The organism is Halobacillus sp. 12SKB (assembly GCF_052941655.1).
Genome location: NZ_JBRFWR010000001.1, coordinates 2,090,210 through 2,145,947 on the forward strand (window position 1 = coordinate 2,090,210; position 55,738 = coordinate 2,145,947).

Annotated in this window: 60 protein-coding genes, 3 riboswitches and 1 other annotated feature (2 of these 64 cut by a window edge); of the genes, 37 read left to right on the forward strand and 23 right to left on the reverse strand. The window is 42.8% G+C overall.

What is annotated here, in order from left to right:
* The 4 genes from yunB to ACQ4XT_RS10060 all read left to right on the forward strand — a co-directional run.
* Positions 1-306, forward strand: the final stretch of a protein-coding gene (gene yunB, locus ACQ4XT_RS10045) for a sporulation protein YunB (protein WP_146816690.1). Its footprint begins 465 nt before the window's first position; 306 of the gene's 771 nt are visible here — the last part of the coding sequence; its start codon lies beyond the left edge, outside the window; the stop codon is at positions 304-306.
* A 54-nt stretch (positions 307-360) separates the two neighbouring features.
* Positions 361-544: riboswitch (Lysine riboswitch) on the forward strand.
* 137 nt (positions 545-681) lie between these two features.
* Positions 682-2,238 carry a Na+/H+ antiporter NhaC family protein gene (locus ACQ4XT_RS10050; RefSeq protein ID WP_446853564.1) on the forward strand — a complete coding sequence of 519 codons (1,557 nt, stop codon included), beginning with the start codon at positions 682-684 and terminating at the stop codon, positions 2,236-2,238.
* A gap of 423 nt (positions 2,239-2,661) precedes the next feature.
* Positions 2,662-4,188 carry a sodium-dependent transporter gene (locus tag ACQ4XT_RS10055; protein ID WP_446853565.1) on the forward strand — a complete coding sequence of 509 codons (1,527 nt, stop codon included), beginning with the start codon at positions 2,662-2,664 and terminating at the stop codon, positions 4,186-4,188.
* Between the two features lies 1 nt (position 4,189).
* The gene (locus ACQ4XT_RS10060) at positions 4,190-4,288 is read left to right on the forward strand and encodes a methionine/alanine import family NSS transporter small subunit (RefSeq protein ID WP_446853566.1); all 99 of its coding nucleotides are present in this window, start codon (positions 4,190-4,192) and stop codon (positions 4,286-4,288) included.
* A gap of 34 nt (positions 4,289-4,322) precedes the next feature.
* On the opposite strand, the gene ACQ4XT_RS10065 is transcribed toward ACQ4XT_RS10060, so the two are convergent.
* A complete protein-coding gene (locus tag ACQ4XT_RS10065; RefSeq protein WP_446853567.1) occupies positions 4,323-5,243 on the reverse strand; it encodes a M23 family metallopeptidase in 921 nt (306 codons plus the stop codon).
* A 96-nt stretch (positions 5,244-5,339) separates the two neighbouring features.
* Positions 5,340-5,969 (reverse strand): YhcN/YlaJ family sporulation lipoprotein, encoded by a 630-nt coding sequence (locus tag ACQ4XT_RS10070; RefSeq protein WP_446853568.1) that lies wholly within the window; start codon positions 5,967-5,969, stop codon positions 5,340-5,342.
* Positions 5,970-6,104: 135 nt separating this feature from the next.
* Between ACQ4XT_RS10070 and ACQ4XT_RS10075 the strand changes: the two genes are divergently transcribed.
* Complete coding sequence (locus tag ACQ4XT_RS10075; protein ID WP_446855647.1) at positions 6,105-6,380, forward strand: YutD family protein; 276 nt, start codon at positions 6,105-6,107, stop codon at positions 6,378-6,380.
* Between the two features lie 50 nt (positions 6,381-6,430).
* Here ACQ4XT_RS10075 and ACQ4XT_RS10080 read toward each other — a convergent pair whose 3' ends face one another.
* Together ACQ4XT_RS10080 and ACQ4XT_RS10085 are read right to left on the reverse strand one after the other, a co-directional pair.
* Positions 6,431-6,718, reverse strand: a complete 288-nt coding sequence (locus tag ACQ4XT_RS10080) for a cytosolic protein (protein WP_446853569.1) — start codon at positions 6,716-6,718, stop codon at positions 6,431-6,433.
* Between the two features lie 55 nt (positions 6,719-6,773).
* A complete protein-coding gene (locus tag ACQ4XT_RS10085) occupies positions 6,774-7,040 on the reverse strand; it encodes a DUF3055 domain-containing protein (RefSeq protein ID WP_446853570.1) in 267 nt (88 codons plus the stop codon).
* Between the two features lie 167 nt (positions 7,041-7,207).
* Here ACQ4XT_RS10085 and hepT point away from each other — a divergent pair, with 167 nt between their 5' ends.
* Both hepT and nucF read left to right on the forward strand, forming a co-directional pair.
* Positions 7,208-7,645 (forward strand): type VII toxin-antitoxin system HepT family RNase toxin, encoded by a 438-nt coding sequence (gene hepT, locus ACQ4XT_RS10090; RefSeq protein WP_446853571.1) that lies wholly within the window; start codon positions 7,208-7,210, stop codon positions 7,643-7,645.
* 15 nt (positions 7,646-7,660) lie between these two features.
* Positions 7,661-8,455: a 5' nucleotidase NucF gene (gene nucF, locus ACQ4XT_RS10095; protein ID WP_446853572.1), complete on the forward strand. Its 795-nt coding sequence runs from the start codon at positions 7,661-7,663 to the stop codon at positions 8,453-8,455.
* 35 nt (positions 8,456-8,490) lie between these two features.
* On the opposite strand, the gene ACQ4XT_RS10100 is transcribed toward nucF, so the two are convergent.
* Both ACQ4XT_RS10100 and ACQ4XT_RS10105 read right to left on the reverse strand, forming a co-directional pair.
* Positions 8,491-10,050: a hypothetical protein gene (locus ACQ4XT_RS10100; protein ID WP_446853573.1), complete on the reverse strand. Its 1,560-nt coding sequence runs from the start codon at positions 10,048-10,050 to the stop codon at positions 8,491-8,493.
* Between the two features lie 879 nt (positions 10,051-10,929).
* A complete protein-coding gene (locus tag ACQ4XT_RS10105) occupies positions 10,930-11,436 on the reverse strand; it encodes a phosphatidylglycerophosphatase A family protein (protein WP_226591807.1) in 507 nt (168 codons plus the stop codon).
* A 188-nt stretch (positions 11,437-11,624) separates the two neighbouring features.
* Between ACQ4XT_RS10105 and ACQ4XT_RS10110 the strand changes: the two genes are divergently transcribed.
* Positions 11,625-12,590 carry a 2-hydroxyacid dehydrogenase gene (locus ACQ4XT_RS10110; protein WP_446853574.1) on the forward strand — a complete coding sequence of 322 codons (966 nt, stop codon included), beginning with the start codon at positions 11,625-11,627 and terminating at the stop codon, positions 12,588-12,590.
* 218 nt (positions 12,591-12,808) lie between these two features.
* On the opposite strand, the gene ACQ4XT_RS10115 is transcribed toward ACQ4XT_RS10110, so the two are convergent.
* Positions 12,809-13,030 carry a NifU family protein gene (locus ACQ4XT_RS10115; protein ID WP_014644140.1) on the reverse strand — a complete coding sequence of 74 codons (222 nt, stop codon included), beginning with the start codon at positions 13,028-13,030 and terminating at the stop codon, positions 12,809-12,811.
* A 165-nt stretch (positions 13,031-13,195) separates the two neighbouring features.
* Between ACQ4XT_RS10115 and ACQ4XT_RS10120 the strand changes: the two genes are divergently transcribed.
* From ACQ4XT_RS10120 to ACQ4XT_RS10130, 3 genes are all read left to right on the forward strand, one after another.
* Positions 13,196-13,534 (forward strand): YuzD family protein, encoded by a 339-nt coding sequence (locus tag ACQ4XT_RS10120; RefSeq protein WP_446853575.1) that lies wholly within the window; start codon positions 13,196-13,198, stop codon positions 13,532-13,534.
* A 68-nt stretch (positions 13,535-13,602) separates the two neighbouring features.
* Positions 13,603-13,833 (forward strand): YuzB family protein, encoded by a 231-nt coding sequence (locus tag ACQ4XT_RS10125; RefSeq protein WP_446853576.1) that lies wholly within the window; start codon positions 13,603-13,605, stop codon positions 13,831-13,833.
* A 130-nt stretch (positions 13,834-13,963) separates the two neighbouring features.
* Positions 13,964-14,323 carry a HesB/IscA family protein gene (locus ACQ4XT_RS10130; protein ID WP_446853577.1) on the forward strand — a complete coding sequence of 120 codons (360 nt, stop codon included), beginning with the start codon at positions 13,964-13,966 and terminating at the stop codon, positions 14,321-14,323.
* A gap of 93 nt (positions 14,324-14,416) precedes the next feature.
* Here ACQ4XT_RS10130 and ACQ4XT_RS10135 read toward each other — a convergent pair whose 3' ends face one another.
* A complete protein-coding gene (locus tag ACQ4XT_RS10135; RefSeq protein WP_226591801.1) occupies positions 14,417-15,403 on the reverse strand; it encodes an NAD(P)/FAD-dependent oxidoreductase in 987 nt (328 codons plus the stop codon).
* A gap of 295 nt (positions 15,404-15,698) precedes the next feature.
* Between ACQ4XT_RS10135 and ACQ4XT_RS10140 the strand changes: the two genes are divergently transcribed.
* From ACQ4XT_RS10140 to spsC, 3 genes are all read left to right on the forward strand, one after another.
* Positions 15,699-16,919 (forward strand): NAD(P)/FAD-dependent oxidoreductase, encoded by a 1,221-nt coding sequence (locus ACQ4XT_RS10140; RefSeq protein WP_446853578.1) that lies wholly within the window; start codon positions 15,699-15,701, stop codon positions 16,917-16,919.
* 672 nt (positions 16,920-17,591) lie between these two features.
* Positions 17,592-17,909, forward strand: a complete 318-nt coding sequence (locus tag ACQ4XT_RS10145; RefSeq protein ID WP_446853579.1) for a YuiB family protein — start codon at positions 17,592-17,594, stop codon at positions 17,907-17,909.
* Positions 17,910-18,005: 96 nt separating this feature from the next.
* Complete coding sequence (gene spsC, locus ACQ4XT_RS10150) at positions 18,006-18,707, forward strand: stationary phase survival protein SpsC (protein WP_446853580.1); 702 nt, start codon at positions 18,006-18,008, stop codon at positions 18,705-18,707.
* Positions 18,708-18,753: 46 nt separating this feature from the next.
* Here spsC and ACQ4XT_RS10155 read toward each other — a convergent pair whose 3' ends face one another.
* Positions 18,754-19,236: a divergent PAP2 family protein gene (locus ACQ4XT_RS10155; protein ID WP_089654136.1), complete on the reverse strand. Its 483-nt coding sequence runs from the start codon at positions 19,234-19,236 to the stop codon at positions 18,754-18,756.
* Between the two features lie 276 nt (positions 19,237-19,512).
* Here ACQ4XT_RS10155 and ACQ4XT_RS10160 point away from each other — a divergent pair, with 276 nt between their 5' ends.
* Both ACQ4XT_RS10160 and ACQ4XT_RS10165 read left to right on the forward strand, forming a co-directional pair.
* A complete protein-coding gene (locus ACQ4XT_RS10160) occupies positions 19,513-20,988 on the forward strand; it encodes a leucyl aminopeptidase (RefSeq protein ID WP_446853581.1) in 1,476 nt (491 codons plus the stop codon).
* Between the two features lie 117 nt (positions 20,989-21,105).
* Entirely contained in the window at positions 21,106-21,333 is a 228-nt protein-coding gene (locus ACQ4XT_RS10165; protein WP_446853582.1) for a hypothetical protein, read from the forward strand.
* A 38-nt stretch (positions 21,334-21,371) separates the two neighbouring features.
* Here ACQ4XT_RS10165 and deoD read toward each other — a convergent pair whose 3' ends face one another.
* Both deoD and kapB read right to left on the reverse strand, forming a co-directional pair.
* Positions 21,372-22,082, reverse strand: coding sequence for a purine-nucleoside phosphorylase (gene deoD / locus ACQ4XT_RS10170; RefSeq protein WP_226591789.1), 711 nt, complete (start codon positions 22,080-22,082; stop codon positions 21,372-21,374).
* Between the two features lie 93 nt (positions 22,083-22,175).
* On the reverse strand, positions 22,176-22,556 hold the full coding sequence (gene kapB, locus ACQ4XT_RS10175) for a kinase-associated lipoprotein KapB (protein ID WP_446853583.1): 381 nt from the start codon (positions 22,554-22,556) through the stop codon (positions 22,176-22,178).
* Between the two features lie 124 nt (positions 22,557-22,680).
* On the opposite strand from kapB, the gene ACQ4XT_RS10180 reads away from it, so the two are divergent.
* Positions 22,681-22,875, forward strand: coding sequence for a hypothetical protein (locus ACQ4XT_RS10180; RefSeq protein ID WP_446853584.1), 195 nt, complete (start codon positions 22,681-22,683; stop codon positions 22,873-22,875).
* 87 nt (positions 22,876-22,962) lie between these two features.
* Entirely contained in the window at positions 22,963-23,535 is a 573-nt protein-coding gene (locus ACQ4XT_RS10185; protein WP_446853585.1) for a superoxide dismutase family protein, read from the forward strand.
* Between the two features lie 27 nt (positions 23,536-23,562).
* On the opposite strand, the gene ACQ4XT_RS10190 is transcribed toward ACQ4XT_RS10185, so the two are convergent.
* Together ACQ4XT_RS10190 and ACQ4XT_RS10195 are read right to left on the reverse strand one after the other, a co-directional pair.
* The gene (locus ACQ4XT_RS10190; RefSeq protein WP_446853586.1) at positions 23,563-24,741 is read right to left on the reverse strand and encodes a MalY/PatB family protein; all 1,179 of its coding nucleotides are present in this window, start codon (positions 24,739-24,741) and stop codon (positions 23,563-23,565) included.
* 292 nt (positions 24,742-25,033) lie between these two features.
* Complete coding sequence (locus tag ACQ4XT_RS10195) at positions 25,034-25,390, reverse strand: helix-turn-helix domain-containing protein (RefSeq protein ID WP_446853587.1); 357 nt, start codon at positions 25,388-25,390, stop codon at positions 25,034-25,036.
* Positions 25,391-25,555: 165 nt separating this feature from the next.
* On the opposite strand from ACQ4XT_RS10195, the gene yugI reads away from it, so the two are divergent.
* A complete protein-coding gene (gene yugI, locus ACQ4XT_RS10200; RefSeq protein ID WP_146816654.1) occupies positions 25,556-25,939 on the forward strand; it encodes a S1 domain-containing post-transcriptional regulator GSP13 in 384 nt (127 codons plus the stop codon).
* A 61-nt stretch (positions 25,940-26,000) separates the two neighbouring features.
* Here yugI and ACQ4XT_RS10205 read toward each other — a convergent pair whose 3' ends face one another.
* Positions 26,001-26,240: a DUF378 domain-containing protein gene (locus ACQ4XT_RS10205; RefSeq protein ID WP_446853588.1), complete on the reverse strand. Its 240-nt coding sequence runs from the start codon at positions 26,238-26,240 to the stop codon at positions 26,001-26,003.
* A 139-nt stretch (positions 26,241-26,379) separates the two neighbouring features.
* On the opposite strand from ACQ4XT_RS10205, the gene ACQ4XT_RS10210 reads away from it, so the two are divergent.
* From ACQ4XT_RS10210 to ACQ4XT_RS10220, 3 genes are all read left to right on the forward strand, one after another.
* Positions 26,380-27,546 carry an iron-containing alcohol dehydrogenase gene (locus tag ACQ4XT_RS10210; protein ID WP_446853589.1) on the forward strand — a complete coding sequence of 389 codons (1,167 nt, stop codon included), beginning with the start codon at positions 26,380-26,382 and terminating at the stop codon, positions 27,544-27,546.
* Positions 27,547-28,297: 751 nt separating this feature from the next.
* Positions 28,298-29,647 (forward strand): glucose-6-phosphate isomerase, encoded by a 1,350-nt coding sequence (locus tag ACQ4XT_RS10215; protein ID WP_446853590.1) that lies wholly within the window; start codon positions 28,298-28,300, stop codon positions 29,645-29,647.
* 84 nt (positions 29,648-29,731) lie between these two features.
* Entirely contained in the window at positions 29,732-30,148 is a 417-nt protein-coding gene (locus tag ACQ4XT_RS10220) for a YugN-like family protein (protein WP_181898550.1), read from the forward strand.
* On the opposite strand, the gene ACQ4XT_RS10225 is transcribed toward ACQ4XT_RS10220, so the two are convergent.
* Together ACQ4XT_RS10225 and ACQ4XT_RS10230 are read right to left on the reverse strand one after the other, a co-directional pair.
* Positions 30,131-31,129, reverse strand: coding sequence for a potassium channel family protein (locus tag ACQ4XT_RS10225; RefSeq protein WP_446853591.1), 999 nt, complete (start codon positions 31,127-31,129; stop codon positions 30,131-30,133). The genes ACQ4XT_RS10220 and ACQ4XT_RS10225 overlap by 18 nt on opposite strands.
* A gap of 100 nt (positions 31,130-31,229) precedes the next feature.
* A complete protein-coding gene (locus tag ACQ4XT_RS10230) occupies positions 31,230-31,781 on the reverse strand; it encodes a thioredoxin family protein (protein ID WP_446853592.1) in 552 nt (183 codons plus the stop codon).
* Positions 31,782-31,900: 119 nt separating this feature from the next.
* Between ACQ4XT_RS10230 and ACQ4XT_RS10235 the strand changes: the two genes are divergently transcribed.
* Positions 31,901-32,959, forward strand: coding sequence for a M20/M25/M40 family metallo-hydrolase (locus tag ACQ4XT_RS10235; RefSeq protein WP_446853593.1), 1,059 nt, complete (start codon positions 31,901-31,903; stop codon positions 32,957-32,959).
* 97 nt (positions 32,960-33,056) lie between these two features.
* Positions 33,057-33,269 (forward strand): hypothetical protein, encoded by a 213-nt coding sequence (locus tag ACQ4XT_RS10240; RefSeq protein ID WP_446853594.1) that lies wholly within the window; start codon positions 33,057-33,059, stop codon positions 33,267-33,269.
* Between the two features lie 134 nt (positions 33,270-33,403).
* Here the strand turns inward: ACQ4XT_RS10240 and ACQ4XT_RS10245 are convergent, their stop codons facing one another.
* Positions 33,404-33,580: a hypothetical protein gene (locus tag ACQ4XT_RS10245; protein ID WP_446853595.1), complete on the reverse strand. Its 177-nt coding sequence runs from the start codon at positions 33,578-33,580 to the stop codon at positions 33,404-33,406.
* 296 nt (positions 33,581-33,876) lie between these two features.
* Positions 33,877-34,022, forward strand: a riboswitch (FMN riboswitch).
* 153 nt (positions 34,023-34,175) lie between these two features.
* Between ACQ4XT_RS10245 and ACQ4XT_RS10250 the strand changes: the two genes are divergently transcribed.
* Entirely contained in the window at positions 34,176-34,769 is a 594-nt protein-coding gene (locus ACQ4XT_RS10250) for an ECF transporter S component (protein WP_446853596.1), read from the forward strand.
* Positions 34,770-34,815: 46 nt separating this feature from the next.
* Here ACQ4XT_RS10250 and ACQ4XT_RS10255 read toward each other — a convergent pair whose 3' ends face one another.
* From ACQ4XT_RS10255 to ACQ4XT_RS10265, 3 genes are all read right to left on the reverse strand, one after another.
* Positions 34,816-35,181 carry a TraR/DksA C4-type zinc finger protein gene (locus tag ACQ4XT_RS10255; RefSeq protein WP_446853597.1) on the reverse strand — a complete coding sequence of 122 codons (366 nt, stop codon included), beginning with the start codon at positions 35,179-35,181 and terminating at the stop codon, positions 34,816-34,818.
* 34 nt (positions 35,182-35,215) lie between these two features.
* Positions 35,216-35,593 (reverse strand): hotdog fold thioesterase, encoded by a 378-nt coding sequence (locus tag ACQ4XT_RS10260; protein ID WP_446853598.1) that lies wholly within the window; start codon positions 35,591-35,593, stop codon positions 35,216-35,218.
* Between the two features lie 819 nt (positions 35,594-36,412).
* On the reverse strand, positions 36,413-37,357 hold the full coding sequence (locus ACQ4XT_RS10265; protein ID WP_446853599.1) for a 1,4-dihydroxy-2-naphthoate polyprenyltransferase: 945 nt from the start codon (positions 37,355-37,357) through the stop codon (positions 36,413-36,415).
* A gap of 228 nt (positions 37,358-37,585) precedes the next feature.
* Between ACQ4XT_RS10265 and ACQ4XT_RS10270 the strand changes: the two genes are divergently transcribed.
* From ACQ4XT_RS10270 to ytkD, 8 genes are all read left to right on the forward strand, one after another.
* Complete coding sequence (locus tag ACQ4XT_RS10270; RefSeq protein WP_446853600.1) at positions 37,586-38,989, forward strand: isochorismate synthase; 1,404 nt, start codon at positions 37,586-37,588, stop codon at positions 38,987-38,989.
* On the forward strand, positions 38,977-40,713 hold the full coding sequence (menD, locus tag ACQ4XT_RS10275; RefSeq protein WP_446853601.1) for a 2-succinyl-5-enolpyruvyl-6-hydroxy-3-cyclohexene-1-carboxylic-acid synthase: 1,737 nt from the start codon (positions 38,977-38,979) through the stop codon (positions 40,711-40,713). The genes ACQ4XT_RS10270 and menD overlap by 13 nt, the downstream gene beginning before the upstream one ends.
* 2 nt (positions 40,714-40,715) lie before the next feature.
* Positions 40,716-41,507: a 2-succinyl-6-hydroxy-2,4-cyclohexadiene-1-carboxylate synthase gene (gene menH / locus ACQ4XT_RS10280; protein ID WP_446853602.1), complete on the forward strand. Its 792-nt coding sequence runs from the start codon at positions 40,716-40,718 to the stop codon at positions 41,505-41,507.
* Positions 41,508-41,572: 65 nt separating this feature from the next.
* Positions 41,573-42,391, forward strand: a complete 819-nt coding sequence (gene menB / locus ACQ4XT_RS10285) for a 1,4-dihydroxy-2-naphthoyl-CoA synthase (protein ID WP_089654878.1) — start codon at positions 41,573-41,575, stop codon at positions 42,389-42,391.
* A gap of 108 nt (positions 42,392-42,499) precedes the next feature.
* On the forward strand, positions 42,500-43,963 hold the full coding sequence (locus ACQ4XT_RS10290) for an o-succinylbenzoate--CoA ligase (RefSeq protein ID WP_446853603.1): 1,464 nt from the start codon (positions 42,500-42,502) through the stop codon (positions 43,961-43,963).
* Positions 43,960-45,057, forward strand: coding sequence for an o-succinylbenzoate synthase (menC, locus tag ACQ4XT_RS10295; RefSeq protein ID WP_446853604.1), 1,098 nt, complete (start codon positions 43,960-43,962; stop codon positions 45,055-45,057). The genes ACQ4XT_RS10290 and menC overlap by 4 nt, the downstream gene beginning before the upstream one ends.
* 61 nt (positions 45,058-45,118) lie before the next feature.
* Positions 45,119-45,430 (forward strand): hydrolase, encoded by a 312-nt coding sequence (locus tag ACQ4XT_RS10300; protein WP_446853605.1) that lies wholly within the window; start codon positions 45,119-45,121, stop codon positions 45,428-45,430.
* Positions 45,431-45,799: 369 nt separating this feature from the next.
* Entirely contained in the window at positions 45,800-46,267 is a 468-nt protein-coding gene (gene ytkD / locus ACQ4XT_RS10305; protein ID WP_446853606.1) for an RNA deprotection pyrophosphohydrolase, read from the forward strand.
* Positions 46,268-46,940: 673 nt separating this feature from the next.
* On the opposite strand, the gene pckA is transcribed toward ytkD, so the two are convergent.
* On the reverse strand, positions 46,941-48,533 hold the full coding sequence (pckA, locus tag ACQ4XT_RS10310) for a phosphoenolpyruvate carboxykinase (ATP) (RefSeq protein WP_446853607.1): 1,593 nt from the start codon (positions 48,531-48,533) through the stop codon (positions 46,941-46,943).
* Between the two features lie 836 nt (positions 48,534-49,369).
* Positions 49,370-49,480: riboswitch (SAM riboswitch) on the forward strand.
* 281 nt (positions 49,481-49,761) lie between these two features.
* Here pckA and metK point away from each other — a divergent pair.
* On the forward strand, positions 49,762-50,958 hold the full coding sequence (metK, locus tag ACQ4XT_RS10315; RefSeq protein WP_446853608.1) for a methionine adenosyltransferase: 1,197 nt from the start codon (positions 49,762-49,764) through the stop codon (positions 50,956-50,958).
* A 65-nt stretch (positions 50,959-51,023) separates the two neighbouring features.
* Here metK and ACQ4XT_RS10320 read toward each other — a convergent pair whose 3' ends face one another.
* Positions 51,024-51,539, reverse strand: a complete 516-nt coding sequence (locus ACQ4XT_RS10320) for a gamma carbonic anhydrase (RefSeq protein WP_446853609.1) — start codon at positions 51,537-51,539, stop codon at positions 51,024-51,026.
* Positions 51,540-51,598: 59 nt separating this feature from the next.
* Between ACQ4XT_RS10320 and ACQ4XT_RS10325 the strand changes: the two genes are divergently transcribed.
* Together ACQ4XT_RS10325 and tbcS are read left to right on the forward strand one after the other, a co-directional pair.
* The gene (locus ACQ4XT_RS10325; RefSeq protein WP_446853610.1) at positions 51,599-52,375 is read left to right on the forward strand and encodes an alpha/beta hydrolase; all 777 of its coding nucleotides are present in this window, start codon (positions 51,599-51,601) and stop codon (positions 52,373-52,375) included.
* 20 nt (positions 52,376-52,395) lie between these two features.
* Complete coding sequence (gene tbcS / locus ACQ4XT_RS10330; protein ID WP_514132556.1) at positions 52,396-53,472, forward strand: tetraprenyl-beta-curcumene synthase; 1,077 nt, start codon at positions 52,396-52,398, stop codon at positions 53,470-53,472.
* An 83-nt stretch (positions 53,473-53,555) separates the two neighbouring features.
* On the opposite strand, the gene mnmM is transcribed toward tbcS, so the two are convergent.
* Positions 53,556-54,131: a tRNA 5-(aminomethyl)-2-thiouridylate-methyltransferase MnmM gene (gene mnmM, locus ACQ4XT_RS10335; RefSeq protein WP_446853611.1), complete on the reverse strand. Its 576-nt coding sequence runs from the start codon at positions 54,129-54,131 to the stop codon at positions 53,556-53,558.
* Between the two features lie 128 nt (positions 54,132-54,259).
* Positions 54,260-54,474, forward strand: a binding site (T-box leader).
* Positions 54,475-54,526: 52 nt separating this feature from the next.
* Between mnmM and leuS the strand changes: the two genes are divergently transcribed.
* Positions 54,527-55,738: the 5' portion of a leucine--tRNA ligase gene (gene leuS / locus ACQ4XT_RS10340; protein WP_446853612.1), read on the forward strand. The gene runs 1,203 nt beyond the window's last position; only the first 1,212 of its 2,415 coding nucleotides appear in the window; it begins with the start codon at positions 54,527-54,529; the stop codon falls past the right edge of the window.

The following is a 55,738-nucleotide window of genomic DNA, read 5'->3' on the forward strand; positions in this document are numbered from 1 at the left end:
AACAACAGTTTACTAGCGAATCTTGGGCCAAAAGTTCCTGTTCAACTAAGAGTGATTGGAGATGTTCAATCGGAAGTGGATATCAAGATGACGGAGTATGGGATTAATGCAGCTCTTTTTGAATTGACCATTCATTTTGAAGTGAACGTGCGGATTGTTATTCCATTTTCTACAGAAACGACTGTCGTAACGAATAACATTCCAATTGATCAAGCCACAATTCTTGGGAAAGTACCTAATTTCTATGGTGGCATGGGTGGAGAAGGGGATCCATCATTTTCCTATCCAATGGACCCCTTGCAATAAATGCTTGGAATTGTTAAACTTACTGAGAATTGAATATGCGTGACCTTATCAGATCGGTGAGGTAGAGGTGCAAACACCATCAGTAATCAATTGGAGCGAGACAAGCGACGATGATTGATGGAAGGGGATGTTTGCCGAAGTGTTTTGTAGTTCGTCAAGCTATAAGACGCTGGTGTATATCTGAACAAGAGATACACTGTCATGCATGCTTTTGGGTGCATGGGGCGCTACTGATCGAAATGGAGGATAATCAAATTGCCACTTACAAAGGCAATGGTAGGTTATTTTCTATCATTGTCTTTTTTTATTCCTCATTTTTTCATCCGCAGTAGCCTTCCATTCCCGTTACATCAAGATTTACGGAGGGGAAAAATCATGGAAGGAACCATCTATTCTTTAATTCCAGCAGTATTAATGTTAATCCTTGTTCTGCTGACAAGGAAAGTCATCCTGTCCTTAGGGATCGGGATCATCGTAGGAGCATTCCTGCTCACTCAAATGGATATTGGCGGAGGATTGACGTTAATTTGGTCGATTTTCGCAAGCATCTTTGTTAGTGAAGGCACACTGAATATGGGCAACATTTATTTGTTATCATTTCTATTTCTACTAGGAATTACCACTGCCTTCATGACAGCATCAGGAGGAAGTCGGGCCTTTGGTCGCTGGGCTGTCGAACGTATTCGCACGAGAAAAGGAGCCACACTTGTACCAGCTCTTCTTGGAATCATTATTTTTATTGATGATTACTTCAATGCACTAGCCGTTGGACAAGTGGCGCGACCTGTAACCGATCGATACAAAGTATCACGGGCGAAATTGGCGTATTACATCGATTCCACATCGGCTCCGATTACTGTTATTTCACCGATTTCCAGCTGGGGAGCTTATATTATTGGAACAATAGGAAGTATCCTTGCTGCTAATGAAATCACACAGTACCAAGCGTTTGAAGCATTCGTGCTTATGATTCCAGCAAATTTATATGTATTTGCAGCATTATTACTCGTATTCCTGACGATTTATTTAAGATTGGACCTTGGTCCGATGAAAGTTCATGAAAAACGTGCTATTGAAACAGGTGAATTGAACAACCCTGAAAAGGGAGATGTTCCTGGTGATTTAAATGATGAGTTTAAAGAGCATAATCACGGCAAGATCTCTCATTTGATTTGGCCTATTGTAGCGCTCGTTGTCGGAACTGTGTTAACAATGATTATCACGGGAATGCGTAACACGGAAGGTAATGTTGATCTTCTCTCCATCTTTGCCAACACAAATGTCAATATCTCGTTGTTCACAGGCGGAGTCGTTTCTGTAGTTATTGCGCTTATGTTGTATATCGGTCAGCCCAAACCTAAATCAGGAATTTCTCTTGTCTTTCTTCAAGGGATGAAAGCTATGTTACCAGCGATCTACATCTTGGTTTTTGCCTGGATGATCGGTGATATTATCGGCCAGCTCCAAACCGGTGAATATTTAGCCCAGCAATTTACTCAAGCAGATATCAATCTTGCCTATCTGCCTTTGATTATTTTCCTGCTGTCAGGCTTCATGGCATTATCTACAGGTACTTCTTGGGGAACATTTGGAATAATGCTTCCAATTGCAGGGGAAATCGCAGCAGTATCTGATCCTACACTGATTCTTCCGGCACTGTCAGCCGTACTTGCCGGCTCTGTGTTTGGTGACCATTGTTCACCGATATCAGACACTACGATTCTTTCCTCGACTGGGGCAGGATCGAACCATATTGATCACGTTCTCACACAGCTTCCTTATGCTCTTATCGCAGCAGGAGCTGCTTCGATCGGTTATGTCATCCTAGGCCTGTCAGGTGGAGTTTGGCTGCCACTGTTGCTGACATTGATTATTGTCACAGTTGCAGCGTTTATTATTCACAAGTTTAATCATAGTCAACCAACGGAGTAAAATAAGAACGATTAGTTTTCCCGAAGAGTATGGAACGTTCAACGTCCATACTCTTTTTTGTTTCCATTCTCCCTCAAAAAATTTTGAACTTCCTTTTTTAAAATGCACAGTTACGTAACTTGTTCCGCGAAAGAATATTGGTAAAATGATGTGGGTCACCCTGCCACACACTCCACTAAATTCTCAATTTGAGTCTTACAATATCCTTCCATATAGATCAAATGGTTAAATATTGAAAATATAAATCCATATTATGGTAGTTCTTTTTGTTCATGTCTTTTATCTCACCTTCCAATTTTTAGAATTTTTAAAATTATTTTGACAAGCTATGCATTGCTAGTTATAATTTAAAGCAGAATAATCAGAAAAATAAAAATTTAAAAACATCTTTTCTTAGATGTTTAACTCAGGGAGGTCTTTCGCATGGAAAATCGTGCACAATGGGGAACACGAGCCGGTTTCATACTGGCAGCCGTCGGCTCAGCTATTGGTTTGGGTAACATATGGCGTTTCCCGGCAGTAGCTTATGAAAATGGTGGTGGCGCATTTTTTATTCCTTATTTATTTGCTCTATTAACAGCAGGGATACCGCTACTTGTCATGGAATTTACCATCGGTCACAAATTTAGAGGGTCAGCACCACTTTCATTCTTCCGAATGAATCGTAAAACAGAATGGCTTGGCTGGTGGGCAGTACTTGTATCCTTTGTTATTTCGACATATTATGCTGTCATTATTGCCTGGGCAATTTCATACAGTATCTTCGCATTCAATCTTTCTTGGGGCGATGACACAGAAGGCTTTTTGTTTAGTGATTATTTGCAATTATCCGTAGATCCTGGTCAGACAGGAAGCCTTGTACCTGGTGTTCTTATTCCACTTCTTATTGTTTGGTTAATTACACTTGGTGTACTATTCAAAGGAGTCAAAAAGGGTATTGAAGCAGCAAATAAAATCTTTATCCCGACATTGATTGTCCTTTTCATGATTATTGTCATCCGAGCGATTACTCTTCCGGGGGCGGCAGAAGGTCTTCAGACATTCTTTGCTCCAGATTTTAGTGCTATTACAGATAGTTCCGTTTGGGTAGCAGCTTATGGACAAATTTTCTTCAGTTTATCCATCGCCTTTGCGATTATGATTACGTACTCCAGTTACCTACCGAAGAAATCGGACTTAACGAACAATGCTTTCATTGCTGGCTTTGGTAACTCAAGCTTCGAATTACTTGCTGGTATTGGTGTTTTCGGAGCTTTAGGATTCATGGCTTCTCAAAGTGGTGTTCCAGTTAACGAAGTCGTCAGTGGTGGCGTGGGACTTGCGTTTGTCGTGTTCCCACAAATCATTAATGAGTTTCCTGCATTGAATGGCTTATTTGGTTTCTTATTCTTTGCATCCTTGGTACTAGCCGGATTGTCTTCATTGATTTCAATTTCAGAAACTTATGTAGCTGCCTTGAGTGAAAAATTTGGAATATCAAGGAAAGCTGCTGTAGGATTAGGCGGAGGATTAGCTGCCGTCATTTCCCTGCTTTTCGCAACACAAGGTGGACTTTATCTCCTGGATGCAGCTGATTACTTCATTAACCAGTTCGGAGTAGCATTTGTCGGACTTGTAGAAGTTCTCGTCATAGCGTGGTTCTTACGCAATCTTAATGACTTTCAGGCTCATGCTAACGGTATTTCTGATATCCATCTTGGAGGATGGTGGAAGATTTGCCTTGGTGTGATCACGCCAATCGTACTTGGGTTTATGATGTTTGATCTATTCAAGACGAACCTTCTTCAACAATTCGATACAGAAACAGGGAACTATGCAGGATATACAGATGGTTTCATTTTATTCGGAGGTTGGTTTGTAGCAGCGTTTGCCATTGTATCCGGCTTCCTGATGACATTGAAACGCTGGGATTCTAAGGCTGTTGAAGAAATCAAGAAGGAGGTAAGCTAATATGTCAGCTGGTGCAGTAACAATGATGATTATCGGAATAGTCGTTATATGGGGTGGCCTGGCTGCCAGTATTACGAATGCCGTTAAAAAATCCAAATAATAAGAAAAGCGTCGCACAGTAAAGTGCGGCGCTTTTAATTTTTTGTCATCCTTTCCCATTTTCGCAGGAATGGGTAAGGGTCAAAGGACCATTCATTTTTTCCATTATCTTGATACATGCCATAATGAAGGTGGGGAGGGAACTTGCCGGAGGTTCCAGGAGGTCCATATCCAGAAGCTCCTACCGAACCAATCACATCCCCAGGTTGTACGATGTCACCCACTTTAATTTCTTCTGAAAAACTGTGCAGGTGAGCGTAATAGTGGTAAATGTTATAAATATCCCGAATCCCAATCCTCCAACCACCGAACTTATTCCACCCTTTCATCTCTACAACTCCATACGTTGTAGACTTAACGGGCACACCGTAATTAGCAAAGATATCGGTGCCTTCGTGAATGCGTCGTCCTCCAAATCCTCGAGCATCCCCCCATGTGCTTCTATAACTGTAATTTGCTTGAAGAGGGAGGGGAAAGTCACGGTTTGTTAAATTTACGGTCTGGAATTTTTTAAATACTCTGGCTGTGTTCATAATGGTTTGAACGGTAAGGTCTCTCTTGTAATAATTCCATAAGGCAATTTTAATATCATCACTCGTAGTACCATAAGACTTCAAGTATGTGCCTATTGAATACAACACATCTTCATCATTATCCAACTGAACCTTTTGATCCCCATTTCCATCTTCACCCCAGCCTTCCGGAAAAAATGTTGAAGGCATTTCTCCAGCAGAACCGGTCCAGAACATCGGATCTGCTTCAATTGCAGTGACACGTCCATCTTTGGGGTCGTCATGAACTTGTCTCTCATATTGGTCAATCGCCGCCAAATACTCCCAGGGAATATCTGTGATGGCTGAGGTTTTCTTATATAATGCCATTCGCGCATCGCTCTCTTCATCTGCATGTATGGAACCTGCGAAGAAAAGAGTACACATGCTAAGACATAAGATCATTGAACCGATGTATTTCATAAACTCACCTTCAATGTTTTGATATCTATAGCATGAGGCAGGCATGCTTTTGTTATGAATGGAAAATTAGGGGTGAAATCAGTTTTCCATGCCTGTTTCTTCTTCTGTATTCATATTTGGTCCAACATCCGGCTGATTAGGATTGGACTCATCGACTTTTCCTTGGGGTGACTTTTTCATTTTTTTGATAATGCTATCGATCGTATCGTTATACCCTTGATCATAAACTGTAGAGTTACTTAAGCTCTGGATATCTCCGAAGGAAGCAGGGTTGTCCGATACATATACATGGTAAAAGCTCGGGACTAAAGAATAGGCCGTTTTCTGAACCATATCAGCAGCTGATTCTCGATCTATATCATCTGCTTTTTTGTAGGCAACGAGTACCTCATTATCCGTTACTACAGTGGCTACGTCATCGAATTGATCATAACGGAGGATCATTCTAGAGATCATATCCGCCATTTCTTCACGATTGACTTTAATTTCACGGTGCTCTTCCGAATCTTGATTTAATTGATCCTTGTTGAAGCGTACATAACCTACTTGACCATCTTTTGGCTTTTCGTTATATCCATCCATCGCATTGCCATTCAACGTGTCATCATCCATCATATTTTTTGCTTGTTCTTCTTTGGTTTCCTGACATCCGGAAACGATGAGTGTAACAAGGGATAGAAGGGTAAATACTTTCCATATTTTTTTCAACATTGTTCCTCCTTAATGTAACTCTTTATAATCATTAGATTGAGCAGTTTTACCGGAAACATACTTTTTGCTTTTGTTGTATTACCTAACATGTGAAAAAATGTGATACACTAAAATAGGATAGAGGTGATACAAATGATTGAGCTTGCTGGGAAAACATATGATCTCCTAGAGGACTATCAAGAAGGCTTTCAACAGGAAGAAGTAGAAAGTCGATTTAGTGATATCCTGAATAAATATGACTTTATTGTTGGGGATTGGGGTTATGGTCAGTTAAGGTTAAAAGGGTTTTATGATGATCAAAATTCCAAAGCAACGTTTGATACTAAAATCAGTACCCTGGAAGATTATTTGTATGAATACTGTAACTTTGGATGTTCTTACTTTGTATTGAAAAGAATTCGTCAATAAGAAACGGCGCGCAAATCATCGCACGCCGTTTCTTTTTGTATTTCACCGATTTAATGTGCTTCCTCAGAAGGCTTTACATTTTCACCTTTTTCATCATGCGTGGGGTGAGCACCATCCTCATGTCGAGGGAGGTCCTGGTGGAGCCCTTTATTTTCATAGTTGAAAGCGCTGTAATAGCGCTGCTCATCTGTCCATGGTGCACTTTTATCATTGGTTACAGGTTCATATTTGTTTCGGGGTGCACCATAAGGCCCCTCAGGAAGTTGTTCGGGAGTCAAGTAATTACGCTGAGCTTCGACATTGGCAAAATCCGAATATTTACGTTTTTCTTTACCCATAAAAAAACCTCCTTCCGCTTTATTTTTTGCGGAAGGAGGTTTTTTATGCCTACACTTAAAGAAGGTCCGGAAGATAATTCCTTAATTCTTCGGCTTCGATCGCACTGAGTTGAAACATATGTTCCAAGTGGCCGATTTCATTGATATTCTCATGATCAAGCAAAGCTTGACGGTTTTTTGGTAAATTGATCACCATCGTTTGATTCTGAAAATAATCGGCTTTCATGAGAGCAAGTTCAAACCGGTGACTCCCTGCTGTGAACGATACAAAACGTGTGCTTGTATTTTGAGTGACGTCTTCCAGAAGCGGACGTTGTGCCATGATGATCATCTCCCATTCGTTGTATTGTTAAATCCGCTGCGAAAAAACTTTAGCATTAGTATGCCCGATTTCTATGAATTAAGACACTTAAAAATCAGGAAGCGTGAGAGGAAGTCTTTTATGGTATCATGAATGACAAAGCTCACTTTTTGTAGGAGGTTACAAAGATGTATTTCGTGAATCGAGAAAAAATTGAAGAAATTTTATCATATATGGAAAAAATACAAGGGGAATTGGCGGAACACTCTTACAAGCGTTTTGCAGACCAGCTTCTCTTAGAGCGGATGACACATTTAAACATTGAAGCCATCATAGACGTCGGAAACATGATGATTGATGGTTTCATCATGAGAGACCCAGGAAGTTATGAGGATATTATCGACATATTGACAGATGAACAGGTGTTACCTGAGGATGAGCAGGAAGCCTATAAGCAATTTGTTCAACTTAGGAAAATGATTGTACAACAATATACAGAAGTCGATCATGAGCAGATCGTACAAGTGTGGCAGGAACAACAAGACTCGTTACAAGCTTTTCCGAATCGAGTGCGTAATTACTTGGATAATGAGCTTGGACCTGTTTCTGCCTTTTCCAAGAGTTGAGGGGTGTGTAAAGTTATGAGCAAGAAGGAATACAAAGGCTATCTTATTGATCTTGATGGAACCATGTACAAAGGTGCTGAAAGAATTGAAGGGGCAGCGGAATTCGTCGAGCACTTAAAATCGAAGAACCTTCCATTTATGTATTTGACAAATAACTCTTCAAAAACTGTTGATCAAATTGCAGAGAAACTTAATCAAATCGGAGTCCATGCTAAGCCAGAGCAAGTCTATACGAGTAGTCTCGCAACCGCTGAATATATAAGGAGTGAAAAAGAAAAAGCCCGTGTATTTGCCATCGGTGAAGAAGGATTATTCGACGCATTGCGCCAAAAGGATTTGGAATTGGTGGAAGAGGGAGCAGACTTCGTGGTAATTGGTATTGACCGGGAAATTAATTATGAGAAGCTGGCCATAGCTTGTTTGGAAGTTAGGAATGGAGCTGCTTTCATAAGCACAAATGGAGACATTGCTATACCTACAGAGCGTGGGCTCGTGCCAGGAAATGGAGCTGTGACATCCGTAATTACTGTTAGTACCGGTGTGGACCCAGTTTTTGTAGGTAAACCAGAGCCTTTGATTATGTCTAGGGCACTGAAACGGTTAGGTCATCATAAAGAGGATGTCTTGATGGTTGGGGACAATTACAATACAGATATTAAAGCAGGAATGTCAGCAGGGATGGATACATTAATGGTAGAGACTGGGTTGAGTACGTTTGATGAGATCAAGGATAATGAACATCAGCCCACATACAAATGCAAAGATCTATTCCAATGGATCCAACACTTGAATTCGAATGAAGAGAAATAGAGAAACGACCAGAGAATAGCTCTGGTCGTTTATTTTTACATTAAGTAGGGACCAAAAAATACAGTAATGAAAAGAATGTGCATCCCTATAAAATAGGTCAATTGGATCGGATTGGACCAATCCTTTGAACGTGCCGCGGCTTTTAATATTCCGTAAGCAATGCCTGCAAATCCAAGTAAAAACAGTATAGGGCTGCCAGGAAAACTTAAATAATCGGGAGCTCTAGCGAGAAGTGCATCCGAAAACATTGGATCCCTTGCCACAATGGCTGCCACTAAGTATATGAGAATCCCTGTATAAAGCACCCAAGAGCGGTCCTGATCCAGAGCGTCGGCTTTAGAGAACATGATGAATATCATGAATAGCAATGGCCATAGGAACCAAAATGTCGAGATGATAAGGGCAAATAAGCCTGCGGAAAGCATACCAATCGTTTTTCCGGAAGCAAGAAGCAAACCTTGTTTTGTTACCTGATCAGCGCGCTGGATCACTTCAGGTTTACTTGAAGCTAATAACAGCTTATGATTGTCTCCTCCATTATCCACCCACAAAACTGTTTCTTCATTTAGCCTGACTGGAAAATTAGAGAATGACGGTGTATTGCTTAATCGTGTTACTGTTGTAGAGTTACTCTCACTGATCGTTGCTTGGTAAATGTTAAATTGTGGGCCAGGTCGGAATAGCGTGTCGGTCCAACCGTTTGCCTTAAAGAGAAGTACTGGCCCGTTCTCCGTATTATGGATGCTTAGGTCTGTTATTTCTTTCAGCTCATACGTCGAGAAAGGATCTTGAAAACTTACCCTGTTCAGATTAGGGTTTTCCCCAAAGGGAGCCTCTCCATAGTAATAATGGTTTTGTATCTTACCAGATTGGCTTTGTTTTTGTATCGTTGAAACAAGCAGCTGATAACTGTTTTCTTTGGTCGTAAATTGGATATCGTTTACTTGTTCTGATTCTTTGACTGAGAAAGTTGCTTCACCGAGTGGATTTATACTGTTTTCTTCCACCTGGTAGTATTTCAGTAAGTTTCCTGAGGACGTCACTTCATCTGTCAATAAATAAGTACCGCTGTCCGTCTCTGTCATATGAACAGAGGCTTTCGGATTTTCCAGTGATAAAAGCTCATCACCAGCAGATTCATTTAAATCAAAGCTATAAATCTTATCCTCATTCCTGTAAAAAGCCCTGCTATCCAGAGGGTAAAATGCTTGAATATCAGTGATTTTCTCCCCTGTCTCCTGATCATACATGCTGTAATAATCGGCATAAATCACTTTGTTTTCACCTATGTAGAATTGAGTGAATTTATCGACAGGAATATCATATGAGTTTTCTTCCTTCATTTCATATTGAGCATTGTAAATGTTTTGTTGGATGCCATCTTCGGTAAGAAAGGAAACGGACGGGTTTCCTTCGTGAAGGCCAACATTAGGAGTCCGTAAAACAGGTGTGGTTCCAATATCCAATGCACGGCTCCAATTCTCATCCGGAGGCTCTGTGACTTTTTGATAATTATGAGAAAACAGCAAGCTTACAGCGACCAGAACGATAATCGAAGGAAGCAGCCAAACCAACTTTCCTCTCCAACTTTTCATCTATTGCATCTCCTTCCTTTTTCTGTATCTTCTTGTAGTACGTAAATAAGATTATAAAGGTTTCAGAAAAATAAAAATACGATATGAAAAAAAGTCTGAAAAATCATATTTAGCTTATCTATGACCATGCTCCTTATTAAGTTATATGGGAGGATTGTGGAAGACTTGATTTCGAGATGTTTGTGTGGGTTTAGGGGCTCCGGGAAAAGGTTCGCTTTCCGTGGGCGAGTGATGAGCCTCCTCGAGCTAACGCTCTGCGGGGTCTCATCTACCACGCACTTCCCACAGGAGTCTCACCGTTTCCCTCTGCCCCTTTGCCACATGAGGTTCTCGAAATCCCTCTTATATTACCTTGCCTAAAACTGTTATTAATCCTGCTTAAACCGCATTGATATAGGATTCTCACACATAAAAGCTCCTATTGCTGGAAGGGAGTTTCGAGAATTTCTTCCAGCAAGTGGGCAGAGGGGAATGGCGAGACTTCTAACTTAAGTGTGCAGGCGCCTTGATCAGCGGCGTATGGACTGGACTGAGCTGGCGGAGATAAAGGAAACACGAAGAACGGAGTGATTCGATGTTGACTTATCGTACAGAAGCGAGGGAAGTCTCACTAGCCGCTAGGCACCGGAACCGGATATCGAAGAGGAAAAAGTGCAGGGTGAGACCCCACAGGACGTAGTCCGAGGAGGCTCACCGCGCTCCCGCGGAAAGCGAGTTATTCCCCGTAGCCCCCATCTACTCAACAAAAGTCTCGAAACTGAGCTTCAACAAACGGGAGCTTTTATTGAAGAATTGAGTAAAATAAAAAAGCAGCTCAATGGAAAAGTACAGAACGTACATTACATTGAACTACTTTAATCTTACATTATTCATTTTTTATTATACCTCGTTGTCTCCAGCGATGGTGTGGGCGAGTCTGCTGGAAGCGGCGGCTGCAATGGCACCGACAATGTCATCTAAGAATGTGTGACATTCCCCTGAGGATTTGTCATTCAATTTTTGTAAGATTCCTGGTTTTTGTTTATCAATATACCCGTAATTGGTAAAACCGATGGATCCGTAAACGTTAACGATGGAAAAGGCAATGATTTCATCAATTCCATAAAGGCTTTCGTCTACTTCAATGGTGGACTGTAATGGCTCTTCAAGCATTTTCTTTTCTGCTAGACGATCCATTTGAATCCCTGTAATGACTGCATTTTGAACTTCACGCTTTGTAAGTACTTTGTTCACATTAAAGCGGCAGTCGTCCATGGATAAATCATCGTGATATTTAGACTGTAAGTAATAGACAAGGTCCGCAATGTCATCAATGGTGACCCCTCTTTCCACCAGCCAATCTCTTGCTGTTTTTTCAAGAGTGGATACTTTTCTTTCTTCTGCCATAGTGAAAAACCTCCCTGCTCATCATGACTTGCACAGCACCATACCCGCGTTTATTATTGCACAAACGGGCGGTGTTATGTTCATTATATCAAAACTTCTTCTTGAAGGTGCAAAAGTGTAGAAGGTTGGAAAGCCTCAATGGTTATTTCCTATGATAAAATAGTTAAAAATGAATGGAGGTTCGATCATTGACTAAACCAAAAGTGTTTATTACCCGTCGTCTCCCTGAAGAAGTCGTGGATCCTTATAAAGAACAGTTGGATATTGAGATGTGGCCAAGTGAAGTGGAACCTGTAAGTCGCCAAGTGTTGCTTGGACATGCCCAATCTTCTCATGGTTTATTGACCATGTTGACGGAAAATGTAGATGAACAAATGCTTCGAAAATCCAACAATCTTTCCATCGTAGCGAATATGGCTGTTGGCTATGATAATGTGGATGTGAAAACAGCTGAGTCGTTAGATATTGCTGTAACCCATACACCAGATGTGCTTACGGAAACAACAGCGGATCTCACCTTCGGTTTGTTGATGGCTACAGCGAGAAGAATTGTAGAGGCGAGCCAATACATAAAGGACAACAAGTGGGAGCATTGGTCTCCGCTGATGTTAGCCGGTACGGATATTCACGGGAAAACAATAGGCATTGTCGGGATGGGGAGAATTGGAGAAGCGGTTGCAAAAAGGGCGAAAGGCTTCGGTATGAACGTGTTGTATTATAATCGTTCTCGTAAACCTGAAGCCGAAGAGTCTCATGGTGCGAGCTATGCAGGTTTTAAGGAGTTGCTTGAACAAGCCGACTATGTCGTGTGTTTGACTCCTTTGACAGATGAAACCCACCACATGTTCAATAAGGAAGCATTCCATAGGATGAAAAAGAATGCTTTTTTCATCAATGCTTCCAGAGGTGCTACAGTAGATGAGAAAGCCTTATATGAAGCAATCATTAATAAAGATATTGCCGGAGCGGGACTTGATGTATTTGAACATGAACCGATTTCCTCCGACCATCCATTGCTTTCATGTCCTGAAGTGGTTTGTTTGCCGCATATCGGTTCAGCTACGAAGGAAACTAGATATAAAATGATGAAACTTAGTCTTGATAACCTTGTTCATCACTTCCAGGGAAAACCTTTACTTACACCTGTTCCATAGATTTGTCTTTATTTATTTTTCGAGTCTAAAAGTCATCTTAAGACTTGATTTCGAAATGTTTTTGTGCGGAGGGGCGCTTTCCAACCAGCTTTGACTTCAAATATAGCAAACACTTCCCGGATCTAAGCCTTTCACAATCGGAAGCTTATTTTACATTAGAAGATGAGTATAACAAAAAAAGAGCCGCTCTTATGGAGCGGCTCTTCCAGTTAGGTGTATTAAAATACTTGCTCGACTTCGTAAATGCCTGGTACTTCTTGTGCAAGAGCTCTTTCGATTCCTGCTTTCAAAGTGATTGTGGAACTTGGGCAGTTTCCGCAAGCACCCATAAGTCGCAGACGGACGATTCCGTCTTCAACATCGACAAGCTCGACGTCCCCACCGTCACGTAGTAAAAATGGGCGAAGTTTATTGAGTACCTCTTGAACCTGTTCATTCATGTTCAATCTTCCCCTTTCTTAAGTATCATTATAAAACGAAATAACTAAAAAATCTATGGTTGTCTAAGTCTCTGTATAATAATGTTGAGAACTATTATCATTTTATCTTTTTTCTTTTCTTTTGTAAAATAGAAAAAACGTAATATAAAAAGGGAGAGGGTACGGATGGGGGAGCATCAGAAAGTTAGAGTGGCGGTTTATGGAGCTGATGTGAGATGTGCCAGCTGTGTCAACGCACCTGGTTCGAAGGAGACATATGAGTGGCTGCAGGCGGCTATTGGAAGAAAGTATAACGATTCAATGGTTACCTACAGTTACTATGATATCCAGGAGGAAGCTCAGGATGGAGCGGATCCTTCTATTATCCAACAGCTGTTAGATGATGAACTATTTTATCCTCTCGTCCTTGTTGAGAATGAAATTGTAGGTGAGGGAGATCCTAGATTAAAAAATGTTTATAAGGCCTTGGATAAGAACGGACTCCAGCGAAAGGAAAATTCATAGCAGACGTGGCTGACGGTATGATATGATTAGGATAAGATAGGGTTTCATCCATTCTAGAGGTGAAGCGGATGAATCCATTAATTGAATTTTGTATCAATAACTTGATCAGTGGATCGCAAGAAGCTAAAGAAAAACTTGAGAAAGACCCTGATCTTGATGTTGTCGAATATGGGTGTTTAAGAAACTGTGGACTATGTTCCCAGACGTTATATGCTGTTGTAGAAGGAGAACGTGTCATGGCTGATACACCTGATGAATTAGTCGATAAAATTTATGAACATTTGGACGAAACCCTATAATACGGTGTAGCCATGGAAGGGAAAGGTATCCTTTAAACAAGGGTGCCTTTTGTTTCGGAATACGGGATGTTTGATTAAAAGTTCTGGCATTTAGTATACTGACGATAAGAAGAGAAAGGAGAGGCTTGGTATGATTCTGAATATCACAGAAGCCGCAAGTCACCAAATCAAAGAGATGATGAAAGAAGAAGAAGGAGATGTTCGTCTTCGCTTCGGTGTTAAAGGTGGAGGCTGCAGTGGATTGTCTTATGCCATGGGCTTCGAAGATGAAATCAATGAGGAACTTGATCTTGTAGAGGAGTCCAGTGGGATCCCGGTAGTCATTAACCGTCAAGACGCCGCTATTGTAGAAGGAACGACCATCGATTTCAAACAGAATATGATGGGTGGCGGGTTCACCATTGATAACCCGAATGCGATCGTTTCATGTGGATGTGGATCATCGTTCAAAACAGCAACCAATGCTGGAACACCTGATCCAAATTGTTAATATCAAACCTTTCTGTGTCTACAGAAAGGTTTTTCTTATCTCGGAATATGAAAAGGAAGAAGCCCACTGATGAGGCTTCTTCCTTTTGCTTTTTTATGAAAACATGCTTGTCGAGTGTTTAGGTTGAACACGAGCACCTGGATCGATATAGGCTTTAGCATTGTTAACTGCCGTTGGGCCTTCACCAAAACCCGAAGCGATCAATTTTACTTTCCCAGGGTAGGTACAAATATCACCCGCTGCATAGATCCCTTTGATATTGGTTTCCATCTTGGAATTGACGACGATGCTGTTCTTTTCGATTTCCAATTCCCAATCTTTTATCGGACCGAGAGAGGAAATGAAGCCGTAGTTCACAATCACATCATCAACGTCGATCGTTTCTACTCGATCTCCTTTGACTTCTTTCAATTCCACCTGTTCAATGCGTTCATCGCCAATCATTTTTTCAGGAGTAAATGGAGTCATTATTCGGACGTTGGATTCATTGAGCTGTGACACACTATGTTCGTGTGCTCTGAATTTATCTCTTCTATGGACAAGAGTCACTTGTTCAGCAATTGGTTCAAGCATAAGGGCCCAGTCGACAGCAGAGTCACCGCCGCCTGCAATCATGACTTTTTTATCCCGGAACTTGTCCATATTGCTGACGTGGTAATGAAGGTTTGTCTCTTCAAAACGTTCTGTATCTTCAATTTTCAATTTTCTTGGTTGGAAGGCTCCGTTTCCTGCTGTGATAATAATGGTTTTTGTATAATGAACCTCTTTGTCTGTCGTCAGTTTGATGGTTTCATCATCCATTCTTTCAACGGAAACCACTTCCTGGTTCAAAGAGATGGTAGGGTTGAACATCATCGCTTGTTCCTCTAGGTTGTCAACAAGCTCTTGTGCTCGCACTTTTGGAAATCCGGCTACGTCGAAAATGTATTTTTCTGGGTAGAGAGCGGTCAGCTGACCTCCTAGATGGGGAAGACTTTCAATGATGTTTACACTTGCTTCACGCATTCCACCATAGAATGCTGTAAATAAACCAACCGGCCCACCGCCGATTACCGTTATATCGTATATTTTTTCACTCATAATAAACCTCCTGATGAAAATTTCACTAAAATACATTCTATCATAAAAAAAATTCTGATGGGAACAATGAGGGGATGTAAACCTTTACAGTGGGGGAATTGTTGTATAATTCCGATAAAGACTTTTTGGGTTGAAAATGGGTAAAAAAAGGTCTAAGATAAAAACATAATAAATAGTAAGAATTTGTGACAATTTTCCCCTGAAGCCGATTCAGGTTTTTTCATGTTCTCTTTTGTGAAAATAGTCACAAGCATTAGTCAATGGATCATTATTATGAGATGGAAGTGATTAAATCATGAGAAACCCTAACATTGTGATTCTTGGTGCCGGATATGGCGGGATCATGACAGCAGTGAAGTTACAGAAAAGCCTAGGTGCAAATGATGCAAACGTGACACTTGTCAATAAACATAGTTACCATTATCAAACGACATGGTTACATGAAAATGCTGCGGGTACTTTACACCATGACCGTACGCGCATTGAAATCAAAGATGTCCTCAATACGAGCAAAGTGAATTTTGTACAAGATACCGTTATGGAGATCAAGCCCGAAGAAAAAAAGGTACGGCTGGAAGACGGAGAACTCTCTTATGACTACCTTGTGATCGGCCTTGGTTTTGAAGCGGCTACGTTTGGGATTTCTGGTCTTAAGGAGAATGCCTTTACTATAAACAGCATCAATAGTGCACGGATGATTCGTCAGCACATTGAATATAACTTCGCAAAATATAATAATGAAGCGGAGAAAAAGCAAGAACGTTTGAACATTGTCGTAGGTGGCGCCGGATTTACAGGCATCGAGTTCGTAGGAGAACTCGCTAACCGTGTACCGGAACTTTGCAAAGAATACGACATCCCACGTGAAAAAGTACGTATCATCAACGTGGAAGCTGCTCCAACTGCACTTCCAGGATTCGATCCAGAACTTGTGGAGTACGCGATGAACTCCTTAGAAGCAAGAGGCGTTGAATTCAAAATCGGAGCGATGATCAAAGAAGTAACTGAGAACAAGCTTGTTTTCGAAAAAGACGAGCAACGTGAAGAAATTGAGACGAACACGGTGGTTTGGGCTGCTGGTGTACGCGGAAACTCCCTTGTTGAAAAAGCCGGATTTGGAGCAAACCGCGGACGTATCCCAGTCGGAGATGACTTGCGTCCAGAGGGTTATGACGATGTCTTCATTGTAGGGGACTGTGCTCTGATCATGAACGAGGAAACTGGACGTCCTTATCCTCCAACAGCACAGATTGCCATCCAGCAAGCGGAACAAACAGCAGCGAACCTTACTCGTCTGATTAGAGGCGAAGATCACCTTGAGCCATTTGAACCAGACTTGAAAGGGACCGTAGCCTCTCTTGGTCATAATGATGCCATAGGCGTGGTCTTTGATGACAAGAAATTGTTCGGATGGTCAGCGACGGCAATGAAGAAAATTATCGATAACCGTTACCTGCTGAAACTAGGTGGCGTACCACTAGTTCTTAAAAAAGGAAAACTAAACTTCTTTCATTAATCATTACGAAAAGCGAAAGCAGAACCACTGCTTTCGCTTTTTTATTAACAAAAATTAACCGTCCTTCTCCTAGAATAGCTCCCTATTCTTGAAGACTCAGTTTCGAGACTTCGTTGAGTGGATGGGGCTGCGGGGAATAACTCGCTTTCCGCGGGAGCGCGGTGAGCCTCCTCGGACTGCGTCCTGTGGGGTCTCACCCTGCACTTTTTTCCCGCAGGAGTCTCGCCATTCCCCTCCGCCCACTTGCCGGAACAAATTCTCGAAACTACCTTCCAGCAATAGGAGCTTTTATGGTTGAGAAGCCTATGTCAACGCGGTTTATGCAGGATTTAAAAGAGTTTTAGGCAGGGTACTATAAGAGGGATTTCGATAACCTCATATGGTAAAGGGGCGGAGGGAAACGGTGAGACTCCTGTGGGAAGTGCGTGGTAGATGAGACCCCGTAGAGCGTTAGCTCGAGGAGGCTCATCACTCGCCCTCGGAAAGCGAACCTTTTCCCGGAGCCCCTAAACCCACACAAACATCTCGAAATCAAGTCTTCTACAATACTGCCAGTTTGTTTAATAACAAACTGTATCGCTATGGAGAGCTCTTGCGCTTTTTATGTAACCGTTATAGAATGAAATTTGGATTCGTTTGTGTTTCGTTGAACATACATAGGGGGAAACGTTAGTGAATATCGTGCAGTTCATCGTGTCAATGTTGTTATTTTTCGTGTTATTCTTCGGAATCTCTTTCTTATTGAATATGATTTTGCGTTCTTCATGGTTGATGGCCTTTGTGTATCCGATCATCGTGCTTTTCATCGTGGATGACTTTTCATGGACAAAGTATTTATCGGCTCCAGGGACAGCATTTCCTACAGTCTTTGAACAATTATCCAACCTAAAGCTTGTGGATATCGTTATCTTAGCAAGTGGCTTCGTAGGGACTATAGTGGCTGGGATTGTAATTAAAAAATTACGTAAAAATGGATATCAAATGTTTTAAAATGGAAAGGCTAACAGCACGTAGTGCTGTTAGCTTTTTTTGATGTTACTAGAGAGGGGATGAAGTTCTGACTGAATAAAAAAATGGGGCTTGGACATGATTACACCTAGAGGTGATTTCATGAACAAGCGGACGAAGTCTATCTTTTTTATTCTACTGTTCAGCTTTGCTCTTTATAGTACTTTTACAAATGTAACAAACCTATCGCTTTCAGATTTTGACGAATGGATTGCATCTAAATTCAAAGGGGAAACCTTAGAAGGGGAGACTCTTCTTCAAAAAGATCGTGCATTTTCTGAGAAAAGCTTGAAAATAAAAAATGCCCCACAGACCTACGTATCCAGTGCGGTCATAGAAGCGGTAGAACTGTTGGAAGAAACGATTGATTTCAGTCAATACCCGAGCCATGAAGTTGTAGCGACAGGTTATACAGCGGGGTATGAATCCACAGGTAAAACCCCCGAGCACCCTGGGTATGGAATTACGTATTCAGGGGTAAATGTGAAGCGGGATTTATATTCTACAATTGCTGCTGATTTGGAAATGTTTCCGTTAGGGACTGTGCTGTTTATCCCTGGTTATGGGTATGGAGTGGTTGCTGATATTGGCGGGGCGATCAAAGGGAATAAGCTTGATCTTTATTTTCCAACCGTGAATGATGTTTACAATCAATGGGGAAAGCAAACGCTCAATGTTTATGTGGTTGAAGAGGGGAACGGTCAACTATCTGAAGAAGATTTGAAGAAATTGAATGAGGATGAATCGTTGCAGGTCTTCCGCTCCCAAATGAGCCAATAAAAAATCTCTTCCGATACAATGGATTCGGAAGAGATTTTTTGTTTTTTCAGTAGATCAGGGAATGAAGAAGGAAAGTGAGCAGAATCCCTGTCAGCCCCCCGAAGAAAACTTCTATTGGCTGGTGGCCCAAAAGTTCTTTAAGTTCTTCTTTCTTTTGATAGCCTTCTTTTTGCTGCCAGCTTTTGGCTTCACTTACGAACCGGTTGAAATCGTTTAGTAAGATGTTCAGCATAATGGCTTGTTCACCGGTTTGACGCCTTACTCCGGTGCTGTCAAACATGACGATGATACTGAACACACAAGCAATAGCAAAAACAGATGAACCGAATCCTTGTTCAATTCCCACCCCTGTGGCGAGGGCAGTAACAGCTGCGGAGTGACTGCTGGGCATGCCGCCTGTACTGAAGGCGAGACTTGTATTCAATTGTCTGGAAGCGATAAATTGAATCGGGATCTTAATTACTTGGGCGAAAAGGATAGCAGCGATTGACGCCCAAAGGGGAAAGTTTTGAACTAAATCTAATAGCATGATGACATCCTTTCTGATCTTCCGGGGAATAGAAATGGCAATCTATGTAGTTGTTCATTCATACAATATAGAATAGGTGTGCAGGATCAAGTGCATCCATAGGATCATGGCATGCTTTTTTGTAGCGTTCATATGGAGATGGAGCAAAGTCATTATACCATATGATTCATGGAGCGAGATAGTTATATTCATGTTAAGTTAAGATCTAAGAACGGATCTTTTTGGCAAGGAAAACACAGCGGATTTGTGTATACTTGGGTATGGAGGTGTATCAATATGTATACTGTAACAAATGAATGGAAAGATACGGGTTCGTTACTCGTGGGTCTTTTTGAAGAAAATGAAGTGAACAAGCCTACGATTGACAAGGTGAAAAATTCGTGTGGAGTCGATCTTGAAGCGTACATAGAAGCTGGGCATTTGTCTACGGAAAGCAAAAAACTGGATAAGGTTTTAGTCATGAATGAAAGAAAATTGAAGAACATCTATGTCATTGGTTTAGGATCATCACAGAAATTCGACGAAAACAAGTATCGCAAGACATTTGGTCGTGTATTTCAAAGCTTAATCAAAGACCAAGTGTCCTCTGTTACTGTTTTACTCGAGAGTCTAATTCCTAAAGGGGAAGATATAGAACGGTACTCCGCTCTTCTTTCAGAAGCTATGCTGACATCGACATATCGTCTCCCTTCTTTTAAAACCAACCAAAAAGAACCGGTGGATATCAATGAACTCACTGTTTGGACAACACAAGAGGAAAAGACTGTCCTTGAAGCTTTGAATAAAGGGCAAGCCTTCGCTGATGGGGTGAACACGGCAAGGTATTTGGTTCATCTGCCTGCGAATGTTTTGACTGCATCAGAAATGGCTGAGTTCGCTACAACGATGGCGGAAGACTACCAGTTTGAATTGAGCATCCTTGAAAAAGAAGATATGGAAGAACTGGGAATGGGAGCTTTACTGGCTGTCAATCAAGGGTCAGTAGAACCACCAAAAATGATTGTGCTTAAATATCAAGGGCTGGAAGAATGGAAAGATGTCACGGCCCTCGTTGGAAAAGGAATTACGTATGACACAGGTGGCTATTCGATTAAGCCAAAAACCGGAATGCCAGGTATGAAAGGTGATATGGGTGGAGCGGCAGCTGTCCTCGGCGCTATGGAAACCATTGGTCAATTGAAGCCGAAAAAGAACGTCATCGCTGTCATTCCATCTTCCGACAACATGATTTCAGGCGATGCCTTCAAGCCGGATGATGTGATTACGTCTATGAGTGGCCTGACAATTGAAGTATTGAATACAGATGCAGAAGGCCGTCTTGCCCTTGCCGATGGGGTCACCTATGCTCAAAGTCAGGGTGCGGATCGAGTAATTGATGTCGCTACGTTAACTGGAGGCGTCGTAACGGCACTAGGATCTTGGATGACAGGGGCTATGACGAATGATGAGCGCTTGTATAAAGATGTTGAGGATGCAGGGAAATCTGTAGGAGAGCCTATTTGGTTGTTACCTTACAATGATGATTATAGAGCGCAGGTGAGAAAAAGTTCGATTGCGGATCTGAACAACTCCCCGACGAGAAAAGCGCATCCAATCATGGGTGGAGCATTTGTAGGTGCCTTCGTTGAAAAGGTACCGTGGGTCCATTTGGATATCGCAGGTACATCCATATCGGATGGTCCTCATGATTTGGGTCCTAAAGGTCCGACAGGGGTCATGTCCAAAACGTTAGCTCAATATATTATGGAATAGATTCAAAAACCTCCCCGAAAGCGGGAGGTTTTTTTGTTTTAATAAGTCCACACCTCGCACCTCGCAGAACACAGGCGTATAACATATAGGGAGGGAGATGAGCGGGGAGGCTTTAAGATGTTCCAACTGACATCGTTGTGGCGGAGAATCCGTCCCTCGTCACGCAGGCGTGCCATCCTAAAGATGATAAAAAAGAATCTAGGGACTTTCCTTATCGTTCATACGGTGAATGGTGCTTATTTCGGAAAAGTGGAAAGAGTGTGGGACGAGAACGTTCTTATCAGCATTGGTGACCGAATCTATATGGTCAATATCAACGATATAGAAGAAATTGCACCAAAATGAAAGCACCCACTACATTCACTGTAGGGGTGCTTCTTCATTTAGTCTTGAATCGCTGCTTCCAGGGCAACTTCGATCATTTCATTAAATGTCGTTTGGCGTTCTTCTGCCGTCGTTTCTTCCCCTGTAAGGATATGGTCACTTACCGTTAATACCGATAGAGCCTGACGATTGTATTTCGCTGCCAGTGTGTACAGCGCTGTTGTTTCCATTTCAACTGCCAGGACATTGTATTTCGCGAGCAGGTTGAAAAGATCCATCGCTTGATCGCGGTAGAAGCTGTCGCTGGTAAATACGTTTCCGACTTTCAGCTTCAAGCCTTTATCTGTTCCCGCATCATACGCATTTTTCAGAAGGTTGAAATCAGCCGTCGGTGCAAAGTCAATGCCGCCGAAGACCATGCGGTTCATTTGTGAATCGGTGGTGGAAGTAGATGCAAGGATCACGTCACGGACTTTAACGTCGCTTTGTAATGCACCGCAGGAACCGACACGGATCAGCTTTTGAACACCGTAGCTTTCCATCAATTCATTAATGTAGATGGAGATGGATGGAACGCCCATGCCTGTTCCCTGCACGGAAATTCTTTCACCTTTATAAGTACCTGTATAACCGTACATGCCTCGTACTTCGTTATAGCATGTCGCATCTTCTAAAAAGTTTTCTGCAATGTATTTCGCTCGTAGCGGATCACCAGGAAGAAGGATCTTGTCTGCAATGTCTCCGGGTTTCGCTCCAATATGTGTTGTCATGGATATGACCTCCTCCATTACTTTTGACTATATAAAATTACCATACCCTTGAATAGAAAACAAATACGAAAAAAAGCGCTGTCATCCTTTGATTTATCCAAAGTACTGCTTCTCTAAATCATCCAGCTGCTTTTTCGCATTCTGATTGAATTCCGTTTCTCTTCTCACAAGCTTCGTTTTAAGAGCATCCACTGCTTCCTTCAAAGAATCTTCATAGGAAGGGATCTCTCCTTCAAAAGGCTTAACGGCTTCTTTTTGTACATTCGCTTTTTCATTGTAGCTTAAAGCTTTCCGCTGATGGAAAAAGACTTCTTCTGTTTTGCCGGGGTTATGAAGATCCCCTTGCATCGGGTGTTTAACGACGGCGAGCACTTTTACAAGATAAAAGCGGTTGCGGTCTTCGACGACTTCTCCGATATAAATACCTGTTTTATAATGCGCTTGCACGAATGAACCGTTTGGAAACTCTGACATACACTCACTCCTCTCACTTACTCCTTCTATTGTAACAAAAATCGAAATTGTGAAGATATCGTGAAGCCCTTCATTGGTGAGGTGAATCTTTGATATACTTCTAGTTAGAAGGATGTGTTGCATTATGATGGAATTTCTATATTTTCCTCAAGATAAATCAGAGTATATTCCAGCAATCGTTATGTTAATGCTTTTTATAGTATTTGCCGCAGTGACAATGATTTGGTTCATTAAGATTTCTCAAAAAGAAGAGCAGAAAGTAGACCAAGCCTACACAGTAGAAGAGCAAACGGATAGAAAAAATGAAAAGCCGCGTTAGGCCCTGAGCCTGACGTGGCTTTTGTTATATTTTTATAAATCCAAGGAGATACTATCCATGGAGTATTCCATGGAACGGAGGATTAATATGAGAATGATAATCGGACTATCGATGGTATTTGTATTCATTCTTGCTGGGTGTTCAGGAGAAGAGCGTTCACCTTTAAATACGTCAATCTATAATGCCGACAACGATAAAATTGGTACGGCAACACTGACAGAGCAGCCGGAAGGGGTAGAAGTCCAACTAAAAGTAGAAGGACTTGAGCCTGGGATGCATGCTGTTCATATTCATGAGTTTCCGAAATGTGAAGCCCCTGATTTCAAGAGTGCCGGTAATCACTTCAACCCCCTTTCTAAAGATCATGGGTTGATGAATCCGAAGGGAGCTCACGTCGGGGATATGCCGAATGTAGAAGCGGACCAAAGTGGTATGGTGGACACTAAATTAATGCTGCCGGAAGCCAAGCTTAAAGAAGGGCAGAAGTCTTTACTTAGAGACGAGGGGACATCCATCGTGATTCACAGCGGCCAGGATGATGGCATGACACAACCAGCAGGAGACTCAGGAGATCGTATCGCTTGTGGAAAAATTACTTTAAAAGCAGATGAAGATGAAACCAGTGATCCGACAGAGCCAGACAAGAAGCAGGAACAATAAAAAAGTCTCCCACATAGGGAGACTTTTTTATTGTTCCTGCGCCTTCACAGCTTCAATGATACGGGTGACGCCGTCTTCAATAATCGATTTCGGGGCGGCTATATTCAGGCGCATGAACCCTTCCCCTTCATCACCGAACGAAGCACCATCGTTCAATCCCACTTTCGCTTCTTTTTGCATAAAACGCTTCAACTCTGTTTGGTCCATCTTCAGTTTTCTACAGTCCAGCCATAGAAGGTAGGTGCCTTCTGCTGGAAAAACGCGGATGGACGATGTTTCGTTGTGGAAGCGGTGAGTGACGTAATCGCGGTGATTTTCCAGAACATCCATTAATTCTTCCAACCATTCTTCCCCATGATCATAGGCCGCTTCCATAGCTGTAAGGCCTAATGTATTTAACATTAACATTCCCTGGTTTTTAAAGTAACGATCGACTTTTTCCTTGTTTGATTCATCTGGAATAACGACGTATGAAGCCTGAAGACCTGCTAGATTAAATGTCTTTGTTGGTGATAAGCATGTGATGGTTTGTTTGGAAGCTTCATTTGACAAGCTTGCTACAGGAACATGGACGTTTCCATGGTAGATCAAATCTGCGTGAATCTCATCTGCAACCACTTTGACATCGTATTTTAAGCAGATGTCCATCATTTTTTGCAACTCTTCTTTTTTCCAAACGCGTCCGACTGGATTGTGAGGGTTGCAAAGGATGAACATGGAGACATTGTGATCTTTGATTTTCTTTTCGAAATCAGCGAAATTAATTTCGTATTGCTCTTCGTTCAATTGAAGAGGATTCTGTACTACATGCCTTCCATGATCTTTGATGACGCTGTAAAAGGGAGGATAGACCGGAGTCTGAATAATGATATGGTCACCAATTTCCGTGAGTGATTGAATAATCATATGCAGGGATGGAATAACTCCAGGGCTATACGTGATCCACTCTGGATCTATTTTCCATTGATGACGGCTTTCGAGCCAATGCGTGATGCTTGCTTTGACTTTGTCATCCGGAATTGTGTATCCGAAAATCCCGTGATCTGCTCTTTCTTTTATAGCATTTGTTACAGCTGATGGAGTCTTGAAGTCCATATCAGCGACCCACATCGGCAGCACTTCTTTATCCTGATAAAGATCTTCTGCCATGTCCCACTTGACGGACCTTGTTCCTTTTCTTGAAACGACTTCTTCAAAATGTTCCATATCGTTTTCCTCCAATACTCCATTTTGTTATCTATCTTACCCGAATCACTCAGGTGAATGAAAATATGTTGTTTGTGTGCAGTGCCCCTACTGATAGATAAGGGTTATTGTAGTAAAGATAAGGTAAGAAAATAGCCTTTTCTTTATGAGAATTGTTACTGAAGGTGTATTTTTAATAAAAAAAACCAAAAAAAAAGCAAAGCGAACGTTCGCTCTGCTTACACAGGGGGAATACGAGAAAGTCTTACGTTATTTAATATAACCATCTTTCATAGATTATAAACCTATTTTTTTAATTTTTTTGTTGATTTAAATCATAGAGGAGATTCATTGCGCGAAGGACGTCCTGTTCTGAGAAGTCACGGGCTTTTTTTAGGAGGAGTTTTGAACGCTTCACGCCAATTTCCTGTATTAGGTTTTGTAATTCTTCATCCAGTTCTGATGAGTTTTCCTCATGATTTTCCAACAATTCAGAGGCAGGGATATCAAGGACCGTTGAAATCTTAAGAATGGTATCTAATTCAGGAATACGTTCGTCAGTTTCATAACTTTCCAGAGTGTGGACCCCAATTCTTGCTTTCATTGCCAGATCTTCCTTTGAGAAGTTCTTCAACTCTCGGTATTTACGGATGTTGTTACCAGTGGACATAAACATACCTCCTCTGTTCTTTCCTATATTATACCACTTTATTGGATGGGAAATTTCAAACGTTTTGAGAAGTTTAAGTTTACTTTGCTAAATGGTCGCTTTTATGGTAAAATCATTTATTGCGTGAAAAGAAGCGAATAATAATTAAATCAGGAGTTGTATAGCATGTCAGATAAGTTTCAAGAAGGTCAAGTATTAGAAGGTAAAGTTACAGGAATTCAGCCATACGGTGCGTTCGTCGCTTTGGATGAGCAAGTACAAGGTCTTGTACACATTTCAGAAGTCACTCACGGCTACGTGAAGGATATCAACGAGCACCTTTCCGAAGGTGATGAAGTACAAGTTAAAATTTTGAACATTGATGAAAAGAGCAATAAGTATTCTCTTTCTATCCGTGCGACTCAGGAAGCTCCAAAAGCAGCAACACGCCGTCCACGTAAGCAAGCAGCACCTAAACAAGAAGAGTCAACAGCTGGTTTCAACACGCTGAAAGACAAGTTGGAAGATTGGATCAAACAATCTGACGACCGCGAGAAATTCCGTAAATAAGGAAGATATGAAAAGGATCAGTCCAATAGGGCTGATCCTTTTTTGATTCATTTCTTGAAGATTATTCCGCAGGATCGGATGCCGGTGCGTCCTCATGCTCGGCTACCGGTGAAAAATAAAGAGATATGACGATAAGTCCGCTAATACCGACAAGAGTGTAGATGACTCGTGCAAGCCATGCCCCTTGTTCACCACCTCCGAAAAGTCCAGCAACAAGATCGTATTGAAATAACCCAATCAACCCCCAGTTAATCGCTCCAATAATGACTAGAAGAAGTGCCACACGATTTAACCAATTCATTTAAAACACCTCCTTACCAATATTCTTTATTAGCTTAAACACAGGGAAAAATATTATACGAATTGCATATCTTTTGAGAATACCTTGGAATTCGGGGATAATATCATCGTACGCTCAGTTTAGAAAGGGGAATTCCATTATGGATGCTTTTACGTTTCATAATCCGACGAAGTTGATTTTCGGTAAAGACCAAATAAGTCAATTACCTTCCCAATTACCAACCGGCACTAAAAAAGTGCTTATTGTATATGGTGGAGGAAGTATAAAGAAGAACGGTGTTTATGACCAAGTGATGAGTCAATTGAATGAAGCGGGTGTGGAAGTCCAGGAACTATCTGGTGTAGAACCCAACCCGAAATTGACTACTGTAGAAAAAGGGGTCCAGATTTGTAAAGAAGAGAACATCGATTTCCTTCTGGCTGTAGGTGGAGGAAGTGTCATTGATTGTACCAAGACCATTGCAGCTGGAGCAAAATACGATGGAGCTCCATGGGACCTTGTTACAAGAGAAGCGAAGCCTGAATCAGCTCTTCCATTCGGAACCGTACTGACTCTGGCAGCTACAGGGTCCGAGATGAATGCAGGTGCTGTCATTACAAATTGGGAAACGAACGAAAAATATGGATGGGGAGCAGCCCCTCTAACGAACCCGACATTCTCTATTCTTGATCCTGCCTACACAGTGAGTGTTCCGAAAGATCAAACGATCTATGGAATTGTTGATATGATGACACACTTGTTTGAACAGTACTTCCACAACCCAACACAATCTCCTGTGCAAGATGAGATGGTGGAAGGTGTATTGAGAACTGTCGTCGAAACAGCTCCTAAATTGCTTGGAAATCTTGAGTCACTGGAGCATAGAGAAACCATTTTGTATGCCGGTACCATTGCGCTCAACGGCATGCTTCAAATGGGATATCGAGGCGATTGGGCCAGCCATAACATTGAACACGCAGTATCTGCTGTTTATGATATTCCACATGCAGGCGGACTCGCCATCCTATTCCCGAACTGGATGAAACACAACATGGAGGTCAATGAACAACGTTTTGCCCGTTTGGCTACAAAGGTGTTCGGTGTCAATCCAGAAGGGAAAGCGGAAAAAGAAGTCGCTGAAGAGGGCATCAACGCTCTACGTTCTTTCTGGAGTTCAATTGGAGCTCCTGAAACCTTGGCTGATTACGATATTGGTGACGACAAATTCGATGTCATCGTCGACCGTGCAATGAAACGAGGACCATTCGGAAACTTCAATCAATTGCATGAAGAAGACGTTCAGAAAATCTTGGAGATGTCTAAATAAAATATGTGAAAATCGGAGGGGTTCCCCTCCGATTTTTTTATCCATTTATTCAGCTAAATGGCAGGTTTATTTAAGACATGGTTTCGAGATGTTTCCGGGGTTCGTTACGTTGTTGGGCGTCAGGGGTGGCTGGGAAGCTACTCGCTTGACGGCAAGCCTCCTCGTGCTTCGCACTGTAAGTCTTGCCAGTCCATCCATTCCCGCAGGAGTCTCGCAGCTTCCCAACCACCCCGTACGATTAAGGTGAGAAACGAACCCCTGTACCAAGTTGGAAGGTCTTAACTATCAAACATTTGGGGTGTGAAGTGCTCTGGATCAAGCTTTTACGTACTTTGGAGGTGTTCTAATTATTCATTTCCCTCAACCATACATGCTGACTCTTTTAGAAGTGATTTCGAGACACTTTTATGGTAAGGGGCGGAGGGAAACGGTGAGACTCCTATGGGACGTGTGGGACAGGTGAGACCCCGGAAGGCGAAGCCTGAGGAGGCTCACCGCCCGCCCCATGGAAAGCGAACCTTTTCCCGCAGCCCCTAGACTCACCCCATTGTCTCGAAACTGAGTCTTCTACAAACGGGAGCGTTTGTTGAGTTGGTTGGTTATTCTTGGATAAGTAATATTCCAATATTTTTACAGATGTATGAAAGTTTCGTATGTATCCGTTTACAATTTCACGATTGCTTGATTTGAAGGTAAGGTTTCGATAAAGTGAAATTGGTCAAGCAAAAAATGACGATTTGGAGGGTCATAAATGACACATGTTCGTTTTGATTACGAAAAAGCTTTACCTTTCTTTGGTGAGCATGAACTAGAATACATGCAAGGAGCTGTATCGCTTGCACATAAATCCCTGCACGAAAAAAAAGGAGCAGGAAATGACTTCTTAGGGTGGTTGGAACTACCAGAAGCTTACGATAAAGAGGAATTTGCACGTATTAAAAAATCCGCTGAAAAGATTAAATCAGACTCAGATGTCTTGCTAGTTATCGGAATCGGTGGATCATACTTAGGGGCACGTGCTGCGCTTGAAATGTTGAACCATAGTTTTTATAATGAGTTGTCTTCTGATGACAGAAACACTCCTCAAGTGTTCTTCGTTGGTAACAGCATTAGTGCACCATATATGAATGAACTTTTTGATGTACTTAAAGACAAAGATGTTTCCATTAATGTTATCTCTAAGAGTGGAACGACGACAGAACCGGCTATTGCTTTCCGTATCTTCCGTAAGTTCCTTGAAGAGAAGTATGGCGTAGAAGAAGCGCGTAAACGCATCTATGCAACAACTGACAAAAATAAAGGGGCCCTTAAGACATTGGCTAGTGAACAGGGCTACGAGTCCTTCGTGGTACCTGATGATGTCGGTGGCCGATATTCTGTTTTGACTGCGGTTGGTCTTCTTCCTATTGCTGCAAGCGGAATCGATATTGATGAAATGATGAAAGGTGCACAGGCAGCTCAAAGTGAGTTGAGCACGGATAAACTGTCTGAAAACCCTGCGTATCAATATGCTGCTGTCAGAAACGTCCTTTATAACAAAGGAAAAACGATTGAGATGCTTGTGAACTATGAACCATCTCTTCAATATTTTGCTGAGTGGTGGAAGCAATTGTTCGGAGAGAGTGAAGGAAAAGACCAAAAAGGAATTTTCCCTGCTTCTGCAAACTTCTCTACGGACTTGCACTCTCTTGGGCAATACGTGCAGGAAGGACGTCGAGACTTGTTTGAAACGGTCTTGAACGTAGAAACGCCATCTTCCGACATTACGATCGAAGAAGACAGTCAGAACTTGGACGGCCTCAATTATCTTGCGGGAGCTACAGTGGACGAGGTAAATGAAAAAGCTTACCTTGGTACAATGCTTGCACACACAGATGGGGATGTGCCGAACTTGATCTTGCACCTGCCTAAACGCGATGCATTTACATTTGGCTATCTCGTGTACTTCTTTGAAAAAGCATGTGCCATTAGTGGTTACCTATTGGGTGTGAATCCTTTCGACCAGCCAGGTGTAGAGGCATATAAAGTCAATATGTTTGCTCTACTTGGTAAGCCAGGGTTTGAAAAAGAAAAAGAAGAACTTGAAAATCGCTTGAAATAAAAAAGAAAAGCTCAGGTCATCCAGAAAATGGATGACCTGAGCTTTTTTTGTTTGGGCATAGTAAGGAATAAAGGAGTGATGACAGTGATTCCATTATCTTCACCAATTACAGGTCAAGTGTACACATATAATGATGTAGAAAGTGAACTGAAGGCTCTTGGCTTCAAACTTTCCGATAATTGGGATTATGAGCATGGGTACTTTGATTACAAAATCGACGACCATGTAGGTTACCAATTCATTCGTCTTCCGTTCGTCGTAACTTCAGGTTCTTTAGATGCGCCTGGCGATTATGCCATGATTGAAATGAAAGAACCGTTTCTCTTATCTCATAAATACAATCCAGGACTGGATGATAATGTTAAAGAAGGGAACTTCCGTGCGATTTTCGATCAGTTCCAGGAACCGGTGGATAAAGATGCCTCTTTTCCTGAAGAACACATCAATAAGGGAAGAGAGCTGCTTGCTCAAGTTGAACAAGTGTTACTTTCGAAGGGGTGAAAAAACGACAAGGACATCCCCTTCTTCCAATACAATATCAGGGTGAAGGTCGAAGGAGAGATCTTCGCCTTTTTTTATGCCGATAATTTGATAGTGTTCTTTCAGATAATGTTCGAAAGCTTTGAGCATAGGCTTTCCAATGAGCTCACCACATATTATTTCTTCATGAAATTGTCGTTCCGTCAATAAGTCAAGAAGAAGTTCAAAGGGTTTGACCGGATCGTTACGATAGAGCTCCTGGTAAAAGAGGCTGCTCATAAAGTCATTAGAACGAATGATGGTATTGGCGCCTGCCCGCTCTGCATTGATTTTTTGTTTTTCAGTCAGTACCTCCGCTATGATGAACAACCCTGGATGGTGTCCTTTAAGCGAGACAATCTGATGAATGACCGTCTGATCCGACTGTTCTTCTTCCATGGATGGATCAGCGGTTATGATCGCCATTCTCGCTTCACTTACATTGGCTTGTTCGAGCGTTTCTTCATTCGTGGCACTTCCGTTAATGAAATGAACACTGGATAAACGCTGATAAAATTGGTTCATCGTCCGGTCGATCAGAACGATTCTTTCTTGCAGGTTTTGTTCTTCCAGCATGTCCAGCAAGTGACGTGTCCGTTCATTCCATCCAACAAGAATCAGGTGACCGTTTCCTTTGTAAGGTACTTTTCCTTCTGTTAAGTCCGTTTCATGTTTCACGGTAGATGCTGAAAGTGTCGCCATATAAAAGGTTACGAGGCCTCCACCTGATAGAATCAGAAGAATCGCGATGATTTTCCCTGTTGCACTTAACGGGACATAATCACCATAACCAACAGTGGCACCTGTCACAAATGCCCACCAGAGACCATCAAAGAAAGTAGGGAAGTTTTGCGGCTCAATGATATGAATGATCAACCCGAATAATGACATGGTAAACAATACGGTAGTCAATAACCGCAAAAACAGTGGCATTTGGAAGTATAGGCGGATTAAGGATTGCATAACATATGCCCCTTTTTTATCCTCAGTATGGCTGTTCTGGTCTTTATTCAAACATTAAAGGACTTCCTTACATAGTAAGGAAATCCTTTTGAAAATGGGGCTATGAAATTTTTTCTTTCAAATCTTTATAAACACATGCCCAGAAGTCACGGTTATCACGATAAGCCTTTGTAATGAAGGTAAGCATTTCCTTACGTTTTTCGTTAAAGTCGTCAGCATCATGATCAGGGAGCTTCGCTAATGATTCATCGATGAATGCTTGAATTTCGGGAGCGCGTGGTCCCCAAGTTCCCACTTCATTCCCTTTGGTGTCGATGAAAATAATCTTAGGGATGGATCTTGATTGTCCGTTTGTCAGATATTGATCCATCAACTCTAGATTTTCATCACGCAAAAGGAAGTGAACGGGAATATGCCCCTGCTCTGCAATTTTTAAGAAAATCGGCAGGTTCAGCATCGCATCACCACACCAATCCTCTGTAAGAACAAGGGCGCGTAATTTCTTGTTTTGTACTTTTTCGAATAGTGGCTGATCTTCAACGGGGACCGGGAAGTTTTCATATATATAGATGAAGTCTTTCTGGTGTGTTTGCATGTGATCGACGTAGGTCTGGGCTGTCATTCCTCTGTTAAACCAGTCTTCTAAGTTCATTCCAATTCCTCCTCTACAAACTCCGTACAAGGTCATGTTCCCCCATTAGGCTGAGAATAAGCGTCTAATTATAATGAGATCCCTCTTTTTTGGTATGATAAAAGAAAAGGGGGATGATTATGGAAAAAGAACGATTGAACTTTTTAATGGAATTGCTAAACACACCTTCTCCATCCAGCATGGAAATGGAAATACAAAAAAGATGGATCAAAGAGATGCGTCCATATGCTGACGATATCAAAACCGATCATGCCGGGAATGCTATCGCTGTATTGAATCCGGAAGCGGAATTCAAAATCCTGTTAGCCGGGCACTGTGATGAAATTGCTCTCGTCATCAACCGGATTGATGAGCAAGGTTATCTTCATTTTGACAAAATGGGGGGCATAAACCCGAAAGCAGCTGTAGGAATGAAGGTTCAAATTCTTGGTTATGCCAAAGAATTGACAGGGGTCATTGGAGTGAACGCTCAACACCATGGTGGATTAAAAGGGGACTTCGGTTTAGACGACCTTTTTATTGACTGTGGAGCAAAGACGAAAGAAGAGATGGAGCAATTTGTTCAAATTGGTGACCTGGCTGTTTATAAGAGGGAGCCGGAACTGTTGATGGATCGATACATAGCTGGACGCGGTCTGGATAACCGTACCGGACAATTTATTGTAGGGGAAGTATTGAGAAGGCTTTCTAATGAAAACATTCAAGTGGGAGTCTATGCGGCAAGCACTGTTAATGAAGAGACCAACATGGGGGGAGCTTATTTTGCTGCGGCCGGCATTGAACCAACGATGGCGATTGCGTGTGACGTGACGTTTGCTACCGATTATCCAGGGGTTAACAAAAATAAACACGGGGACGTACGATTAGACGGGGGGCCTGTACTGGCAAAAGGAGCCCCGATCAATCGCAAGATTAACAAGCTTCTTGAAAGCACAGCAAAATCTCTTGATATGGACGTCCAGTATGAGCTGACGCCTAGAATGACTGGGACAGATGCCGATAAGATGAGACTTACCGGAAAAGGTGTTCCAGTCAGTCTCGTTTCCCTGCCGCTCCGTTATATGCATTCTCCTGTAGAAACTGTAAGTGTTCAGGACATCGAAGAAGAGATCACCTTGATGGTGGAAATGATTAAGAATATGACAGGTAACGAAAGTTTGAATCCGCTAGAAGAATAATCCTTTAAGCACCGAGGGGCTCCTCGGTGTTTTGTTTATTTAAAGCATAATTGGAGAGAATAGCAGATATAATCTTCTATATTAAGGAGTGATCTGCATGGATCGGGAAGTACTGCATCACCAAATTATGACGTTGAAAGGGAAGATTTGTGCCGGACAGTTACAGTTGCATGGGTATGATGAATACATTCTTATGCAGCTTGATAAGGTAAAAGATTGCGAAGATGGTCTCGTCGATGTATCTACTGTTTCTTCAACTCTCCGTCTTTTTATAGATGCTACAGAAAAAATGCAGTCGCCATCGGCATAAAAACAAGGCGCTGGAATGTGTTTTGTTTTTATCCTTAACCACTATTCAGAGAAGGTAGTGAGGAAGGGGTTTGGTTGAAATTGAACGGAAGAGAGTGAAAAGTGGAAGCCATAATCATTGGCTTCCACTTTTTATTATTGATTATTTTTTGGGAGAGCGTTTTGTAAATTTTGAGCCATTTCGCTATTTTGGAGATTTTGACCAACTTGCTGCATTCCACCATTGCGATTCATTCTATTTATCCCATACATAGCTGCAGCACCAATGGCTCCAGCTGTTCCTAATGCTAACCAAGAATTTCTTCTACCCATATTTCAATCATTCCTTTTGAAGTAATGGTTTGAAAGGAGTTACACACCTATTCTGCCTCGAATAATGGATATTATCATGGGTTTTAAGATTGGATTGCAGTCATTTATTTATGAAAAAATTACGTACAAGCTACTTTAACACAGTTGTAGTAAAGACTAAGACATAAGACAATACAGAATAATCTTGTCAATATCAACCATCATAATCCTCTAAGAACAGAAAACATTCATTCCAAAACATTTAGCTTGCGCTATCCCAGCGTTTTGTATAAAATAAATTTACAATAATATATCGATTCCATCTTCGGGGCAGGGTGCAATTCCCGACCGACGGTAAGAAGAAAAATGATTTTTCAAGTCCGTGACCCGTATGGTTGACCATGCGGTGGACCCGGTGAAAGTCCGGGACCGACAGTTAAAGTCTGGATGGGAGAAGATGTCGAACGGAACTGGTAGATTAAACACTACCTCTATTTCCTATGGACACGACTACCCTTAGCCCTAAGTGCTACAGGGTTATTTTTATGTGTTTTTTTAGGCCGTTTACCTTCATCTGGGATGTGAATCGATGAAAAGATGAAGGAGGAGATCGATGATGAACGCTTACACGGGTCAATCATCAAAACTGCAAAAGTTAGTCATTTTAGCGTTACTTGGTACAATATCTATGGTGTTAATGTTTTTGAAATTCCCACTTCCTTTTTTACCCCCTTATTTAAAAGTGGACTTTAGTGACATTCCAGCTCTTCTAGCTGCGATTTTATTTTCACCACTCGCAGGTATTGTGGTGGAAGCGTTGAAAAATGGTCTATATATGATTTTTACAGGAGTTTCTGATCCCATTGGGGTCGTTGCGAACTTCTTTGCCGGAGTCCTTTTCGTTGTTCCGGTTGCTATGATCTATCGAAAAGGAAAAACGATGAAAGCACTCATTTTAGGTTTGGTTTTTGGTTCAGTCTTTATGGCAGTAACTATGAGCGTACTCAATTATTTCCTTATCCTTCCTGCATACAGCTGGTTTATGGGCTGGGAGACAATGAGTACAGATGTGAAATGGATGACGATTGTAGCGGGTATTCTTCCTTTCAATGTAATTAAAGGAGCCATTGCTGGATCCTTGTTTATCATGTTATTCGTGAAAATGAAGGACTGGATCGAACAAAAAAGTGTTCGGCAGTCAGCCGCATAAAAAAAGCGAGGGGAATGGGACCCCTCGCTTTTCTTTTACGTAGTTATTAGTTTTCCATTTCTTCCACTTTATAGCGTGCTGTCGGCATGGCTTCCAAACGTTCAATTGGAATGGGTTCACCCGACTTTTCACTCAAACCATACCGTCCCTCTTCCATGCGCTGCAGGGCATCTTCTACTTCCATTAATTTTTCGCGCGCCTGCTCATAAAACGTTTGTTCTTTCGCTCTCTCAAATTGATCCGTTCCCTGGTCACCAGGATGATCAGCCACGCTCGATATTTCACCGGTTCGATCATTTTCATAATCTTCTTTAGCTTGGTCTTCTTTGTATTCTTCCATTTGTGCTTCTGCTTCTTCCTTCATTTCTAAAAGGCGGTTCTTGAATTTTTGTTTTTGTTTATCATTCAACATGCTAAACGTGACTCCTTTCAATTGGACAATTCGGTTATTTTTTGGGGACAACCCCTACAGTGCATCGGGATATACACAACAACTCATCAGCTTCATTAACAATTTGTATTTCCCATACCATCGTATTTTTGCCGATATGAACGGGGGTCGCTGTTCCCTTTACATATCCATCGCAGGCACTTTTTATATGGTTGGCATTGATTTCTATCCCAAAAACTTGTTGTTGATCAGGGTCAATGTTCAAAAATGCCCCGATGCTCGCAGCGCTCTCGGCTAATGCCACACTGGCTCCGCCATGGAGAAACCCCATAGGCTGATGGGTACGGTGATCCACAGGCATACGAATTTGAACCTTTTCCGCGTCTGCCGTCAGAACTTCCATCCCTAGTGCTTCCATCAATGTATTCTTCATCATAGATCTGTTCATTTTCATCCCGTCCTTTTTGTATTATTCCCATTGTAAAAATGGTCAAACCTTCATGTTACATACTGAAATTATAAATGACTTGTTCAACAATCTGGCAGGATTGTGGAAGACTTGATTTCGAGATGTTTGTGTGGATTTAGGGGCTCCGGGAAAAGGTTCGCTTTCCGTGGGCGAGTGATGAGCCTCCTCGAGCTAACGCTCTGCGGGGTCTCATCTACCACGCACTTCCCACAGGAGTCTCACCGTTTCCCTCCGCCCCTTTGCCATATGAGGTTCTCGAAATCCCTCTTATATTACCTTGCCTAAAACTGTTATAAATTCTGCTTAAACCGCGTTGGTATAGGATTCTCAACCATAAAAGCTCCCATTGCTGGAAGGTAGTTTCGAGAATTTCTTCCAGCAAGTGGGCGGAGGGGAATGGCGAGACTCCTAACTTAAGTGTTTAGGCGCCTTGATCAGCGGCGTATGGACTGGACGGAGCTGGCGGAGATAAAGGAAACACGAAGAACGGAGTGATTCGATGTTGACTTATCGTACAGAAGCGAGGGAAGTCTCACTAGCCGCTAGGCGCCGGAACCGGATATCGTAGAGGAAAAAAGGGCATGGTGAGACCCCACAGGACGAAGTCCGAGGAGGCTCACCGCGCTCCCGCGGAAAGCAAGTTATTCCCCGTAGCCCCCATCCACTCAACAAAAATCTCGAAACTGAGTCTTCAAGAAACGGGAGCTTTAGTGAAAATAAAAAAAGGATGGTGGGGACCATCCTTTTTTGTTGCTCCTGATGTGTTTTTTCTGGTTCTCTCTTTTAAGAAAGAGGGAAGTTAAGGTGTAATAGTAAGGATAGACCCAGGAGAAAACCATAAATGGTGTTCGTCTGCGCCGTCGCTTTCATTGCAGGCATCATTTCTAACGGTTGAGTTTTTCCTATAAATCCCTGAATGGCTTTTGTTGCTTTTATTACACTAAAGAAGGTAATGAGCGACCATAAAGGCAGTGTGCCCACGATGATTAACACGCCTGTCCAGAAAAAGGCCACTAGGAAAAGTGAACTGATGAAAACGATAGATCCTTTGTGGCCGAAAAGAATAGCCAGCGTTTTTCTCCCGTTTTCGGCATCTCCGACACGGTCCCTGATGTTGTTGGCTAATAGGATGGTACCGACAAAGATAGCCACAGGAACAGAAACGATGATGACTTCAGCGGTAATCATAAGGGTTTGAATGAAATAACTAATCGCAATAATGATGGTACCCATGAAAAAACCTGCTGTTATTTCACCGAATGGTGTATAGGCAATTGGTAATGGGCCTCCTGTGTAAAGATAGCCAAACAGCATGGAAACCAACCCGATGGCTGCGATCCACCAGCTTGAAGAAGCGCAAATATAAACGCCTAGTAATCCTGCAAGTATAAAGAATAGATAGGCTAACGAAAGTACGGTCTTAGGGTTGATTCCGTCACGGACAATGGTCCCTCCGATACCAACCGAATTTTCATTATCTAAGCCTCGCTTGTAATCGTAATACTCATTAAACATATTGGTGGCGGCTTGAATGAGAATAGAGGCGAGCAACATGGCTGCAAATAACCAGAAGTTGATCGATTGTTCCATAGCAGCAAGCATTGTCCCTACGAAAACAGGGACAAAGGCAGCCGTCAGTGTGTGTGGTCGAAGCAAACGCCACCATACTTGGAAACCTTCACGTTCATTCAAGGAAGCTTTTATGTTTTGGTTTTGAACAGAGCTCATTGGTGTTCTCTCCCTTGTCACTATACTCTTGTTATGATAACAGTTTAATTTTAGGGAAACCGTCCTGGAGTGTCAATCAATGTAAGAAAATGTTGGTTTTAAAGCAAGATTCCTTGAGTCAAGAGAAAAAAGAGAATAAAATAGAGAGTGATGCATGCACACAAAAGCATTTATTTGCTGTGTGGGGAAAGAGTAGATAACGTCCCTTAAAGAATGGGAGGAATATATATGCTTCATACGAAGGCCCCTCATATAGAAGAAATAGTAGGGGAAGCTCTTCAGAAAGCACATCATCTTGGGGAACCTCTATTTATTAGTATAGTTGAACATATAGATGAACAAGATCCTTTTCAATTTTTTGAAACAGGTCAGCATATTGATCAGCATCGCTCGTTTTGGCAGAGTGCTGAAAATGATTTGACCATGGTCGGAATAGGGAAGGCCAGTCAATTGTATGCAAAAAGTAAACAACGGTTTCGTGAAGTTCAATCCCTTTGGAATCATTTGCAGGAAAATGCGATGCTGCATGATGATTATAATAAAAAAGGAACAGGGATGGTGGCTCTTGGCGGGTTCAGTTTCGATCCTGTACAAAAAGAGGATACACCATGGGAGTCTTTTCCTGATAGTCAAATGACGATTCCTGCTTTCCTGCTTACGAAAGTAGATGGGGAAACTTATTTAACCATCAATGCACTAATTTTTCCTGAAGATCACCAGCAGCAGATCGCTACTCAAATACAAGAACACCGGGACTTTCTTCTTAAAGAAGGAGAGATGACCGGTTCGCTGCCTGACGTTGAGAAGACTTTTGAGGTAGCTCCTGAAGCTTGGAAAAAATCTGTTAAAAAAGCGACAGAAGACATTACAGCAGGCCTAATGGAGAAAGTCGTCCTGGCAAGAGAGCTCCGTGTCACATTCAAAGAGGATGTGCACATCACCGCTGTTTTGAAAGCTTTGGCTGATACTCAGCCAAACAGCTATATTTTCTGCTACGAAAGTGAAGGAGACTACTTTATTGGTGCGACCCCAGAGAGACTTGCGAAAGTGGTAGACAGAGAACTGGTATCCACTTGTCTTGCAGGGACGGTTCCTCGTGGTAGGACCGAGCAGGAGGATCTTAAGCTTGGGGAAGAATTGCTTGGAGATCCGAAGAATCGTCAAGAGCATCAATTTGTAGTGGAAATGATTAAAGAGGCGGTAGAAGCATGCAGCAGCCAAGTAGAAGTGCCAAATGGACCTGTCCTTTATCCGCTCCGGAACTTGCAGCATTTGTACACACCAGTGAAAGCCGTTTTAGATCAAGGATATACCTTGCTTGATGTGATTGAAAAGCTCCATCCGACTCCGGCTCTTGGTGGAATGCCTCAGCAGGTTTCCGTCGAGTATATTCGTACGCATGAAACGTTGAATAGAGGCTGGTATGCTGGACCGATTGGTTGGTTTGATGCACAGGATAACGGCGAGTTTGCTGTAGCGATTCGTTCCGCTCTTATTCAGCAAAAGGAAGCCTCATTGTTCGCTGGGTGTGGAGTAGTCGAAGATTCCGACCCTGAAGCGGAATATGCTGAAACGGCTGTTAAATTGAAACCGATGATGGATGTATTGGGAGGATCTGAATGGGACATGTAGAAGCTTTATCGAAATATGTCACTCATTTTGTAGACCAACTCGTGTTCTCAGGTGTCGACCATGTCGTCATATCACCAGGTTCCAGGTCTACTCCATTAGCTATGACTTTTGCTGAGCATTCCGAGGTGAATCATTGGGTTCACCTCGATGAACGCTCAGCTGCTTTTTTTGCTCTGGGAATAGCGAAGCAAGAGCAAAAGCCAGTAGCGCTCGTATGCACCTCGGGAACCGCAGCGGCGAATTATTATCCGGCTATTGTCGAGGCTTTTTATAGTCGAGTACCCCTGGTGGTCTTGACCGCTGACAGGCCGCATGAGTTAAGGGAAGTCGGTGCCCCTCAAGCTATTAATCAAATACAAATGTACGGCAGTTATGTTAAGTGGTATCAGGATTTAGCATTACCAGAAGAAAACAACTTTCACTACGCGAGACAACAGGCAGCGAGAGCGATGGAAGAGGCGATTGCCGGGCAAGGTCCTGTTCATTTGAATATTCCATTTCGCGAACCGTTAATTCCAGACTTCGAGTTGGAAGAGGCATGGCGCGGCGGTACCCAGCCGATTCCGAGAGCTCAGAGAGGGAAGTTAGCGATGCCAGATGATCAGATCAAGCAATTATTTGAACGTCTCGCTCAAGGAGAGAAGGGTTTACTGGTCGTTGGGCCCCAGCCGGATTCCCGTTTAGCTGAGGCAGTCACACATCTTGCCTCCCGTCTTGGGGTTCCTGTATTTGCCGATCCTTTATCACAGCTTCGTACAGGGAGTCACGATAAGAGAAATATCATTGAAAATTATGATGCTTTGCTTAAGTCTACCTCGATTAAAGGTCAAGTCGTGCCCGATTACATCGTACGATTCGGAGCCATGCCTGTTTCCAAAGCATACTTAAAATGGGTCAAGGAATATAAAGATCAGATCGATCATTATGTTGTGGATGACCAAAAGGAATTTCGTGAGCCTGCGGGTATTACAGCGACATTCGTTTGGAGTGACCCCGTGAAATTATGTGAAAGCTTGTCCAGTTTTATGCCTGACGGGAATGTAGAGACATCATGGCTTTCAAGTTGGCAGCAGATGAATGTTTTAGCGAAGAATGAAATGCTCCTCGAACCAGAGCCTTCACTCAATGAAGGTCATGCGGTCGTTTATCTGGCAGAATCCATTCCTGACCATTCAAATTTATTTGTGGGAAACAGCATGCCGATCAGGGATGTCGACAGTTTCTTCATGTCATCACCTAAAAATGTTCAGCTGATGGCGAATAGAGGAGCAAATGGGATCGATGGTGTGGTTAGTACAGCAATCGGCACAGCAGCTACAGGCAGACACACAACGCTTTTGTTAGGGGATATTTCTTTTTTCCATGATTTAAACGGACTATGGATGGCAAAGAATAAGGAGATTCCGTTGACCATCGTTGTTATTAACAATGACGGAGGGGGTATATTTTCTTACCTGCCTCAATCCAAACATCCGGATCACTTTGAAGAGCTCTTTGGCACCCCTTTAGGTTTGGATCTCGCACCTGTCATCAGCATGTATGGGGGCAAACACAGGCAGGTGACAAGTTGGGAGTCTTATAAACGTGCTTTAGCAGAAAGTTATGCAGATCCAGGGCTGAACGTCGTCGAAGTGGTGACAAGTCGTGACGACCATGTAGCGTTTCACAGAGAGCGTTGGTCCAATGTAGAAAAGGCGGTTTTGGATTGGAGCGAAAGTTTATGAGGATGAAGGTGAACGGCAGAGAATACTGGGTTGAGGATGAGGGAGAAGGTCAAGCCCTCCTCCTGCTCCACGGGTTTACAGGCCGCGCTTCAACGTTTGACTCCATCACTTCCCGTTTTGAAAACTCCTATCGACTCATAAAAGTGGATTTGCCTGGTCATGGAAAAACAGGATCGATTGGTAGGATAACGATGGAGCGGTTTTGCCTGGATCTTAAAGCCTTACTGGATCAGCAGGGATTAGAAAAGGTGTCCTTGCTTGGTTATTCTTTGGGAGGGAGAACAGCTCTATCATTTGCCGTGCTTTACCCAGAATATGTCGATCGATTAATACTCGAAAGTGCTTCTCCAGGTTTACCCACAACCGAAGAACAGCTGTCACGACAAGCAAAAGATAAAGGTTTGTCAGAAAAATTGATGGAAGAAGGAATCGAATCGTTTGTAGACTTCTGGGGAAGTATCCCACTTTTTGATTCACAACGAAAGCTTCCTAATGATGTGAAAAAAGCATTGAGAGAGGAACGCCTGAGTCAGACGGCTGAAGGTCTTTCTGAATCACTTCTCGGTATGGGTACAGGTCACCAGCCCTCCTGGTGGAATCAATTATCTTCGCTCAAGTGCCCGGTCTTATTAGTGACAGGAGAGGAAGATGCAAAGTTCCGAAGCATTAATAGGGAAATGGCAGACCGTTTCACACATGCCACTCATCGGGTGGTAAAAGATGCTGGTCATACGGTCCACCTTGAGAATCCTGGGATTTTTGCTAAAATTGTAGATGGGTTCATGATAAAATGAAAATTGCAGGAAAGCGTTTTTCATGAGGAATTTACGAACTGAATGTAGAAAAAGGAGGAAATACTATGTCTTTTGATTGGGTTAGTGAACGCGAATATGAAGATATTATGTACGAGAGATTTGAAGGGATTGCTAAAATTACGATCAACCGTCCGGAAGTTCGTAATGCTTTCCGCCCGCAAACGGTACATGAGTTAATTGATGCTTTTGCTTATGCTCGCGATGACTCCCGGATCGGGGTTATTGTTCTTGCAGGAGCTGGCGATGATGCTTTCTGTGCTGGTGGAGACCAGAAAGTACGTGGCCATGGTGGCTATGTTGGGGATGACCATATCCCTCGTTTGAATGTACTTGATTTGCAACGTTTGATCCGTGTCATTCCAAAGCCTGTAGTAGCTATGGTTTCCGGATATGCAATCGGTGGTGGACATGTATTACATATCGTTTGTGATTTAACGATTGCTGCTGATAACGCCATCTTCGGTCAAACAGGACCAAAAGTGGGAAGCTTCGATGCTGGTTACGGTGCAGGATTGCTTGCTCGTATTGTCGGTCATAAGAAAGCCCGTGAAATTTGGTACTTGTGCCGTCAGTACTCTGCAAGAGAAGCGGAGGAAATGGGACTGGTCAACACAGTTGTACCATTGGAAGATCTTGAAGCGGAGACTGTACAATGGGGTCGTGAAATGCTTGAGAAGTCACCGACTGCCTTGCGTTTCCTGAAGGCTTCTTTCAATGCCGATACTGACGGTTTAGCTGGTCTTCAACAAATGGGTGGAGACGCTACTTTGTTGTATTACACAACAGAGGAAGCCAAAGAAGGGCGCGACGCCTTCAAGGAGAAAAGAAAGCCTGACTTCGATCAGTTCCCTCGTTTCCCTTGATTCGACTCTATATATGAAACCACGTGTGAAGGGGCATCCTGTAGAAAGGATTGCCCCTTTTGTGGTTTGAGAGGCAGTATAAAAGAACTAAGTAAAGGAAGGGTTGAAATGGGCGAACGTATTCCACATTGGTTAGATAAACAGGCTTCACTAAACCCACAGCGTACAGCCATTGAAACATCAGACGGCAGGAGCATTAGTTTTTCTGAATTAAGGGAAAAAAGCCGGAGGATGGCCGCTGTTCTTATGACAAACGGGGTGAAGCAGGATGACCACATAGCCTTATTAGCGAGCAATAGTACACTGTACACGGTTTTCATACACGCGGTAAGTTATGTTGGAGCGGTAGCTGTTCTGTTGAACACGAGGCTGACCCCAGCAGAAATTGCGTATCAGCTCACGGATGCGCATGTTTCACATTTTTTTTCTGATGATCAGCACGTGCCAGTTGCTGCCGAATCGGTAACAGAGATGAACCTTGAGGTGCATAGACTTGAACATTTGAAAATGGAGAAAGGCATCCCCCATGAACTTCAAACGGACCTGGATTTCGAAGACGTTTATACGATGATGTATACGTCAGGGACGACAGGGAATCCGAAAGCCGTGATGCATACGTATGGAAACCATTGGCACAGTGCGGTCGCTTCTGCCTTGAATTTAGGAACAGGAGAAAAGGACAAGTGGTTGAATTGTTTGCCTTTGTTCCATGTTGGTGGCTTTTCAATCCTAATGAAGAGTGTCGTTTATGGTATGCCGGTCATGCTTTTTGAAAAGTTCGATGCATGCAAGGTTCATGAAGCCGTTATGGAAAAAGGGGTTACTCATGTGTCCGTGGTGACGGTTATGCTGCAGAGGCTACTCGAGATGCTTGATGAAGGTACGTACCCAGATGACTTCCGCTGTATGCTTCTTGGCGGGGGGCCTGTTCCTGAAGTATTACTCGAGCAGGCATCAGAAAAAGGAATGCCTGTTTTCCAGACATATGGGATGACAGAGACTTCCTCCCAAATCGCCACACTCAGTCCGGAGTTTGCTTTCTCAAAACTTGGTTCAGCGGGTAAGGCTTTAAGCTCTGCGCACCTTTATATAGACTGCAATGAAAGAGGTGAGGTTGGTGAAATCATCGTTCGTGGTCCGATGGTGTCGAGGGGATATTACAACCGGGAGAAAAGAGAAAACACGTACTTGCGGACAGGGGACCTCGGATTTGAAGATGAAGATGGATTTTTGTATGTCGTAGACCGGGTGAAGGATGTGATCATTTCAGGGGGAGAAAACATTTATCCTGCAGAAGTTGAAAGCGTGTTATCATCCATGCCAGGAGTACGGGAAGCAGGTGTGGCCGGACGTTCTGATGAACATTGGGGAGAAGTTCCTGCAGCGTATATTGTGACTGAAGATGGGTCCAGTCTGACTAAAGAAGATGTACTGAACTGGTGCCGGAAGCGTTTGGCGAAATATAAATGTCCGAAAGAGGTTCATTGGATCGATGAACTACCGAGAAATGCCTCGAACAAACTATTGCGTAGACATTTGTCATCCTGCCTCAAGCAAGGGGGAAACGGATGAGAATCCAGTCGGTCCGTTTAAGGAAAGTCTCCATGCCGCTAAAAGCTCCATTCGTTACTCACCAGGGTGAATTGAAAGAGCGTCCTCTTATTATTGTAGAGGTAAGAGATGATGCAGGTTGTATAGGTTATGGCGAGGTGACGGCATTTCCTACCCCTTTTTATACCTATGAAACGTTAGGTACATCCTGGCATATTTTAGAAAATCACCTGATTCCGTCTCTTTTGAAAAATGGAGCGGAGCATCCTTCGGATGTGGCAGAACAAAATGACGGAGTGCAGGGTCATCCGATGGCAAAAGCGGGGCTCGAAGCAGCGCTATGGGACTTGTATGGAAAGCAAACAGGCAGAAGTCTTGCCGATCTCCTGGGGGGGATCCGGTCATCAGTGAGCGCTGGGGCGGTGATCAGCTTAGGGGATTCGTTAGAAGAAGATGTGTCCAGGTTGAAGGAAGAGGGCTTTCAAAGATATAAATTGAAAGTGGTTAAAGGAAGAGAAAAGGAAGCGATTGAAACCATACAAGAAATCGACCCTTCTCTTCCAATCATGATCGATGCGAATGGTCAATACAATTCAGAGGATATAAGCCATTTACGTTCATTAGATGATTATGGATTAACAATGATTGAGCAGCCTTTTCCAGCAGGAGACTTTTATTGGCATAAAGAACTGCAAAAGGAAATGAAGACCCCGATTTGTTTGGATGAATCGATCATGTCTTTTCACGATGCGATTCAGGCGGTTGAACTGGGAAGTTGTCAAATCATCAACATAAAAATCAGTCGTGTCGGTGGATTAACTGCAGCGATTCAAATCCATGACTTCTGTCAATCACGAGGGGTTCCTGTATGGTGCGGAGGGATGGTGGAATCAGGAATTTCCAAAGCGCATAATCTTGCGTTAGCTTCCCTGCCAAATTTCACGATTCCAGGTGATTTGTCCGGTTCTACAAGGTATTTTTATAAAGATCTTGTACACCCTGAGATTGTTATGCACAAAGGTACCATTGAGGTTCCTGCGGAAAAGGGAATGGGTATAGAAGTGGATGAAGAATATTTAGATGAAGTAACCCTCGCTTACCAGACATTCTCCTGAATGATCCATCTGTAATAGGTTTCCCCTCCGTGGTTCACACTAGAGAAGAGGAGGGTGAATGATGGATAAGGATAAGTATTATATCAACATGGGAACAAGGGAAATTTCTTTAAACCACGATGCAAACAATGATGATTTCACGATTTACGCAACGGAAGAGGAAGTAAAAGCGCTAAGAGAAGTATTTGATGAGATTTATAATGCAGATGAGGAGTCTTTCTGGCGGTCCCACGTTCCGTTTAATCCCTATCATAACGATCAGGCGAACGATGAAGTGGATCTTGATATGAAAAAAGCGTTTCAAAAGATTTATGATCTTGGAGATGAAGCGACTAAACATCATATCACGGAGATGGGTGTATTAAATGAATAATTGAACCGCTTCTTTAAAAGAAGCGGTTTTCTATGCTTCATTAGAATATACCAGGCATAACTTTCATTGCCTTTACTTAATTAAGAATGTCCTTTGGTACGACAATCTCTTCAATCTTGTTAAATAAAAACAGACTGACCATCGCTACATAGGTTCGCTGAGCCATTATTGCTCTCCTATCTTTTTATGCTTTCTTTCTTGTATGAATAATAAGAATCGATCGCTTTATGTTTATCGGAGTTTTTACATTTTTTTCAGAAATACGGGAAGTTTGTCTGCTGACCGGTTTGTATTTAGCGTGGCTTGTGGTACGATTTAAACAGGTGAAAGACAGAACGTATATCAAGGATTAAAGGCAGTTGAGCAGACATGAAAACATTTTATGATTATTACCACAACCCTGTCCGGTTATCTTTTGAGGATCATCCTTTTTCCGAGACACCGAAACATGTGTGGGTGATATGCCGATACAAAGATCAATGGCTGCTCACCAAGCATAAAGATCGTGGTCTAGAATTTCCAGGCGGAAAAGTTGAAGAGGGAGAATCAGCGGAAGACGCCGCTGTCAGAGAAGTCCGAGAAGAGACAGGAGCCCTCATTTCTCATTTATCCTACATTGGTCAGTATCATGTAGAAGGGAAAGGGGGGACGGTCATTAAGAATGTGTATTTTGCAATGATTGATTCGATTGATGATCAGGATCATTATTTTGAAACGCACGGGCCAGTATTGTTCCGTAATCTCCCTCGTAATTTAAAATCGAATGATCGTTTCAGTTTCATGATGAAAGATGAAGTGTTGCCAGAGTGCTTGAAAAAGGTAGAAAAGTTCAACTAAACTTTTCTACCTTTTTTCTTATGTTTCTTCAACAATCTGGCAGGATTGTTGAAGACTCAGTTTCGAGACTTTTGTTGAGTGGGTGGGGCTGCGGGGAATAACTCGCTTTCCGCGGGAGCGCGGTGAGCCTCCTCGGACTGCGTCCTGTGGGGTCTCACCCTGCACTTTTTCCCGCAGGAGTCTCGCCATTCCCCTCCGCCCCTTTACCAAGGAAGATTCTCGAAACCACCTCTAAAATGTTAGCTCATATGACTGAGAGAAGTGGATCATATAAACTTCTCTACTATGGACAGCCAGAACTTAATGATTGAAATAGAGCGCTTTATGCCTACTTAGGAGAGAAAAGTAAGAGACAATCATTTTCAGTATAGGGGTTCGTTTCTCTCTTCAACAAATGGGGTGGTTGGGAAGCTGCGAGACTCCCGCGGGAATGGATTGGCTGGAGAGACCCCGCAGAGCTTTAGCTCGAGGAGGCTCTCCGTCATCCCCGCAGGAAAGCGAGTAGCTTCCCAGCCACCCCTGGCGCTCACCTCAAGCAACGAACCCTGTAACATCTCGATACTGAGTCTTCAACTATAGGGAGCGTTTGTGGTGTTAGGTGTAGGGCATAGAGAAGGCCCCGCTGGAAATCCAGCGGGGCCTTCTTTTATATGAGGAGATGAGGAAACAATTATTATGACCTGTGGTAGGTCGGTCCTGCCTTTTTGATTTCTTCGCTTGCATATGTGAATTTCTTGAAGTTTTCATGAAACTTGCTTGCCAATGACTTGGCACTTTGATCATATGCATCAGCGTCTGCCCATGTTTTTCTAGGGAATAATACTTCATCTGGGACACCAGGGCAGTGTGTAGGAATATTCAAACCAAAAAATGGATCTTGATAAGTTTCAGCAGAGCTTAACTCTCCCTCCAGTGCGGCATGAATCATGGATCTTGTGTAGGCCAGTTTAATTCGCTGCCCTTCCCCGTAAGATCCTCCTGACCAGCCTGTGTTGACCAAATAAACATCTGCGTTGAATTGGTCAATCTTTTCCCCGAGCATTTCTGCATAAGTGGATGGCGGGAGAGGAAGGAACGGTGAACCGAAGCAGGCAGAAAATGTAGCTTGTGGTTCTGTGATTCCTCGTTCAGTTCCTGCTAGTTTACTAGTGTATCCACTCAAGAAATGGTACATGGCCTGTTCTTTTGTCAACTTACTGATTGGTGGAAGGACACCTGTCGCATCAGCTGTTAAAAAAATAATGGCGTTTGGATGACCGGCGATACTCGGTTGTACAGTATTATCGATATGCTCTAATGGATAAGCGGCCCGTGTATTTTCAGTGAGACTTGTGTCATTGTAGTCTGGCTGGTGGGTCTGTGGATCAAGCACTACGTTTTCCAGGACAGATCCGAAATGAATGGCATCAAAGATCTGGGGTTCCTTTTCTTGAGAAAGGTTGATACATTTCGCGTAACATCCACCCTCAATATTAAAAATCCCGTAGTTTGACCATGCATGTTCATCATCACCAATCAACCGACGTTGTGGGTCCGCTGATAATGTTGTCTTTCCTGTTCCGGAAAGTCCGAAGAATAAAGCCACATCTCCCTCTTTACCTACGTTCGCTGAGCAGTGCATTGGGAGAACGTTCTTCTCGGGAAGAATATAGTTCATGACAGAGAAGATGGACTTTTTGATTTCTCCGGCATATTCCGTGCCACCAATTAAAACGATGCGGTGTTTAAAAGAGATCATGATGAATGCTTCTGAGTTCGTTCCATCAGCTTCAGGATCAGCTTTAAAGGTTGGAGCAGAAATTACAGTAAACTCCGCTTCATGATCTTCTATTTCCTGTTCATCTGGACGAATGAACATTTGCTGTGCGAATAAGTTGTGCCAGGCGAACTCTGTAAGTACCTGAAGAGGAAGACGATGCTTTTCATCTGCCCCCGCAAAGCCCTTAAAGACAAAAAGTTCATTCCGTTCTTTCAAATAATCCAATACTTTATGATATAGTTTTACAAACGTTTGATCATCTATGGGCTGGTTGACAGCTCCCCAGTGGACTTTATCTTGTGTGATATCATCCTGAACGATGAATTTATCTTTCGGAGATCTACCAGTATAAGTACCCGTCGTTGCCTGGATGGCCCCTTTTTCTGTCAGGGTACCTTCATTACGGTATAAAATCTTTTCCACTAAATGTGGAACAGATAGCTGGTGGTGGACATGTTCTTGGGCAAGTAAAAGATTCAGTTCAGACATTTGATTAATGGTACTCATATGTGTCGACCCGCCTTTGCATTTATTATGATCAACCTAATGTGAGATTAGTATAACACATTGATTTCTTTAGTCCATACTATACGTGAAAAAGCTTACATTTTATTTATTCTGAATTATCAAACTGAAAACCTGCTCTTTTGTTCAACAATCTGGAAGGATTGTGAAAGACTCAGACTCGAGATGTTTCGGGGGTTCGTTGCCTTGTGAGCGCCTGGGTTGGCTGGGAAGCTACTCGCTTTCCTGTGGGGGAGTGCCGAGCTTCCTCGGACTTCGTCCTGCGGGATCTCGCCGATCTCCTTTCTCCCACGGGAGTCTCGCAGCTTCCCAGCCAACCCATTCTTCGTATGCGGGTAACGAACCCCTACACCGGGGGAGACTGCCTTCCACTACCCTGGTTTTATATGCATAAAGCGCTCTATAACAAGCTTTTCACGTGCAGGATAGCGTACTTAGGGGATTATTCCTCTCCAATTACCAAGTGTATGAAAGCCGGTAATTATATGGCAAAGGGGCGGAGGGGGATGGCGAGACTCCTGCGGGAGAAAAGTGCATGGTGAGACCCCACAGGACGCAGTCCGAGGAGGCTCACCGCGCTTCCGCGGAAAGCGAGTCATCCCCCGCAGCCCCAACCCACTGCACAAACATCTCGAAACTGAGTCTTCAAGAAAAGGGAGATTATATGGAAGAGTGAGATATTCTTTACTTTGAAAAAAGTTTCTAATAATATATGTGAATTTCATTCAAACGTTTACTAAATACGAATACGTTAGAATGAGGTGGAATTCAATTGACATTAAATGAGGTTTTCGATACGATAACGGAGAACGGATACTCTCTTATCCAGAGTTGGTGGAGGGACAGGCCCTTTGAAACCCAGCAACCGTCATGCACATGACACGGTGCTAACCTGAAGCAAGGAGGACATGCTCCTTGGACGATAAGAGCGAAAGGAAGCAGCCCCTTTCCTCGAATAGGAAAGGTTTTTTCTTTTTATAAGGCTTTTTTTTCAAACAGAGGGATGAGATCGATTCATCCACTCATTAAAACTCAGCCTTTAATGAAGAAATATTCGAACAGGATAACCTGTAGATATTCCTATGTAATTGCTCCATTGGTTGTGAAAAGAGGCAACATGAACATATATGAAACGTATAAAAGTTTCTGCACATACTGGTAAAGAGTTCCGTCTAATACTTTGTACTTACAGAAGGAGGAGTTTTTAAGAATGCCTGCAAACCGCCGGTTATTCACATCAGAATCTGTCACGGAGGGTCATCCGGACAAAATTTGTGACCAGATTTCTGATGCGATATTAGATGAAATTTTAAAAAACGACCCTAACGCGAGGGTTGCATGTGAGACAACAGTGACAACGGGACTTGTACTGGTTTCTGGTGAGATTAGTACAAATACTTACGTGGATATTCCATCCATCGTACGTCAGACGATCAAAGATATCGGATATACTCGTGCGAAGTACGGGTTTGATGCGGATACATGTGCTGTTCTGACTGCGATTGATGAGCAATCCCCTGATATTGCAGGAGGCGTGGACGTTGCTCTTGAATCCCGTGAAGGAAAAATGAGTGACGATGAAATCGAATCGATTGGTGCAGGAGACCAGGGGTTGATGTTTGGTTTTGCTAATAATGAAACCAAAGAATTGATGCCTCTTCCAATCTCCTTGGCTCATAAACTATCGAAACGTCTTTCTGATGTGAGAAATGATGGTACACTTGATTACCTTCGTCCAGATGGGAAAACACAGGTGACGGTGGAGTACGACGAAAATGATCAGCCAGTGCGTGTGGATACAATCGTTATTTCTACCCAGCATGCTGAAGAAGTGACTCTGCAACAGATCCAGGAAGATTTGAAGAAACATGTGATTGGGCCGATCGTGCCTGAAGGATATATTGATGAACAGACGAAATACTTTATTAACCCGACCGGACGCTTCGTCATTGGAGGTCCACAAGGTGACGCCGGGCTAACCGGAAGAAAGATTATCGTCGACACATATGGTGGCTATGCTCGTCATGGAGGGGGAGCCTTCAGTGGTAAAGATGCTACGAAAGTAGACCGTTCGGCTGCTTATGCTGCCCGTTATGTTGCGAAAAATATTGTAGCTGCAGGACTTGCGGACTCTGTTGAAGTTCAGCTTGCTTATGCCATCGGTGTGGCGCAGCCTGTTTCTATTGCCATTAACACGAATGGAACAGGTACTGTTTCTGAGGAGCAGCTGGTGGAAGCTGTCCGTGAACTATTCGACCTTCGTCCAGCAGGAATTATTAAGATGTTGGACCTGCGTCGTCCTATTTATCGTCAAACGGCTGCTTACGGTCACTTCGGACGTACGGATGTGGAGTTCCCTTGGGAGCGTACAGATAAAGCAGAAGAATTGAAGGCGCGCTGTCAATAATTAAAAAAACCGTTCCAAACTTTTGTTTGGAACGGTTTTTTCGTTCAAGTGTTTGATTTGTTGCCTTATGATTCTCGTAGTTCCTTATAATATTGCCCTTTTTCCACATAACTCTTTCTGATCCTGTTCAGTTCTTTTATGTCTTCTTCATTTAGGTCTCTTATGACTTTGGCCGGCCGGCCGAAAGCGAGAGTGTTTGGTGGAATGACTTTCCCGGGGGGAACAAGACTCCCGGCGCCGATGAAAGCTTGTTCACCAATAACAGCGCCATCAAGAATAAGAGATCCCATGCCGATCAGCGCGTTTTCTTTTATATGGGCGGAATGTAAAGTGACTTGGTGGCCGACGGTTACTCCGTCCTCAATGATTAATGGTTTGTCTGGGCTTTGATGTAAAAGGCTTAAATCTTGAATGTTGGTGTTCTTGCCAATATGTACGGGAGCTACATCTCCTCTGATCACAGTCTTGAACCAAACGCTGGCATTTTCCTGGATGGTTACATCCCCTGTGATCACAGCATCTTCTGCAACATAGGCACTCGGATGTATGTCAGGTACCTTTCCTTTATATTCGCAAATCATGAAAAACCCCCTTATACTAATACTATTGATAGTATAGCAGAAGAAAAGAGGGAGATGCTGTGAAGAAAGTAGAATCAGTCAATGATCGTGCAACGGTAGTGCTCGTTCATGGGGCCTTTGAACATTCAGGTCGGTATCATGAACTGGTCGACCAACTTCAAAAGGATGGGTATTCCGTTATTTATGGGGACCTGCCAGGTCAGGGGCGTTCTCCAGGGAAGAGTGGCCATATCCGTTCTTTTCAGGATTATATCCATACCATTATGAACTGGATTCAACACGCGGACCCCAATAAGAAAGTATTTTTAATGGGGCATAGTATGGGAGGCCTTGCAGTTGTACGTACGATGGAGACTGCTCAACCAAAGGTGGATGGTGTTATTCTTTCTTCTCCTGCACTAGGTCTTCTGAAAAAAGCAAGCCTCCCTTTGGAAGTCGTGTCTTATATTTTAAACACTTTTATTCCATCTTTAAGAATCAAGGCTCCGCAAGATCCCGAATATATCACACGAAATAAGGACAAAATTGTAGAGTTTCAACAAGATCCTTTGATTATTGATAAAGTTTCTGTTCGCTGGTATCGTGAATTTCAAAAAGCGACAAGGGAAGCGTTCTCTGATATTCAACGCTTTCCTGATCTTCCATTGTTACTCATGCAGGCTGAAGAGGATTATATGGTAAGAATTGAGAAGACGGCCGAATGGTTTGACCGGGTTCAGGTAAAAGAAAAAAGGTACAAACAGTGGCCGGGGCTTTATCATGAAATTTATAACGAGCCGGAATGGGAAGATGTCTATCAACATACGCTATCTTTTTTAGAGGATCATCTAAAGTAAATCGGTAAGGAGGGCTTCTTTTGAGAAGTGCAGTCCCGGGTAACGCCATGTTTTTGATGTACAGAGTTTATCGAAATATTTTTCCTGCTGTTCATGATGAATTGTCTTACTGGATTGAAAGGGCGAAATCGATTCCTGACGAAGAACTTAGAAGTCAAGCTTTGGCGAGTATTGATGAAAAGACGTTTCACTGTGAAGGGGGATCGATTTACTCTGTTCTTTCCAGCGGTAATGATAAACAGGCCATTCGATTCATCGTTGCTTATCAAACCATCAGTGACTACTTGGACAACCTTTGTGACCGTAGCACCTCTATGGATCCTGACGATTTCCGCATGTTGCATGAATCTATGATCGACGCTTTGACACCAGGTAACCCACTACAGGATTATTACCAATATCGTGACGAGCAGGATGATGGGGGGTACCTCCATGATCTTGTGAACACGTGCCAGCAAGTCCTTTCCGAGGCGGAAGACTATCCAATCGTTAAGAAGCAGGCGGTAAGGTTAGGTAAGTTGTATAGTGATTTGCAAGTTCATAAGCATGTGATTGAAAACGAGAGGATTCCGAGGCTTCAAAATTGGTTCAAGCACTACCAAAAAGAATGGCCGGAGCTCAGCTGGTACGAATTTTCCGCATGTACAGGGTCTACGTTGGGGATCTTTTGCCTTGTTTCCTATACGCTGAGTGGAAAGATGGATGCAACGTTATCTAATCAAATTGAAAGAAGTTATTTTCCTTATATGCAGGGATTACATATCTTGCTTGATTATTACATTGATCAAGAGGAAGATGAGAAAGAGGGAGATTTGAATTTTTGTGCTTACTACGACCATGAGGATGAAATGAAGAACCGCTTCCAGTATTTTGTCAAAAGGGCCCATGAGGAAATTCAAAGGCTACCGGATCCGGCATTTCACCAAATGATACATGAAGGTCTGGTTGGCATGTACTTAGCGGATCGTAAAGTAGGCAGACTTTCAAATGCAAAAAGCTTTGTAAAAGAAATGTTGAAAGTGAGTGGTAAGAAAGCAACGTTCTTTTATTACAATACAAAGATGTATCATAAATTAAAGCCTGGTCGTGAGATTTAAACGACCAGGCTTTTTCCAGTTATGGAATATAAGAAGTTACGTGGTTTTCCTTTTTTTCCTCCGTCAGGATTTCGCGTTAATCCTTAGGAAAGCTTCTCGATGGCTAAGATAAAGGGAGGTGTTCTCTTTTTATTGATAAATCCATAATGGAGGACTTGGTAGTGCTTGGAATCCAACTCTGATACATATTTCATGATGGCATCTTTCTCTTCGGCTCCCCCAGGGTGTCCATGATAGACAACTAAGACCACCAGCCCTCCTTTCTTTAGAGTAGCCAGTACGTTTTCAACCGACTGGATCGTCCCTTCAGGCTTAGTTACCACAGTTTTATCACTGCCTGGCAGATAACCTAAATTGTAAATGGCTGCGGAAATATTGGTTTGGTGCTTGTCCTGTAGGTATTTTTGCACGTGGGCGTGGGAATCATGAATAAGGGTCGTATGTTCTGCCATCCCATGTTCCTTTAAACGCTCCTGAGTGTTTGAGATCGCTTGGTCCTGCACATCAAAGGCATACACATGCCCTTTCTCTCCTACAAGTTCGGCGAGAAAAGCTGTATCGTGACCGTTTCCGCACGTTCCATCTATAACGGCATCCCCAGGTTCTATCGTTTTTTTCATCAATGAATGGGCATAGTCTAAAATGCGTTCAATCGTCATGCTGCATCCTCCAATAGTATTGTTCTTTAGTATTGTAGCACGAATAGCCTTTTCATGTAGATGGACAATAAGCTTGGGCGGGTGCCGCTTGACAAAGCTGTTTTCATTCATTAATATACGGTTATAATAGCATGACGTTGAAAAGGAGTAGTAGTGATTCTTTCAAGTGATAGAGAGGCAGCGGCTGGTGGAAGCTGTCCTTGATAATCATGAACTCGCCTTGGATGTCGCAGAAGTGAACCTAAGTAGCTTCGGCCGGTGTGGTCGCCGTTATCGACGTCAAGTTGAACACAGATGTGTTAATTTGGGTGGTACCGCGGGAATCAAGCCTCTCGTCCCATACTGGGATGAGGGGCTTTTTATATTTTTTAGAGAGATTATGAGGAGGCAATGAAATGGCTTTTGATCATAAGACCATTGAAAAGAAATGGCAAAAATACTGGCTTGAAGAAAAGACATTCAAGACAGACAGTTACTCAGACAAAAAGAAATTCTATGCATTGGATATGTTCCCTTATCCATCAGGTGCGGGTCTACACGTTGGACACCCGGAAGGATACACAGCGACAGACATCCTTTCCCGCATGAAGCGGATGCAGGGCTATGAAGTGCTTCATCCGATTGGGTGGGATGCATTCGGGCTTCCGGCAGAACAATATGCATTGGATACAGGGAATGATCCTGAAGAATTCACAAAACAAAACATTGACACCTTCCGCAGGCAAATACAAGAACTGGGTTTCTCCTATGATTGGGATCGAGAAGTGAATACGACAGACCCTAATTACTACAAATGGACGCAATGGATCTTTTTGAAACTTTATGAAAAGGGTCTGGCCTATATTGACGAAGTAGCCGTGAACTGGTGTCCTGCTCTTGGCACGGTACTTGCGAACGAGGAAGTTATCGATGGTCGAAGTGAACGAGGAGATCACCCTGTTGAACGTCGCCCGATGAAACAGTGGATGCTGAAGATTACAGCTTATGCAGATCGTCTTCTTGAAGACTTGGAAGAGTTGGATTGGCCGGAGAGCATTAAAGATATGCAAAGAAATTGGATTGGCAAGTCAGAAGGGGCGGAGGTCACTTTTGAAATTGATGGTTTTAACCAATCTTTTGATGTGTTTACAACTCGACCAGACACATTATTTGGTGCAACTTATGCCGTCGTGGCTCCAGAACACCCACTGGTCGATAAAATCGTAACAGCTGAACAAAAAGATGCCGTATCCACGTATATTGAGAAAGCGCAAAACAAGAGTGATCTTGAGCGTACGGACTTGGCTAAGGATAAATCAGGGGTATTCACGGGTTCTTATGCGATCAACCCGATCAATGGTGAGAAGCTTCCAATCTGGGTGGCTGATTATGTATTGATGAGCTACGGCAGTGGCGCCATTATGGCGGTCCCTGCGCATGATGAAAGAGACTTTGAATTCGCCCAGAAATTTGACCTTCCAATCATTCCAGTCGTGGAGGGAGGAAATGTTGAAGAAGAAGCGTACACAGGAGATGGCCCCCACATCAACTCTGACTTCTTAAACGGTCTAGGGAAAGAAGAGGCAATTGAAAAGGCAATCCAATGGCTTGAAGAAAACGGGAAAGGT

Bases quoted from the DNA above. Each gene is read 5' to 3' on its own strand.
- ACQ4XT_RS10050 (WP_446853564.1), top strand. From the start codon at position 682: ATGGAAGGAACCATCTATTCTTTAATTCCAGCAGTATTAATGTTAATC.
- ACQ4XT_RS10055 (WP_446853565.1), top strand. From the start codon at position 2,662: ATGGAAAATCGTGCACAATGGGGAACACGAGCCGGTTTCATACTGGCA.
- ACQ4XT_RS10060 (WP_446853566.1), top strand. From the start codon at position 4,190: ATGTCAGCTGGTGCAGTAACAATGATGATTATCGGAATAGTCGTTATA.
- ACQ4XT_RS10065 (WP_446853567.1), bottom strand. From the start codon at position 5,243: ATGATCTTATGTCTTAGCATGTGTACTCTTTTCTTCGCAGGTTCCATA.
- ACQ4XT_RS10075 (WP_446855647.1), top strand. From the start codon at position 6,105: ATGATTGAGCTTGCTGGGAAAACATATGATCTCCTAGAGGACTATCAA.
- ACQ4XT_RS10080 (WP_446853569.1), bottom strand. From the start codon at position 6,718: ATGGGTAAAGAAAAACGTAAATATTCGGATTTTGCCAATGTCGAAGCT.
- ACQ4XT_RS10085 (WP_446853570.1), bottom strand. From the start codon at position 7,040: ATGGCACAACGTCCGCTTCTGGAAGACGTCACTCAAAATACAAGCACA.
- hepT (WP_446853571.1), top strand. From the start codon at position 7,208: ATGTATTTCGTGAATCGAGAAAAAATTGAAGAAATTTTATCATATATG.
- nucF (WP_446853572.1), top strand. From the start codon at position 7,661: ATGAGCAAGAAGGAATACAAAGGCTATCTTATTGATCTTGATGGAACC.
- ACQ4XT_RS10100 (WP_446853573.1), bottom strand. From the start codon at position 10,050: ATGAAAAGTTGGAGAGGAAAGTTGGTTTGGCTGCTTCCTTCGATTATC.
- ACQ4XT_RS10105 (WP_226591807.1), bottom strand. From the start codon at position 11,436: ATGGCAGAAGAAAGAAAAGTATCCACTCTTGAAAAAACAGCAAGAGAT.
- ACQ4XT_RS10115 (WP_014644140.1), bottom strand. From the start codon at position 13,030: ATGAATGAACAGGTTCAAGAGGTACTCAATAAACTTCGCCCATTTTTA.
- ACQ4XT_RS10120 (WP_446853575.1), top strand. From the start codon at position 13,196: ATGGGGGAGCATCAGAAAGTTAGAGTGGCGGTTTATGGAGCTGATGTG.
- ACQ4XT_RS10125 (WP_446853576.1), top strand. From the start codon at position 13,603: ATGAATCCATTAATTGAATTTTGTATCAATAACTTGATCAGTGGATCG.
- ACQ4XT_RS10130 (WP_446853577.1), top strand. From the start codon at position 13,964: ATGATTCTGAATATCACAGAAGCCGCAAGTCACCAAATCAAAGAGATG.
- ACQ4XT_RS10135 (WP_226591801.1), bottom strand. From the start codon at position 15,403: ATGAGTGAAAAAATATACGATATAACGGTAATCGGCGGTGGGCCGGTT.
- ACQ4XT_RS10140 (WP_446853578.1), top strand. From the start codon at position 15,699: ATGAGAAACCCTAACATTGTGATTCTTGGTGCCGGATATGGCGGGATC.
- spsC (WP_446853580.1), top strand. From the start codon at position 18,006: ATGATTACACCTAGAGGTGATTTCATGAACAAGCGGACGAAGTCTATC.
- ACQ4XT_RS10155 (WP_089654136.1), bottom strand. From the start codon at position 19,236: ATGCTATTAGATTTAGTTCAAAACTTTCCCCTTTGGGCGTCAATCGCT.
- ACQ4XT_RS10160 (WP_446853581.1), top strand. From the start codon at position 19,513: ATGTATACTGTAACAAATGAATGGAAAGATACGGGTTCGTTACTCGTG.
- ACQ4XT_RS10165 (WP_446853582.1), top strand. From the start codon at position 21,106: ATGTTCCAACTGACATCGTTGTGGCGGAGAATCCGTCCCTCGTCACGC.
- deoD (WP_226591789.1), bottom strand. From the start codon at position 22,082: ATGACAACACATATTGGAGCGAAACCCGGAGACATTGCAGACAAGATC.
- kapB (WP_446853583.1), bottom strand. From the start codon at position 22,556: ATGTCAGAGTTTCCAAACGGTTCATTCGTGCAAGCGCATTATAAAACA.
- ACQ4XT_RS10180 (WP_446853584.1), top strand. From the start codon at position 22,681: ATGATGGAATTTCTATATTTTCCTCAAGATAAATCAGAGTATATTCCA.
- ACQ4XT_RS10185 (WP_446853585.1), top strand. From the start codon at position 22,963: ATGAGAATGATAATCGGACTATCGATGGTATTTGTATTCATTCTTGCT.
- ACQ4XT_RS10190 (WP_446853586.1), bottom strand. From the start codon at position 24,741: ATGGAACATTTTGAAGAAGTCGTTTCAAGAAAAGGAACAAGGTCCGTC.
- ACQ4XT_RS10195 (WP_446853587.1), bottom strand. From the start codon at position 25,390: ATGTCCACTGGTAACAACATCCGTAAATACCGAGAGTTGAAGAACTTC.
- yugI (WP_146816654.1), top strand. From the start codon at position 25,556: ATGTCAGATAAGTTTCAAGAAGGTCAAGTATTAGAAGGTAAAGTTACA.
- ACQ4XT_RS10205 (WP_446853588.1), bottom strand. From the start codon at position 26,240: ATGAATTGGTTAAATCGTGTGGCACTTCTTCTAGTCATTATTGGAGCG.
- ACQ4XT_RS10210 (WP_446853589.1), top strand. From the start codon at position 26,380: ATGGATGCTTTTACGTTTCATAATCCGACGAAGTTGATTTTCGGTAAA.
- ACQ4XT_RS10215 (WP_446853590.1), top strand. From the start codon at position 28,298: ATGACACATGTTCGTTTTGATTACGAAAAAGCTTTACCTTTCTTTGGT.
- ACQ4XT_RS10225 (WP_446853591.1), bottom strand. From the start codon at position 31,129: ATGCAATCCTTAATCCGCCTATACTTCCAAATGCCACTGTTTTTGCGG.
- ACQ4XT_RS10230 (WP_446853592.1), bottom strand. From the start codon at position 31,781: ATGAACTTAGAAGACTGGTTTAACAGAGGAATGACAGCCCAGACCTAC.
- ACQ4XT_RS10235 (WP_446853593.1), top strand. From the start codon at position 31,901: ATGGAAAAAGAACGATTGAACTTTTTAATGGAATTGCTAAACACACCT.
- ACQ4XT_RS10240 (WP_446853594.1), top strand. From the start codon at position 33,057: ATGGATCGGGAAGTACTGCATCACCAAATTATGACGTTGAAAGGGAAG.
- ACQ4XT_RS10245 (WP_446853595.1), bottom strand. From the start codon at position 33,580: ATGGGTAGAAGAAATTCTTGGTTAGCATTAGGAACAGCTGGAGCCATT.
- ACQ4XT_RS10250 (WP_446853596.1), top strand. From the start codon at position 34,176: ATGAACGCTTACACGGGTCAATCATCAAAACTGCAAAAGTTAGTCATT.
- ACQ4XT_RS10255 (WP_446853597.1), bottom strand. From the start codon at position 35,181: ATGTTGAATGATAAACAAAAACAAAAATTCAAGAACCGCCTTTTAGAA.
- ACQ4XT_RS10260 (WP_446853598.1), bottom strand. From the start codon at position 35,593: ATGAAGAATACATTGATGGAAGCACTAGGGATGGAAGTTCTGACGGCA.
- ACQ4XT_RS10265 (WP_446853599.1), bottom strand. From the start codon at position 37,357: ATGAGCTCTGTTCAAAACCAAAACATAAAAGCTTCCTTGAATGAACGT.
- ACQ4XT_RS10270 (WP_446853600.1), top strand. From the start codon at position 37,586: ATGCTTCATACGAAGGCCCCTCATATAGAAGAAATAGTAGGGGAAGCT.
- menD (WP_446853601.1), top strand. From the start codon at position 38,977: ATGGGACATGTAGAAGCTTTATCGAAATATGTCACTCATTTTGTAGAC.
- menH (WP_446853602.1), top strand. From the start codon at position 40,716: ATGAAGGTGAACGGCAGAGAATACTGGGTTGAGGATGAGGGAGAAGGT.
- menB (WP_089654878.1), top strand. From the start codon at position 41,573: ATGTCTTTTGATTGGGTTAGTGAACGCGAATATGAAGATATTATGTAC.
- ACQ4XT_RS10290 (WP_446853603.1), top strand. From the start codon at position 42,500: ATGGGCGAACGTATTCCACATTGGTTAGATAAACAGGCTTCACTAAAC.
- menC (WP_446853604.1), top strand. From the start codon at position 43,960: ATGAGAATCCAGTCGGTCCGTTTAAGGAAAGTCTCCATGCCGCTAAAA.
- ACQ4XT_RS10300 (WP_446853605.1), top strand. From the start codon at position 45,119: ATGGATAAGGATAAGTATTATATCAACATGGGAACAAGGGAAATTTCT.
- ytkD (WP_446853606.1), top strand. From the start codon at position 45,800: ATGAAAACATTTTATGATTATTACCACAACCCTGTCCGGTTATCTTTT.
- pckA (WP_446853607.1), bottom strand. From the start codon at position 48,533: ATGAGTACCATTAATCAAATGTCTGAACTGAATCTTTTACTTGCCCAA.
- metK (WP_446853608.1), top strand. From the start codon at position 49,762: ATGCCTGCAAACCGCCGGTTATTCACATCAGAATCTGTCACGGAGGGT.
- ACQ4XT_RS10320 (WP_446853609.1), bottom strand. From the start codon at position 51,539: ATGATTTGCGAATATAAAGGAAAGGTACCTGACATACATCCGAGTGCC.
- mnmM (WP_446853611.1), bottom strand. From the start codon at position 54,131: ATGACGATTGAACGCATTTTAGACTATGCCCATTCATTGATGAAAAAA.